The sequence below is a fragment of the Aurantimonas manganoxydans SI85-9A1 genome (assembly GCF_000153465.1).
Classification (GTDB): Bacteria; Pseudomonadota; Alphaproteobacteria; order Rhizobiales; family Rhizobiaceae; genus Aurantimonas; species Aurantimonas manganoxydans.
Genome location: NZ_CH672387.1, coordinates 1,504,829 through 1,557,716 on the forward strand (window position 1 = coordinate 1,504,829; position 52,888 = coordinate 1,557,716).

Here is a 52,888-nt window from a genome sequence, read left to right on the forward strand (position 1 = left end):
GGCGGGAAAGGGTACGAATGTTATGCTTTCAGGAGCTATGCCATGAGGGAGTTCACGTTCTCCGACCTGAACCGCAGCTCGGGCGACATCCTCGACCGCGCGCTGAGCGAGCCGGTGGGCCTGAGGAAGCGCGGGAAGCGGAAGATCGTCATGGTCCCGTCGGAGGCCTGGGACAGACTCAGCCGGCTCGACGAGGGCCACCAGGCGCACTGGGTCGACCAAGCGCCGGAGGAGGACCTCGAGAACCTCATGGCTGGCTTCCAGGAACTCATCGACGCCGGGGAGCACGCCGAGTGAACGTCGGCGGGGTCTACCGCTTCAACTACCTCTGGGACCATGAGGCGGAGCGCGGCGAGGAGAGCGGCCGCAAGATCCGCCGCATCGTCTTCATGATGTAGATCGGCGGGTGGCGGTACCTGTTCCCGATGTCCGGTGACCCGCCAGCGCCGCGCGAGAACGGCGTTGACGGGTGTTCGTGATCGTTCCCGATATGGAGCGCCGCCGGATTGGGCTCGGGCACGACACCGAGAAGCCAATCCAATGCGGAACGCTTTCATCCTCGGTGCGGCCTCTTTTCACCCCTGTGCCGCAATGAGCGCATTCGCGCGGGCTGGGGCATGTTTCGATTTCCAGATTTTTGCGAAAGGCCGGTTCGTTGGCTGCTTGTGGGTGGCGTCGGCAGCAGCTTTTTGCTCGAGTCAGCTTGAGCGCCGCTTCGGCATCTCTCAGCTAGCCAACAGGCGCTCAACTTTTTGCCGCTGGACCTCTGGCGACTCGTGGATGTCCAATGTGCCGTAAAAGCTTCCGTCGCGATCAAATAGGTAGACCCCGGCGGAATGATCGACCGTGTATTCGCCGTTCTCCAGCGGAACGAGTGCGCGGTAGGCCTTGAAAGCCGAGAATGCCTCGTCAACTTCTGCCTCTGTGCCGGTCAGACCAACAATCTGCGGATCAAACGACTTTAGGTATTCGTTGAGCCGCTCCGGCGTATCCCGCTCCGGATCGCCGCTGATCAAGAGTACCTGAAGATCGTCGCCTTGGGGACCAAGATCGTCCAGCAGCACCGAGAGTTCACCAAGGGTCGTCGGACAGATATCCGGACAATTCGTGAAGCCGAAGAACAGCGCTACCGGCTCACCCCGAAAGTCACGCCATTCACGGCGTCGCCCTTCGTGGTCGACAAGAGAAAACTCGCCGCCAATGTTGGCGATACCGGATGACGCTTCTCCGGGGAGGGGAGCCTGACCCGAAGCGCGCATGATGGTGACGCCAGCAGTCGCGCCCACGAACAGGCACAGGACGACGACGGCGCCCCACAACGTTCTGCGAAGGGTTTTCGGGCTCACTGTCGTTTCTCCAGATGGCTATCTGACGCTTCCGCAGGGCGTCCGCCGAAGCCTTCGACTGTGAACTCGACCGGCACGGAACCCGCCTTCTCGAACACGAGAGTTCCTGCGAAGGGCTCGGCTTCCAGAATCGGCTTCTTCATGCCCGTCAACATCACGTGGGTGGCGCCTGGCTTTAGTGAGATGGTTTCGCCCGGAGCGATTGGGAGCCCACCCTCGAGCGGGCGCATCCGTGCGACTCCGTCGACAATTTTGGAGGTGTGCAACCTGAATCCTGCCGAGACGTCCGCGGAACCGCCAATCAGCCGATCCGGCTCGCTGCCGTTGTTCGTGACTGTCAGATATCCCACGCCGGTCTTGGCTGTTGCAGGCGTTGCGCGCGACCAGGGATGACCGATGACCAGGTCCCCGGCCGTTACTTCGTGCGCGGCCGCAGCTCCGGTCAGGGTGAGGACGAGGACGATCGATGTCGGAAACCTCATTGTACTGGAACATCCTTGGACTGCGGGTAGGTGTCGTAGACGGTTGCAGATCCGTCAGTCTGCACGAGAAGTACGTCGTACGGTTCGCCGCTTTCGCCCATGCCGGGAGACCCCACCGGCATTCCGGGCACGGCGAGGCCGATCGCATCCGGTCGCTCTTTAAGGAGGCGCGCCACAGAGGCGGCCGGAACATGCCCCTCGATGACATATCCTTCGACAAAACCGGTGTGGCAGGAAGTCTGATCCTGCTTCAGTCCGGCCTTCATTTTTCGAGCATACAGATCAGCCATCGCGAGGTTGTCGTTCGTCACTTCGAACCCGGCGCCCTCCATGTGTTTAATCCAGCCGATGCAGCAGCCGCAGCCAGATGTGGAAAAGACCTCCACCGATTCGCCTGTCGCCGATGCGACGGACGACATCATGAGTAAGCCTGCCGCAGCCGTCGCGAGCGTGTTCCCAAAACTACGCATCTTGCTCTCCTTGATTTGACACGGATTAGAACCATCGTCGCACCCGGGACCGGTAAGCGACGTATTGGTCTGTGAAGGCACTTTCGAGGAACCGCTCCTCATCCCGGACCTGAATCTCGCAGGCCAGCCAGAAGGCGGTGGCGCAAACGATCATCGCGATCGACGGAACCGCCAGTGCCAGGCCTAGGGCCATTGCGAGCATGCCGAGGAACACCGGGTTGCGTGAGACCCCAAATGAACCCTGCGTGACCAGTGCGTCCGGCGCGGCGGAGGGAACTCCCACACGCCAACGTCTTCCCATGCTGGACTGTGCAAAAACCGTCAGGAACTGGCCTGCCAGCGCCAACGCCAATCCGACTGCGTGCAGCCATTCGAGCTTGCCGACCGGACGCAGGATCGGCCACCTTATCTCTGCGGCGTATCCGATCAGCGCGCCAAGGGCGCCGATGACACTCAGGCGGAACAATCCCTGTGCGACCTGCTGGCGTGAGTTTCCGGCGAAGCCGTAAGCCTTGCCGTCGATCATGGACGACGTTCGGCTGGTTGCAATCATCAGCCAGAAGCAGGTTGTCAGGAGAACGATGAGAGGCCCGAGGCGGAGGACTTGCTCGGTCACGTTGATCATTGCGGCCTCCAGCCGAGCAGTCGCATGGCGTTGGCTGTCACCAGTACCGTTGCTCCTGTATCTGCCAGGATAGCTGGCCAGAGGCCCGTCACGCCGAGTAAAGTCGTCACCAGGAACACCGCCTTGAGGCCAAGCGCGATCGCGATGTTCTGATGAATGTTGCGCATTGCGGATCGCGACAAGGCAATCATGTCCGGAATGTCCTGAACCCGGCCATGCAGGACCGCGGCGTCCGCTGTTTCCAGAGCCACGTCGGTCCCTCCACCCATGGCGATGCCTATGTCTGCGGCAGCCAGGGCGGGGGCATCGTTGATGCCGTCGCCGACCTTGGCAACGAAATGGCCCTCCGCCTGGAGGTCTCGCACCGCCTGCTGCTTGTCCTGCGGCAGCAATTCCGACCGCGCCCGGATCCCCAGGCTCTTCGCTACGGCGTCTCCTGTCCGTCGGTTGTCGCCCGTCAGCATCATGATCAGGACGCCTCGACCGCGCAGGGCCCTGAGCCCCGATGCGGCATCGGGGCGGGGCTCGTCCCGCATGGCGATCAGACCTGCAACCGTGTTACCGGCCAGAAGGACGGAGACGGTCTTGCCCGCGTCGTTGAGAACGGTGATCTTGGTGCTAACGTTCTCGCAGATCTGCGTGCGCCGACCTGCAGCCAGGGGAGAGCCGAGGAATACCCGTTCGCCGCCGACGCTGCCGGCGATCCCTTCGCCCGGAATGGCTTCGGCGTCGAACGCCGGCGGGAGCGGCGCCTTCCTGGCCTTTGCCTCCTGCAGAATTGCCATAGCCAGCGGGTGGCTTGATCCCTGTTCCAGCGACGCGGCCAAGGAAAGTATGTCCCGCTCCGCTCGGCCGATCGCGATCACGTCGGTGACCTCGGGCTTTCCCATCGTGATTGTCCCGGTCTTGTCGAGCGCGACAGCGGTCACTCTGCCGAGGTTCTCCAGTACCGCACCGCCCTTCATGAGGAGACCTCGGCGGGCACCGGCGGACATTCCGGCAGCGATGGCCGCAGGGGTCGAGATGACGAGCGCGCAGGGGCAGCCGATCAAGAGGATGGCCAGACCCTTGTAGATCCAGTCGTTCCAAGGCTCGGCGAAAAGGAGCGGAGGCAGGATCGCCGTCAGCGCCGCGAATACCAGGACGCCAGGGGTGTAGTAACGGGAGAACCGGTCGATGAACCTCTCGGTTGGGGCCTTTGCCTCCTGGGCCTCCTCCACCAGCCGCACCACACGCGCGATGGTATTGTCGGAAGCGGCGGCAGTGACCTTGATCCGCAGCACACCGCTTGCATTGATCGTGCCCGCGAACACCGTGTCGCCGACGCTCTTGCGCTTTGGTACGCTCTCTCCTGTCACGGGCGCTTCGTCGACCTCGCCGGCTCCCTCGGCGATGACGCCGTCCGCCGCAACGCGATCGCCGGGGCGCACCAGAATTATGGAGCCGACGGCCAGTCCGTCGGCGGCTACCGCGACCGTCTCGCCGTCCCGCACCAGAAGCGCCGTCTTCGGCACGAGGTCCGTCAGGCCCTGAATATTCTTCCGTGCCCGACCGGCGGCCACGCCCTCCAGCATCTCGCCGATCAGAAACAGGAGGACCACGGCCGCTGCTTCTTCCGTCGCGCCGATGATCACCGCGCCGACGGCGGCAATCGTCATCAGCATCTCGATGGAAAACGGCGAGCCGTAGCGAGCTGCTGCGGCGGCGCGCCTTGCGATCGGAACGAGGCCAACGGCGAGTGCTAGCAGGAAGGCCCAGCTCTCAAACGCTGGAAAAGCCACGCCCGCCAGATAGGCAATTGCCAATGCGAGGCCGCACGTCAGCGTCAGAACCGCCTTGGGCGTTCTCCACCACGCTTCATCGCCAGCATGCTCGTGGGCATGCGAATGATGGTTCGGATTCTCGCCATCAGTGGGAGCCGCCGCATTGCCGGTTCCTCGGACGCCGCGGCTAACTTCTCCGATTCCGTAACCGAGGTTCTTTACCTGGCGGATGATTGCTGCCGGAGTGAGCGCCTTCTCGTGTGCCACCGTCATCGTGCCGGCCGCGACCGACACGGCTACGTCTCCGACGCCTTCCAGACGTCGCACAGCCTTGTCGATCTTCGACGCGCACGAGGCACAATCCATGCCGCTGACGCGGTAGCGTGTCTGCTGGAGTTCTGCCGCCATCGGTGGGTCCCATCTTCTGCCACCGGATGGCTACAACCTCCAGCGGCTAGAGGAGCAAGCCCCTGATCGTAGAAATGTTTCACAAGATATCAGCCGACCATCCCGGTGTGCATCAAAGGCGCCTTGAATGACAGGATGAGGCCCCCGCTTTGGCCCGCCGAACCCTTCCGATTCTGTCGCCCGGAGCTAGGTTCATTCAAGCCTTCGGATCGTTGAGCGCAGGGCAGGAAAGCCTGATGAGAGCAACAGAAGTTCATTATCTGCCATCGCACCATCGCCAACACGACAGCTCAGGGGACGCGGCATGAGTAGTTTCTGGCAGGTCTTCTTCCTGTCTCTCCTGCCGGGAGCGGGAAATTTCGCCGGGGCGCTCGTGGCAGAGTTCTGGAAGCCGTCTTCCCGACTACTGAACTGGGCGCTGCATGCCGCTTCCGGAATCGTCATCGCGATCGTCGCGGTCGAACTAATCCCCGAGGCCGTAGACGTTCTGGCCGGCTGGTGGCTCGCGGCAGCCTTCGCGGCGGGCGGCGTCTCCTATGTCATGATCGAGGCCCTCGTGGAGGGACTTCAGAAGGATGGCAGCCGCGGGAACCGAACGGGGATGTGGATGATCTACGTCGCCGTCGCGGTGGATCTCACCAGCGACGGCATGATGCTCGGAACGGGCTCGGCCGTATCCAGCAACCTTGCGATGGTTCTGGCGTTCGGCCAGGTATTGGCCGATGTCCCGGAAGGCTACGCCGCGATGGCCAACTTCCGGGACAAGGGGGTGCCCCGACGGCGTCGGCTGCTTCTTTCGGCGTCGTTCATCCTGTTTTGTGTCGGGTCCGCCCTCGTCGCATTCTTCATACTGCGAGGTGCGGGAGAGAGCGTGAAGATGGCAGCCCTTGTCTTCGTTGCCGGCTTGCTGACCGTGGCAGCCGTCGAGGATATGCTGGAAGAGGCGCACGAGGCGCGCGAGGACGACCGGGGATCCGTGCTTGCTTTCGTGGGGGGCTTCACCCTTTTCACGCTTGTGTCAGCCGGGTTGGAAACCGTGACGGGTGGCGAAGCCCGCGCAAGCGAACCTATCGACGCTCGTATTTTCGCAGGACAGCAAACCCAAACGATGCCTGATGCGGCGGCCTTTGCCGAAGGCTATCAAAATAGCCTCTTGTCGCTCTTGACCTTCCAGTGAGGGGAAGCCCCATCTGTTCACTGCGATGGTAATGGACCATCGTGACGCTAGCCGTGGGATGTCCAGGAGATCAGATGGTCTGCTCGCCATGATCCGGTCTGGCTTCAGGACAGATCGCCCATGTGCCGCGCTGGCAATTGGACAGAACGAGGAATAGCCTACGCTCATGCAGTTCATCGCCCGCCTGATATTTGTCGCACTCCTCGCCGCATTCGCGGCGAGTTCGGTTGCGCATGCGGCTGGCTCGGCAAAGATGGCCGCCGACATGGTGGCCATCGACGTCGCATCCATGGACATGGCGGACTGCGAGGCCTGTGATGGTCCCGAAGTTGGCGGTATGGGCCTCGCCTGCGATTTCCTTTGCGGCTCAGGCAGTCTTGCGGCCGTCCTCGGACCGCACGGCGATCGGTTCGTTCAGCCGACGGGCGGTCTATTGGACCCGGCGGTAACTGACGACCATTGTGGCCTGACGTGCCCTCCGACAGAGCAGCCCCCTCGAACTCTCATCTGATCTGACGCCCGGCGCTATCGCGTCGGGGCGTCTTTCCGTGACTATCGGTGCGTTGGCGCCGAAGCACGGTGGTGACCGATGCCGGATTATTTCCGGCTTTTCGGCAGACGACCAATCGATCAGTGACAGTTGAACAATGGCTCGAAATCCCGACCCGGCGCCTTCGGGCGCCACCATGTCCGCCTCCGGGAGCCCGCAGGGCTTCCTCCATCAGACCCGACGCGGATTTCTGTCTGCTTCCTTGACCGCAGTCGGACTTCTGGCGCTTCCGGTCGCGTTACGCCCGGCCATGTCGGCATCGTTCCCGGCCGTGGTTCTCGCATTCGACGGGAAGGCGCTGCTCGTCGCAGGAGCAACGCTCAGTCGCAGCGACGACGGGGGACGCACGCGAAGCACCTTGTCCGGGCCCGATGGCATCCTTGCGCTGGCAACGCATCCCGAACGGCCAGGCCGCATCGTCGCCGGGCTCGCTTCCGGCCGGGTTGCCATCTCGCAGGATGGAGGACGCACATGGAAAGATCGTGCTGTCGGAAACGGCGAAGGGGCCGTCGACACGGTCATCATGGCGGCTGGCCAGCCCGACATGATGTACGCCGCGATCCGCAGTGACGGCCTCTGGAAAAGCGAGGATGCCGGCAGGAACTGGAGCCTCGCGATGGACCGTCCGTGGCTCGATGATGCGGAGCGTGATCTTCGCTCGCTTGCCTCGGTCGATCTCGCGACCGGCATGGGCGGGATCTGGATCTACGCGGGCACCGACACCGGGATCACGCGCGTGCCGGATTGCTTCTGCCGTTGGCAGGACGTTCAGCCCGGCAACGCGATGGACGCTCTGGTAGCCGGCGATGCACCGCCTCCCGAAGCGCCGCTGCCGTCGGGCGAGCCGGTCCGTGCGCTGGTCAGCGTACATACCGCCCCGGAGACCCTCTACGCCGCGCTGCCGTCGGGTGTCTGGAATTCAAAGGACGCCGGCGTCGTCTGGTCCCGTTTGACGTCGGGTGACGCCTCCGCCGTGGCGGTGAACCCGATCGATCCTGAACACATCGTCGCCGCTCTGGATGGCGGCCTGAAACAGAGCCGCGACCGCGGCATCACCTGGTCCGCGCTTGCGGCATCCTGAAGGATTTTATCATGAAGAAAGCTTTTGCCATCACCTCGATTGCGGCCCTCGCGGTCGCTGGAGGTATTGCCTTCGGCACCTTGTCCTCGGCGCAGGATGCAAGCCGGGCGACCACCGCTGATGCCGCCCCCACGGAACAGACCATGCCGTCCAGGCAGGTCACGATCTGGCGGGACCCCAACTGCGGGTGCTGCGACACCTACGCCGAGTACCTCGAAAGCAAGGGCTATCATGTCACCCGCGTCGACGATCCGGGTTTCGATCGGCGCTCGGTCGAGGTCGGCGTGCCGCAGGACGGGATCGGCTGCCATCTCGCCGAGATCGACGGCTACTACGTCAGCGGCCTCGTGCCGGCGGAGATCATCGAGCGCCTGGTGACGGAGCGTCCGAAGATCGCCGGTATCACGCTCCCTGGCATGCCGGGCAATGCCCCCGGAATGGCACCGGAGAAGACCGGCACGTTGAAGACGTATGCCTTCGGCGAGGGCGGAATCTCCGTCTACTCCGATGAGTGAGTGCATGGGCGGAATGATGGGCGGGCCGATGATGGGCCTGATGATGGCCGGCGGCGGGCTTGTGCTCTTGCTCGTCGTGTCGGTTCTGGTCCTTGGCGTCGTGGCGCTGGCGAAATACGTCCGGGGGCAGAAATGAAGACAATGGCAGTCGTCCTCGCCACCGGTGCTGCGGCGACGGCTTTCGTGGTCGCCGCCGTGCTGGCGGAGCAGCGCGGCGGCGAGGCGGCTGCGCAGGACGTCACCTTCCTGGGCGAGCCGGTCACGGCGGAGGAGATCGCTCTTGGGCAGGACCTTTACGCCGCGAACTGCGCGTCTTGCCATGGCGACAATCTGGAGGGTCAAACCGACTGGATGCGGCGGCTCGATAACGGCCGAATGCCGGCGCCGCCGCATGACGAGACCGGGCACACCTGGCACCACGCGGATCGGCAGCTCTTCATCATTACAAGGCTGGGCGTTGGTGGGGTCGTGCCGGGCTACGACAGCGACATGCCCGCCTTCAAAGACGTGCTGACGGACGAACAGATCCGGACAGTGCTCGCCTTCATCAAGAGCACTTGGCCGGAGCGGCAGCGCACGTTTCAGGCCGACGTCACAGCGAACGACGAGGGTGACTCGTGAACACGGCTGTCGCTCGAGATCCTTGGCAGCGGGACAGCGCGGAGGGCATCGCGCTGTTCGGAAACATCATCGCAAACGGAAGGAACTGAACTTGACCGACACATCTCATCCGGCCCCGAGGCCGCGCTCCGCTGGGTTTCGCATGCCGCTGGGCCGCAGGGGGCTGGTGATCGCCACGATGGCGATCACCAGCGCGGGGATGGCGTTGAACTGGGGCTGGCTCACGGCGATCGGGGCCGCACCGTTGATCCTGGCGCTCGCCCCCTGCGCTGTGATGTGCGCCACCGGATACTGCGTCATGTGCAAGAGCAAAAGCTGTGACGCAGACAGGAGCCCGACCGACGTGCCGGGTACGACCAGGGACTGAAACCAAACCCAACTGAGGTAACGACCATGAAAACGAACACCAGACTTGGCCTTGCGATCGCGTTCGCGGCCATCATTGCCGCACCCGTGACCTTCGCGCAGGAGGATGCCGCGCCTGAGAAGATGATGCAGGGCGACACCATGAAGGGCAGTGACATGCAGGGCGGCGACATGTCCGGCATGCAAGGCATGATGGGCGGTGAGGAGTCCGGCATGCAGGGCATGCAAGGCATGCAAGGCATGATGCAGATGATGCAGCAGATGCGCCCGATGATGGAGGCCTGCACCGAGATGATGCAGGCAATGGCCGCCCAGCCTCACCACGCCGTCCCGAAAAACGACGGCTAATAGTCGCGCAGGCCCGCACCGACATTCGGGCCTGCGTCTCCCCGCTGAAAGAGACCCGATGAAATCAGCCTACCTCTCCCTGCCTCGCCTACGACTGCGGGCGCTGACGGATATCGGCGCGCTCGGTATTGGCGCTGCGCTTCCCAGGCGAGGGTGCGCAGCGCGGACTATCAGTCAGGCCCGTCACCGACGAGACGGCGCAACCGGGCCAAACCGCCCACGTCAAAGCTCGGGAGTTCTCGGTATCACGCCTGATCCCGGATCAGTTGACGAACCAACCAGTCGGAGCGAGAGAACACGGTCTCTCGCAGGCGCGTCGCGGCGCTCACCGGGAAGGTCACAGCCGGTGGCAGTCCGCCGACGGCTTGGAGGGCGGATAGCGGAACGTATCGTTCTCATCCTGGCGTTGATGCTCGCGCCCATTGGAAGCGCTTCCGCGCATAGTTCCGACGCCCCGATCGACGAACTCATGGCCGAGCGGGAGCCCGCCTTCGAGCATTCCGATGGACGCCTTGCGCCACCGCTGAATGGGACCGCTGCCGACGGATCGACGGTGCGTCTGGACGGGCTTCAGGACAAGATACTCGTGGTCAGCTTCGCACCCGCGGTCTGCGGTTCGCCTTGCATTGCGCAGCAGGCGCTTTTGCGCGCGGTGCAAGAGGGGGTGAACATCACGTCGATGCGCGATCGGGTCACCTTCCTCACGGTGGGTGTCGCCTCTGTCGCAGACTTGGACAGATCGAACTGGCTGCCCGTCACGGTGGGTGATGGCGCCGCCAAGGCGGCGGCGTCCTTCGCAGCCCTGTCCGCGCGTACGACCTACGCGCCAATGATCCATGTCATCGACCGCGGTGGACGCCATGCCGCCATCTTCCACGGCGCGGAATTCGCCCGCACGAACCTGATTGTCTACATCAACGCATTGACGAACACGCCACCGCCGGAGAGCGGCTGGCTCGACAGCATCCTTCGAGCGTTTCAATGATCGCGGCGCCGATGTCACATGTTGCGGAGCGGCGAAACTGGCTGGTCGCGCTGCGCCGTTATCTCGTATTCGCGGCCCTTGCGAACCTTTTGTGGGAGTTCTCCCACCTACCTTCTCTCCGCTCGTTCCCGCGTCCGAGGCGTTCATGAAGGAGGCGGCGTCCGGCAGGACTCCGGTCTGTGCTTCTCGAGAACCCACCGTCGACCGAGGTTGTTGTCGACCTCGGCCGCATGATGACCGTGGGCCGTGGTCTGGAGCTGGACGCGGCAGGAAGGTTTCCGGACTGACGAGGGGCGGGCCGGGTTCGGAAGCGCGCTTGAGCGCAAGCACGGGCGCTTCGTCTACCCGGACGCCTTCGTACGCGCACTATCCAGGTGGCGCAGCCGCATCGTTTCGAAGCACGAGAAGGATTCGGAACTCGGCCGCATCTATCGATCAATCCGGATGCTCCGCGTCACGGCGTACCCGCATTGGGAGGCGGGGGCTGTTGAAGTCCTGCTGTTCGCGGTCCTCGAGGACGGCGAACTTCCCGCCACAGAAAAGGAGTTGGCTGCGGAGCTGAATGCCCAGCTCGACCCCGTCGCCCTTCCGGAGGGGTACTCCTGGGTCGAGGGACGTCTTAAGGATCGGCACCCTCGACCAACTCACGGCGCGCGACCTGCACGAGAGCCAGGTCTTGGACCTGAATTTCCTCAGCGGGATCTGAAACATCGTTCCTGAGCGGCCGAGGGAGTTCGTCGGCACTCCGAAGGCGCCTCGTGGACTGCTTCGCCTTCGCTTAGTGACCTCTGACCCGTGCCGAGTCAACCTTTCGCGCACTCCTTTCGGATCGAGTCAGGTTCCGCGCCGACAGAGTCAAAGACCTAGTCGCAGTGGCGCACCTTAAATCAATATAAACAGAGACTTAGTCGATTCACTGAGTCATTTATCCGGGTGCGGCTACAGGAGAGGAGACGGCGCAGAGCGGGAGGACGATTGAGAAGCTGTCTTCTTCCGAGCCGTAAGCAGTATGCTTCCGAGCCGCCAAGGCTGCGGATTCATTTCAGTGACCGAAGCCCGTCCGACAAATTCCCCGGTGCGCAGTTCCGATTCTGACCCGTCGAAAACCGAGCCTCCGTGCGCACACTGCCTCGTGGATCTGACACCAACCATCATGGAATCGCGCTGTGGAGCCACGACTGGAGGTGGGATTATTCGCCAGAGCCGGGTTGAGGTGTCCGTTTACATCTGCCTCCCAACGCTGTCCGGCGCTCGTCAGAAATCACTTTTGCTGGGCCGAGTTTTCGGCAAGGAGAAGCAGACTCTGGAACTCGGTGCGGCCGGTCTCAATCATCCTCTTGCCGGCTAGGACGGGCGTCGTGGCCATACAGATCTGCGCTGCAATGCGACTGGTCCTCTCGCTCGAACTCGAGCGTTGAATGGGTGATGCCGAACTCGCTTTCGAGCATCCGCTTGATGGCTTGCTTGATGTCTTCGAGGCGATCCCAGGCTTTCTTCTCTATCACCACATGGGTGTCGAGAGCGGCAACATGCTCCTCCATCTGCCAAAAATGGGCATGATGGATGTCCGCGACACCGTCGACTCCGCGTAACGCATCGACAACGGAGTCGTTGTCGATGTCCGGCGGGCTGCCCAGCATCAGGGTCCGGATCGGGCCTCCAATCTCGGTGAAAGCGAGATAGAGGATGTAGAGCGCGATGCCGATCGTGATGGCCGGATCAACCCAGCGCATGTCGTAGAGAATGATGAGCGTACCGCCGATGATGACGGCAAGCGATGCCAGTGCGTCCGAGAGATTATGGAGGAAGAGCGCGCGGATATTCACGCTGCCTTTCTGCATGGAGTACGTGAGCAAAGCCGTTAACGTGTCGACCACAAGTGCCACGCCGCCCAGGATGACCACCGTCCAGCCCGCGACCTCGGGGGGATCGATCATCCGCATGCCGCCCTCGTAGATCAGGTAGAAGCCGACGAGGATCAGCGTGGTGTAGTTGATAAGCGCCGCAACGATTTCGATCCGGCCATAGCCGAAGGTCATACGTGCATCCGCCGGCCTCCGTGCGATCTTGCGTGCGGCAAAAGCAATTGCCAGCGACGCCATGTCGGAGAAATTGTGCAGTGCGTCGGCGACCAGCGCGAGGCTGCCGGACAGGATGCCTCCAAAAATCTGGGCGACTGTCAGTAAAGCGTTGGCCCAGATTGCAATCGAGACCCGGCGGTCGCCGGAATCCGGGTCGATATGCGCATGTCCATGATCGTGCGGCATCGGATGTTCCCTTTGGCCCATAGTGCTGAAGAATCGACGCCCATAACGGTCCGCGGACGCAGTCCAAGGATTTGCGGCCTATCACCCGTGTGCCATAGGTGCATTGGCGCATCGTGCGGATGGAGCGGTGCACCAACATCAGCCGAAGAATCGGTCGACGAGACGTGTAATCGCTCCAGCAACTGTAGCTTCAAGAGGAAAGATTCAGGCGCCACGCGGGGCGGCGAGTATGATCGCTGCGCCGAGTAGGCAGACTGTGGTACCGAGCACATCCCATCTGTCGGGGCGATGTGCTTCGGCGAGCCACATCCAGAGGACCGAGGCCGCGATATAGACCCCGCCATAGGCGGCGAAGGCTCGTCCCGCTGCGATGGTATCGACCTGTGCGAGAAGCCAGCCGAACGCCACAAGAGCGACCACACCCGGCGCGAGCCAAAGGGCAGATGCATCAAGGCGCCACCATGCCCAGATGGCAAAGCAGCCGGCGATCTCGGCCAGCGCGGCAAGCGGATAGACGAGTGCCGCGGGCATTCTAGGCGCCGATCTCGTTGTGGTCGGTCAGGCATTCAGAATGGTCGCGCAGTACCTCCAGCACGCGGCAATCGGCTGTTCGGCCACCGCTACATTCATGCACCATGCGTTCGAGTTCCGTACGCAAGGCTTCCAGCCGCGCGAGACGCTGCTCCACCTGCTTCAACTGCCGTCTCGCAATGGAGTCGGCTTCCTGGCACGGCTTATCTGGCTGATCGCTCAGATTCAGGAGTTCGCGGATCGCTTCCAGTCTGAAGCCGAGCTGTCGAGCATGACGGATGAAGGACAACCGGTCGAGTTCGGCGTCGCCGTAGCGCCGCTGTCCGCCCTCGGTTCGGCCCGGTTCGGGCATCAGCCCGATCTGCTCGTAGTAGCGGATCGTTTGCACCTTCGACCCAGTCTTCCTGGCAAGAGCGCCAATAGTCAGCATCCGCGTCTCCGCAATGTTCCAGTCTTGGTAGATACTGCTGCGCGGATCGGCAAGGGGAGCTCCCGAGTCACAGGCACGTGAAACCATCGTGGGTCTCAGGAAAGCAGCTTGAACCTCCAGTAGCTTGAGGATGTAGGAACGCAATGAACCGAGAATCGCGGTCAGGCCGATTGTATTGAAACTGACACCCTTCCGGAAATCGTGTGCGGGCGTCTCGGAGCACGCGTTCTTCATGCTGCTGGCCCGGACGGGAATTCCCGCTGGGGAGGCGCTCGCTGAGTTGAGAGGGTACATAGACGCATGACAACGAGAGTGACTGGCGAAGCAGCGTTGACTGCCGCATGGGTTGTAACGGTTGTGGCGTCGCTCTCGGTGCTGTTCATCGGCGAGGTGCTGGGCCGGATGCCCTGCCTGCTGTGCTGGTATCAGCGTGCCTTTATGTTTCCGCTACCAATCGTCCTAGGCCTTGGCCTCTGGTGGCAGGATGCCCGCGTCGGGCGCTACGGTGTAGCGCTCAGCCTCGGGGGGGGGATGGTCGCGCTTTGGCATATCGGCCTCTACGCGGGCATCATCCCGGAGCCCGTCCAGCCATGCACCGCGACGGGACCTTCCTGCACCGACGACAACCAGGCAATCCTTGGCGTCCCCATCCCGCTTCTGTCGCTTCTGGCCTTCATTCTCACGGCGAGCTTATCGATTCTCTCTTTGAAGGAACCGCGTTCATGACCCGCCGACCATTGATTCTGTCCATTCTTGTCGTGGGCCTTGCGGTCTTCGCTGCGGCCTCGTGGTTCGCTACGCGCCCCGCGGCCATCACCGCCACTGCCACGGGGACCCTCCCGCCTGAGCAGGCTGAGGCATTGTTGCGACCGTATTCGCCGATCCTTGGACCGGAGCAAGCACCGGTCACTATTGTCGAGTTCTTTGATCCCGCCTGCGAGGCTTGCCGCGCCTTCTACCCGACTGTGAAGCAGATTATAGCCGAGCATGGCGCGGCGGTGCGCGTGGTCCTACGCTACACACCGTTCCATGGCGAGGGGTCCGAAGAAGCCATCCGCGTCCTTGAGGCGGCGAGGATGCAGGGCGTCTTCGAACCGGTGCTTCAAGCCATCATGCGCGAGCAGCCGCAATGGGCCTCGCATGGAGCTCCTGAGCCAGGGCTGGTCCTGCAGATCGCTGCAAGTGCGGGACTCGATGCCGATGCCGCTCGAACACAAATGCAGGCGCCTCAGACAACGGCAATCCTGAACCAGGATCGCGCCGATGTGGAAACCATGGGTGTAAGCCAGACTCCGACATTCTTCGTAAATGGGAGGCCGCTCGCGCCGTTCGGAAAAGCGGAACTGAGGACGAGAGTGGCCGAAGAGGTAGCCGCAAGTGGCTCGTGACTGAATTTTCCCCGATAGCTCTCGGATTTTTGGGCAGCCTTGCTGCCGGATCCCTGACCGCCTTCGGTGCCGTTCCGGTGCTCTTTGGACGACTTCCTTCGCAAGGAACGCGAGATCTCTCGCTCGGGTTCGCGGCGGGGGTGATGCTGGCCGCCTCGTTCTTCTCGCTGATCATTCCTGCGCTCGACGCTGCTGAGTTGCAATTCGACAACGAGGCGGCACCGGCTGCTATCGTCTGCCTGGCAATCCTGCTCGGCATGGGCGCCGTTGCACTGATGAATGAGAAGCTGCCGCATGAGCACTTTAGCGTGGGGCGCGAAGGGCCCGAGGCCGCCTCGCTCAGGCGCGTCTGGCTCTTCATCATCGCGATCACAATCCACAATTTCCCGGAGGGTCTTGCTGTCGGCGTTGGCTTCGGATCAGGCGGGCTGAAGGACGGATTGCCTTTGGCCATCGGGATCGGGTTGCAAAACGCCCCCGAGGGTCTTGCTGTGGCCGTGTCGCTTCTGGGGGAGGGGTATTCAAAGCGTCGTGCTTGGGGCATCGCCGCACTGACTGGGCTGGTGGAACCGATCGGCGGTCTGCTCGGCGCGGGTATCATTACGTTTTCGCAGCCGCTTCTGCCTTGGGGGTTAGCCTTCGCCGCGGGCGCGATGCTCTATGTGATCAGTCACGAGATCATACCTGAGACGCACCGTAGGGGGCATCAGGACAAGGCAACTCTGGGCCTGTCCATCGGTTTCGTCCTCATGCTGTTTCTGGATGTCTGGCTTGGTTAGACATCCTCTCATAACAGCAATTCATTGTGAAATACCGAAAATTCGGCGAGCTATATGTGATTGGTATCGTATATCTATGTAAATCGTGCAGAATCTGGTTAATATTATTATTTGATTATATGAAAGGAATGTAAATTGTTGAGGATTGGAACTCTTGGGGTTATGGCGATAGCTGTAGTATATGCCATGATCGCGTTTTTTGGAGCAATGGGTCTGGGTTACTTGGCTCTAATGATCGCTGGAATGTCAATTTCCATAGGAGACGGGTATTTAAATTTTGTTTACGCAATATTGTTTATGGGTTCGGCAGTAATCGCGATAATCGCCGGAAAAGGCTACCTCGATTCAAGAGATCGTAACGAATGAGTCTAATAATTTCTGCGGAGTTCGAGTAATAATTCCCGAATTTTCTTAGGATGTCTATTCGTCCACTGGCGGTCAGAAGATTGAGTTTGGCCACAATGCGAGAAAATATCAGTAAGCAGTAATCAGCGATCTGCTGACGAGCAGGATCGTGTCCGCCGCGAGGAGGGGAAGGCTGTCGAGTTGACCCGGCAAGCGGAATGGCCCGCGGCTTACATCCGGAAGGAGGCGGTGACGAGCCTCGGATACGAGAAGTGGCTGTCGACGTACCTTTTGGAACACCGGGCCACACGCCGGAAGAACTCGCCCGGCGTTCCGACCACTCCTCAGGTCGTGCTCGAGACGCACTGCGGGACGCGGTCGCACTGCGGAAGGACATGAACAGACCGGGCACGAGGCGCGGGGGGTAGCAGACTGACGGGCCGGCGCGCGCCGACCGCCTCAAAAATGCCGCTGCCACAGGCGCCTCGCGAAGAACGCGCCGACGCACAGTGCAGTCAGCATCCCGGTCGCCACAACAGCGGCCGCCTTCGCGCCCGGCACCTCCGCAAGCTGCCTCCGGTAGGTCGGAGAGCTGGCGAGATGGCCATCTCGCCCACGACGCCGCCGAAACGCCGGCAGCCACCACAAGTCCACGAACAGGCCGAGTGGGAAGCTGGCCGTGATGAGCATCGGCCTCGCCAGAGGAAGGACCGCCGCAGGCCTCCGTACTCCGGCCTTCGCCGGGTTGCCAGCCACCTGCGCGGTGCCCTGAAACAGAAAGGGGCGTCCCATCTTTGAGCCGCCCCCGCAAGCGTCATTCCATCACCAGTCGAGGCCCACCCGCCTTCCGGTGCCGCACCCGATCAGTGAAAGACTCGATCGCCGACGGCTCCTTTCGTCCGGCCAACTCCTCGGCCGACGGCTCCGCTTCCCGACGCCGACACGGTTCGACACCCAGAGCGCCGCCGCCCATCCCCCGCGCCAGCCGCCCGCAGACGAGGCCGCCGGCTGCCGCAAGGCGATTGAGGTCGTGCGGCCGGAGCCGGAGGAGCCAGCTCACCTGGTCCGGCGACAGCGCCGACAGGTCGACCTGCCGGCGGTCCGTCGCCGAAGCGCGGGCGTAGGCGTGAACGATCGCGGACACCGGGTCCGTTCCATCGGGGCGTGGCTCGAGGACGGACGGAAGCAAGCCAGGGAGTTCGCGGGCGCGACCGCGCTTGGCGACCAGCGCCGCGATGTCCTTCGCGGTGTCCGGCGCCGGTGCGGGCTCGGGCGGCATGGGGAGGGAGCCGCCTCCACCGCCGAGCATCCGGCCGGGTATGGACGCCAGCCAGTCGAGTGCGGTCCAGCACCAGCGGCCGGCGGCGGCGAGGCTGGAAGCGGCGGCGCGGAGTGCGGCGGCGATGGCTGCGAGCATGCGGGTGTCCTCCCTCTAAGTGCACCGAAGGATGGTGGCTAAAATTGCAAGCGGCGAATTGAGCCTCTGCGAACCGCATTTCGAGGACGGGCTCGACGCGCCGCCCGACTCCTGGGATGTATCCCGTCCCACATCAATGGACGTCCGATGATCCCCTCCGTCACCCTCATCTCCAGCACTGCCGCCACCGTCGCGGCCCGCCGCATAGGCGGCGTGTGGCTGCCGAGCATGAGGGTGTCTGGCACCGACCCGAACGGGTGCCGCAACGGAGGATCGGCATGTCCGACAACGACAACAGCATCATCAGCCTCGACGACCTGAACGCGACCCAGAAGAATTTCGGGATCGTTTACTCCGACGGCGGAGTCCCGGCCGACTTCGCGAAGGTCGCAATCATCGCACTGACGGTCCGCGAGCAGTTCGCGACCAACCCGGCCCTGTTCGGCGGGGCGCCGGAGATCTTCCCCGACCCCGAGGACCCGACCCGCCAATGCTTCGTCCTTCGCGGCGCTGCGGTGTGGGTATGTACGCAGACCGACTTCGGTCCGCACCTACTCGACTTGGTCAAGTCGACGGGCGCCTGCTTCCGCCGCCGGGATGGGATGGCGTTCCTGATCTCCGCGCTGGCCCGAGACGCGGCATTCGCGGAGCGATTCAACGCCCGCATCGACCCGGTGGAACTCCTCGAGGAGAAGCTGGTCGGTTACCTCGAGCAGCACGGCTACCGTCTCGTCTTCGAGGTGCTCGAGAAGGCCGGCACGCCGGAGGAGCCCTGCACGATGATGATGCACGAACTGCGCGAATTGATCCTCGAACACCACCTCGAAACCGTAGTGTGCACGCGCATGCCGATCTTGGGGCTCACCCGCCTCCAGCTCGGAGACGTGCTCGATGGTTGGATGGGGGCGCACGACAGCAGTGTTCAGCGCCTCCTTGGTGACATGCCGGAGTTCGGGGCGGAGCACGAATGATGGCCGAGGTCGTGAAGCTGAACCCCAAGCTGCGCGCCGAGGGGAACGCGCGGACCAGCGGAGGTGCCGAGGTGCGCGACTTCCCCGACCGCGAGCGCGAGGTAGAGAACGAGCGGCTCGACTTGCTGGCAGACTGGCTCGCGGAGAACGAGGACTGGCTCTTCGAGTTGGTCCTCGAGCGCTCGGACGAGCCGTTCCGGGACCACGACCACTTGTCCGAATGGGTCCAGCTCAACTGGGAAGGATCCGAAACCTTCAGCGGCGCGCCCCGCGAAGGCCTCCGGTGGCAGGCGGCGAACGACTTGCTCTTCCACTGCATGGAAGGCGAGGAGTATGACCTCGAGGCTCTCCGACCCGAATAGGGTCGCTCGACGCCAAGACGATCACGACAAAGGCCCCGGCACCACTGCCGAGGCCTCTTCGTTTCAGGCCCGCCACCCGCAGCGCACGATACCGAACCTGTTGTGCTCCAGCACCTGCCGCACATGGTCGTCCGCCGTCGGCCGGATCGCCTGCCACCCGTCGCAGCCGGACGGGCTACCCGTCGTCGCGCACCCAGCGAGGCAGCTCGTCGCGAGCGGCGCGATTATCGAGACGGTCAACTTGTTCATCGATCCGGTTCCTTTCACACAGCGCGTCGAGGAGGCTGGCGCTACCCGAGACTCCTCGGCTCGCCGCCCGGCGCCGTACACGCGGGCAAGGATGCCGAGGTCTACCAGTGCGCCGGCCCCGGCGGCCGCGAGCCAGCGGCCGGCGGGGGCGCAACCAAGCGAGGGCGGCGGTCATGCGGCGACGCCTTCGTAAGCCCACAACATCGCCGACCCCGATGACCTCGAGTACGAGATCGTCAGGGAATGCGTCGAGCGCGGCCGGGTTTGTATCGTCGCCGCTGACCTTCGGAAGAACGGCAAGTTCGCCGTCCTTGAAGGCGACTTCATGGACCACGTGAGCAAGAAGGTCGCGGAGATCGAAGAGGTGGACAAAAGGCATTGAGAGCGGCGTGCGTCGCTTCCGCCTTCGCTCCCTCCACTGTAGCTCATGGAGCCGCCCCATTCATCCTGGCCGCCGGCTGTAGCAAAGGGCACGGGTTGAACGAACTCATCGCCGCGCGGAACGTGTCAGCATCCGGCGTGCCATGAAGCGCCATCCGTAAACTGCCGTCGCAACAGCATACCGGATGGGCGCGCTCGAGGATCACGTCGAAGCCGTGCGCCGCCTCAACGGCCAGCATGCAAGACTCGAACGAGATGACGGATCCTTGGATCGTCGCCCAATCGGCGGGCACCGAACTGGGGTCACGGCACCGGACCAGTGCCGTTTCCGCTGTTCGGCGCGGCTCGAGAAAGCTCGAAAAGTAGCTGCTCTTGCGCAGCGGCGAGCGTGCACCCTTCACGGTGCCTACACTTCCATGTCGAGGTGGATTCGGCGGCGGCGTATGCACAAGACGCCACCTTCCTGATCAGCCGCAGGATAAATTCTCGGGATCATCTAAATCAAACACTTACAGGTGCGATCCTTCCTAAAAAACCATCAAAATCAATGGCTTGAAGATTTTCCAGTTTGACATTGAAGCAGAGTCATGAGATATTGGAGTTGTCTCAATCAAGAGGCGGCGTACTTCGAGGATACTGAAGCATGGCAGTTCGATCTAAGGCGGTTAATACCGCTGAATCAAAAGTAGTTCGCGAAAATCCAGCCGCAGAATTCCGCAAAGCGGTGAAAGCAGCGGGCGCGACCTATGAAATCAACCGCGACCGAAGCAGCTATTCGGACGCAATGAGCATCAGCTTTGCGGATGGTCGAACGCTCCACCTTCGACACATCCCAGCGGAGTGGTCCGATCACATCGACACGTTAGAGGCGTTCATCGCCGACCCGAGCTCGCGTCGCTTCATCGACTGTAAGGACGGTTCATTCGACGTCTGCGGATGAGCCTCGCGCCAACGGAGCTGACCGAACATGAGCAGGTCTAGGGCTCAATACCGGAGGTCCCGCAGTGATGCCGGGGCCTCTATGCTACAAGATCGGCATCAATAGACGGCGGTGCCAAGTCTATAGCGTTCGAGCCCTTGGCTGAAGAAGCCTCGAATGTGGTCGCCACGTCGGCTGCCGACGCCGGATGGTCCACCAGCCATCGCGCTTTCTTGGTCATCGGTGAGATTCCTGGATGCAGGGCTCCAACGCAGGATGACGGAGACAAGCACGAGCGCGTGCGGACGAGACGTGGGATCGGCACTGTTGGTCAACGCCTGAAGCGCCGAACGAACGAGGGGGCAAACCATGACCGCCACCGACCGCTACAGCGCCCTCCGCCGCCGTCTGCGCATGACGCAGCCGGAGATCGCCGTCGACCGCTTGGCGGCCCGGCTGCGCGGGCGCGCGCTGACTGACCTCGCGGAATTTGCAGGACTGATTCAATGACCCGGACCGACGCCGAACTGGAGGCCATCATAATGGCGAGGACCGCCGACATCTTATGCCAACAGCTCTCCGTCGTCGACGGCGTGTGCCGTGTCGAGATCTACGACCCGCCGGGCGCGGACGACGAGAACTGGGCCGTATCGCTCACAGCGTCGCCCGAGCGCGTCGAGGGGGAGTTCTATAGCAAGGGCGGCGCGCGCGGGACCGTCGTCTCGAACCCCGTCGACGCCCACGCCGCACGGGACGACTACGAACGGTTCCTGCGCGATCCCGCGTCCTGGTCGCGAGAGCTGTGGGCCGAGTTCGCCAAGTTCGACGACGTGCGGTGGGTCATCTTCGGCGAGACGTTGAAAATGTTGAGGGCATGATAGCCGACGCTCGCATGGGTCAGCGACCCTACACCTCAAAGTCTCTGGCTATTGTGGATCCGGTCCATCCTGAAAGTTCGAGGATGCCCGCCCTCCGTTTTGTCGATCGCGTGCAGGTATCGCCGGGTGTCGGCCTCTCGAGTGCGGCCTGAGCACCGCGGCGGGGACTGGAAGGTCTACGGTGCATTTGAGCACCGCCTCCCCGAGGGACTCGACCCGAAGAACGGGCGGCATGTCGAGGAGGTCCGGATCTCCCTGTCCGCCCCCGTGGACGACATACGGGCCGCCGAAGAAGCGGTCGCCAAGCGGCTCGCCGAACAGATGCCTTTCACGGAATACCCTGAATGGATTGCCAGCCCGCGCCGGCGACGGCAGGACCCAGAAGCACTGTCACCGCACCAAGGCGCAATCAGAACAAGGCGATGGCCGCACCGCAGAAGAGAAGGAGCGCGACGGGGTCGATGCTTGCCAGGCTCGGGACGTCGAGCGTGAGCGGTCCGACCCGAACCTGGTAGACCTCCCGGAACAGCACGTGCAGGCCGAACCAGAGGGCCAGATTGAGGATCTGTGAACTACGACACAAGCCCTCGTTCTCTCAGCTCACGAGGGCGGCGAGGTTCGTGCGGATCCGTTTTGCCATCTCGCCCTCGGGAATGCCGAATGACGACGCCAGCATTGAGGTGGCCCTGCCGACATCGGCTGGCCGGGCAGCGTCGTCTCCCTCTCGCGCGAACGGACCGTCTGTCTCCGTCAGGATCCGGTCGATCGGGACCACGGTCCTGACGATGGCCGACATCCGGTCGGACTGCATCATCGCCGCGTTGATCGAGAACCAGCATCCAAGGTCGACGGCTCGCCGCGCTTCGGCCTTGCTGCCGGAGAACCAGTGCAGGACGACGTTCGACCGTCCCCGGGGTAGGTGCGCCTCCACCATGTCCAGAACCAGCGTGGCCGCGCGGACACTGTGGACCGAGAGCACCTTGTCACCGGCAGACGCGCACGCCACTAGGACGCGTCGGAACACCTCGCGCTGGCGCTCCAGGGAACGGAAGTGGGCAGGTCCGGCGTCGAGGCCGACCTCTCCGACGTACCGTGTCTCGGGAAGCAGCGCCTCGAACAGGGCGATCTCGTCCCCGTGGTCCGCGACAAGCTGCGGGTGCAGGCCGAGTGCCGCCCTGACGTGTCGGGTCGCCGAAGCGAGATTGTGGTTGCGCCGCCAAGCGCGAGGCGTCGTCGTCACGGCGAGGGTGTAGAGCCCCGCCGCGTCGCACTCGCGCACGAGCTCCTCGAAGTCCGGGAAGAGGTCGAGGTGGCAGTGGAAGTCGACCAGGGCCTCAGCCATCGCGACCATCAAGCGGCCTCGCCTCGACGTCTTCGAGGACCTCGGCGACTTCCGCCATGCCGCGTCGGTAGACGCCGACGAGGTCTGGCACGATGGCGGCGTCCTCCAGCAGCGGGCCCGGCTTGTAGACCCATGTCTCGGGCAGTTCCGGCCTCTCCCGAAGGCGGGCGATCGCGTATTGGAAACCTCGCACCTGCCGTCCCTTAGCTTTGGTCGTATCGAGGACCTCGGAGGTGAGGTCGTCGAGTGCATACCCGGTTTCGTCCCTGCCGTCCCACGGCGTCCGCAGGAGCGAGGCGCGACGGATAATGCAGGGGAGGCAGTAGCCGCAATGGGCGTGGTCGCCCGCATACCAGCGCCTCGTCGACGGGTGCGCGCAGGACAGCGACCAGCGGCGCCAGCGCCTCGAGGGCGGCCGGGTTCGCGCATCCGTCGACCATCTCACCCTTGGTGCGGTCCCAGTAGGGGTTCACGACGCGGCCCCGGATGCCGACGGTCGCGAGCAGCTCGTTCCAGCGGTGGATGTAGAACGGATGCGTCGTCCGCGTGCTGTTGCTTCCCACCCGCGTGACGTCGAGCGGCACGTTCAGGAAGATCAGGCCGTTCTCCGGAACCCGGAGGTCGAACGGTCGGGCGAACGCCGACCCGGCGAACGCCGCGGCCGCGAAAAACAGGAAGGACCGCCCGCGGGTGGAGTTCTCGCCTCCGATTCCGGCGACGAGGTTGCTCGGGATGGTCATGGCCAGGCGGAGCCGGACCGGACGCGCGTGATCTGCCTGACGGGCCGCGAGCTCGCGGAACAGCCTGCCTTGGGGCGCGCTCACGCCGCCTTCGCCGCCGTGGCTGACGAAAAGGGGAAACCCCCCCTCGTGAAGTTCGTCGACTGCCCCGATGAGACTGTCGAGACCGCCGGAGAACAGGGAGACCCCCGTGAACGGATGTCGTGTCCGCGATCTCGGCTGACGCGACAGAGGCGGGCGGCCGGAGCGAGGCAGGGGCGGAAGCGGACCGCCCACAGGTCGCCGGTCAGGAACCGGAGCATGCGCTCTAGGGGGGCGGTCGCCCGATCCCAGACGGCGACGTCGGAGACGGGAACGACGATGCTGATCTCACGCATCCACCCGTCCTGTGAGGCCTGCACCCGGTTCAGCCGCGTGTCCGCGGCATGGACGTGGGCCGCCAACGTGATCAGGTCGATGCCGACCGCAGTGGGAGTCAGGTGCCAGCCAGCGAGGTGCTTCAGGGCGCGGTCCACACCGAAACGCAGGCTTCCCGCGGCGTCGAGGAGGTCGAGAGTGGTCGCGACCGTGTCCACGGCGCGCGGCGGCCGGAAGGCGTCGGCGGGCCCCAAGCGTCCGAAGATGATATGCTTGGTCATGCGTCGCCTCTCTCTGGACCGTCGGCGTAGCCTTCGAGTACGCCCATGGCCATTGTATAGATCCGTTCGATCGCCGAACGGACGCCGGCACCGGACATCAGTCGGCCGACCCCCGCCATCGCGGACCTCACCGCGCCGTCGACGAAGTCCCGGACGTCGGCCTCGGCCGACGCCGCGTCCTCGATGCTGTCGGGAAGGAGCACGATCCCATTGGCCACCGCGTTCTTCAGTCGGTTGTCGATCGTCCCGACGATGAACCGCTCGATTTATGCGCGGTATCCCAAATGAGGTTGATGCATATCGCTACTGCGGCGGCCATCAGCCTCGGCTTTGTCGGCCTCGCCGCGGCGCATGAGTTCAAAGCTGGAGGTCTCACGATCGACCATCCGTCATCCCGCCCGACACTGCCAACGGCGAGGGTCGGGCGGGGTACTCGTCCGTCAGCAGCAGCGATGGAAGTTGAGCAGATCGGCTACCGTCGCGGGCAGGTTCGCGAGCCACGAGTAGCCGGTGGAGGACGGCGTCGCACGGATGCGTCCTGTCAAGGACGAAATCCTCATCAGGCCAGATGCGACGGTCACGCTCGATCCCGGGAGAGGCGCCTACCCGTGGCGGTGAAACGCTGCGGGGTGAACGCAGCAGGACGAACTTAGCGCAGTCATGAGCCTTCGAGCGTTTCCAGAACCGCGCAGTCCGGCACATCACCTCCCGAACATCGGGCCGCCGCCGCCGCAAGCACTATCTCAATCCGTCTGAGGTCTGCAATCTTCGTCCGCACGTTCGAAAGGTGGCGTTCGGTACGCTCCTTGATCTCCGCACAAGTCTGGTCGCCGCCGTCAACGAGGTCGAGAAGCCCCCGAATCTCCTCGATCGAGAACCCAAGCTCTCTGGCGCGCAGGATGAATTTCAGCCGCGAGACATGATCCGAGCCGTAGACCCGGTAGCCTGCCGCCGTGCGCGGCGGATCGGGCATCATACCGATCTTCTCATAATAGCGGACGGTTTCGAGATTGCAGCCGGTTCGTCGCGCCAGCTCAGCGCGCCGCAGACCCCTCCCGGACGCGTGATCGCTCATCGCGAAAAACCCTCTTGAGCCTGTAGTTGCTACAGACCTTATAGAAGATCGAGCGGAGGATCGAAAGGCGAAGATGATGAGCATCACGAACCGGGAACGTTGGCATCCCGCGGAGGAAGTCGGAAGCCGCCGGAAGGACTGGTTCGCGGCCGGAGGTGTCACTGGGGCGGTCTTCGCGTCAAGCTGCTGCATTGGGCCGCTGGCCCTTCTCTCGCTCGGCGTCTCGGGCGCATGGATCGGCAATCTGACTGCGCTCGAGCCCCTGAAGCCCTTGTTCGCAGCTATCGCGCTCCTCTTCATCGGCCTCGGGTTCCGGCAGGTCTACTTCCAGCCGAACACGATCTGCGAGCCCGGCTCCGTCTGCGCCCGGTCGCGATCAGCACTTCTTACCAGGACAGCTCTCTGGTCCGCCACTGTCCTAGTGCTCGTCGCGATCACGATCGACTGGTGGGCGCCGCTTCTTTACTGAGCAAGGAGGCTTTTCATGAAATCCTATTTCGCTTCCACCGCCGCAGCCGCAGCCGTCCTATTGGGGGCGCCGGCGATCCTGGCGATTCAGAGTTTGCCAGCCGCCGGTCAGACGGCATCCGCGCAAGCCGAACTCAAGACCGTGGTGTTCGACGTGGAGAACATGACCTGCGCGACCTGTCCGATAACTGTCCGTCTGGCCATGGAGGCCGTCGAGGGCGTGCGCTCCGTCAAGATCGATTTCGAGGCGAAAACCGCCACCGTCGTCTTCGACCCCGCGATTTCCAATACCGCGGGGATCCGCGCCGCCTCGACGAACGCCGGGTATCCGGCAGCGGCGCAAAGCTGACGTGCGATGAAGGATCGCACCATCACCAGGTCCGGCATCGTTGGCGCCGTGGTCGCCGCGATCTGCTGCTTCACCCCAATCCTCGTCATTGGCGTTGGCGCAGTCGGCCTGTCGGCCTGTCGGCCTGGCTCGGTTGGCTCGACTATGTGCTCTTGCCGGTGCTTTTCGTCGCGCTGGGGCTGATCGCCTACGGTCTTTGGCTTCAGCGCCGGGCGGCAGATTGCTGCACGCCCCCACTCGATCGAATACCGAAGGACGATGACATGGATGCATGCTGCTCAATGCCCCGCCAGGGCAGCTACGATCTCGCGGTGGTCGGCGCGGGTTCGGCCGGATTTTCCGCCGCCATCACCGCCGCGGACCTCGGCGCGCGGGTTGCCCTCATCGGCCACGGAACGATCGGCGGCACCTGCGTGAATGTCGGCTGCGTGCCGTCCAAGACAATGATCCGAGCGGCGGAAGCGCTGCACGGCGCCAGTGCTGCTGAACGGTTCCTGGGGCTCACGTGCGGAGTTCGGGTAACCGACTGGCCGTCGCTCATCGCAGCGAAGGACGATCTCGTTGCAAGCTTGCGGCAGAAAAAGTACGCGGACCTGCTGCCGGACTACGAAGCCGTGGACTACATCGAAGGCCAGGTGCGCTTCGAGGGCGACGCCCTCCTGGTCGATGGTGCGCCGCTCAGTGCGGGAAAAGTCATCATCGCAACCGGGGCATCGCCGGTGATCCCGGACATCGCCGGCATCAGGGACGTGCCGGTCCTGACCAGCACAACGGCGCTGGAACTGACCGAGCAGCCTGCCTCGCTCCTCGTCATCGGCGGCGGTTACATAGGCTGCGAACTCGCGCAGATGTTCGCGCGTCTGGGAACTGCGGTGACGCTCGTGACGCGGTCCCGTCTCCTGCCCGAAGCCGAGCCCGAGGTTTCGGAGGCGCTGACGGCCTATCTTAGGGACGAGGGCGTAACGGTCCGGACCGGAGTCTTCTACCGTCGCATCGCGCGTCACGACGAAGGGGCCGTGCTCACCGTGCTCTCCGAAGGCAGGGAAGTGACACTGAGCGCCGCCCGCGTTCTGGCGACCACAGGCCGGCGTCCCAACGTGGAAATCCTGAACCTTACGGATGCCGGCGTCGAGCTCGACTGGCGCGGCGCGGTCGTCGTCGACAACCGCATGCGGACCACCCGGCCCGGCGTCTATGCCGCGGGCGACGTCACCGGGCGCGACCAGTTCGTCTACATGGCGGCCTACGGCGCGAAACTTGCGGCGAAGAATGCGCTGAACGGCGACAGCCTGGTCTACGACAATGGAGCCATGCCTTGGGTCGTGTTCACGGATCCTCAGGTGGCGGGCGTAGGGCTGACCGAGGCCGGTGCACGCGCCGCGGGATGTGACCCAAAGACCTCGGTCGTCCCGCTTGATCAGGTGCCGCGGGCACTGGTCGCCAGAGATACGCGCGGGCTGATCAAGCTCGTGGCCGACGCCAGGACCGACCGGCTGCTCGGTGGCCAGATCCTCGCGCCCGAGGGCGCCGACAGCATCCAGACACTTTCGATGGCGTTGCAGGTCGGCATGACGACGCGGGCGCTCGGTGAAACCATCTTCCCATATCTCACCACAGTGGAGGGCCTGAAGCTCGCCGCACAGGGATTCGGCAAGGATGTGGCTAAGCTATCCTGTTGCGCCGGTTGAAACATCGCGCCGCCCAAGACGTTTGCGACGCAGCGAAATGCAATGCCTCATGACCGCCCAGCACGCGCCCTGGGCGGTCTCGCCCGACGATACGGAACAGAGGGAGCAGCGTGTCCGACCGGACCCGCCCTTCCGGGCCGAGATATTCGCCGACTACGCAGGTCTCGATGTCGACGAACCGGAGACGATAGCCGCAGGCATGGCCCTCCACTACACCTCCAGCGTTGGCAGGGGACCGGTCTACTGCGTGATGCGCCGGACGGCCGGGATGGACTCGCTCGGAGCGGTTGCCGCCGGCGGCGTGAGAATGTCCGTCATCCTGCAGGGGTCAATGACCGACGCTCTCGGTCTCAGCCCGCCGGAAAGGGGGCGCGAGCTCCGGGATTGGCGACGGCCTCGCATGGACTTTCGCCGCGGCGGTGGCATCGGCCATTGTCAATTTCCGCTCTGACGAGGAGTCGGCCGAGCAAATCGTTCCCGAGATTCCGGGAGAATGGCGGCTGCGCCGGGCCGGTTCAGACCGACGTCCCGAAGCCGGAGAACTCTGGGACGCTCATCGAGACGGCGATCGGATGACGGATAGTCGCCCAGGAATGCCGCTCCCGACGCTGGGCGGAGCCGACGTCCTCTGCGACATCGGCGCTCCGTTCGGCTGGACAGCCTCGCGGCGGCGCGTCCGCCAACTTCAAGGAAAGGAATGAACCATGGCTATCAGCTACGATCTTCTGATTATCGGCACCGGGACGGCAGCGATGGTTGCCGCGATGCGTGTGCGCGCGGCGGGGTGGAGCGTGGCGGTGGCGGATTTCCGCTCCTTCGGCGGCACCTGTGCCTTGAGAGGCTGCGACCCCAAGAAGATGATGATCGGCGGCACCGATGCGGCCGACCACGCCTGGCGCATGCAGGGCCATGGCGTGGAAGGAGATACCCATCTCGAGTGGCCAGGTCTCCTCGCCTTCAAGCGCAGCTTCACCGTTCCGATTCCGGACAAGCACGAGCAGCGTTACGAAGAGAAGGGCATCGACACCTTTCACGGACGGGCGCGGTTTACCGGACCGAACACGCTCGACATCGGAGGCACGCCGGTCGAAGCGCGACACGTCCTGATCGCTGCCGGTGCGGAGCCGCTGCGGCTCGGAATCCCGGGCGAGGAGCACCTCATCGACAACGAGGGTTTTCTGGAGCTCGAGAGGCTGCCCAAGCGGATCGTGCTCGTCGGCGGCGGCTACATCGCTGCGGAGTTCTCCCACATCGCCGCCCGCGCCGGCGCCAAGGTGACGATCTTCCAGCATGGCGAGCGCATGCTGAAGCACTTCGATCCGGACCTCGTCGGCTGGCTGATGGACAAGTTTCGCGACCTTGGCATCGACGTTCGGACAGATGCAGAGGTGACCGCGATCGAGAAATCCGGAGAAGGCTATCGAGTTTCGGCGATGGACCTTGACGGCGAACTGACCGTAGAGGCCGATCTCGTCGTGCACGCCGCCGGGCGCAAGCCGGCTCTCACCGACCTCGATCTCGCCGCCGCCGGGATCAAGCACGAGAACGGGCGGCTCGTCCTGAACGCGCACCTTCAAAGCGTATCCAATCCGACGGTCTACGCCGCCGGCGACGCCGCTCAGATGGGACCGCCGCTCACCCCTGTTTCGAGCCATGACGCCAAGGTCGCTGCCGCCAATCTGCTCGAAGGCAACAAGCAGAGGCCAAACTACGACGGCGTGCCGAGCGTCGCCTTCACGATTCCGCCGATCGCCGCTGTGGGGCTCACCGAGGCCGAAGCGCGGGATAAGGGCATGAAGTTCGGGATGAAGAGCGCCCGCGCTGAGGGGTGGTTCACGGCGCGTCAGGCGGCGGAGAAGATCTACGGCTTCAAGGTGCTGGTGGACAAAGAGACCGACCTCGTCCTCGGGGCGCACTTGGTCGGTCCGCATGCCGATGAGGTCATCAATATCTTCGCACTTGCGATCCGCCACGGGATCACGGCCGAGAAGCTCAAGTCGACCATGTTCGCCTATCCCAGCGGGGCGTCCGATATTGGATCCATGCTATAGACGTCGAGGGGGCGGGGCTGTCGCGGCCTATCCGGCGGGAAAGTTCACCCTAAGGTATCAACACTCCCGCTAAGCGTCTCGACGCCGGAATTGGCGTCCTTCAGCGCCGCAATGTAATTACGCGGGAAGAGCAAGTGGTTGACCGTTTCCATGCCCATAAAGTCAGCGATCTTGTTCGTGAAAGTCGAGCAGTTATAGGCGACGGCGTGCCAGAGCGGGCTGTTGCCCTGAAGCTGCCGGATCCGGCCAAGGATACGCTGATACTCTTCCGGTGTGAGTGCAATGGTCATCTCGTTCTGAAGATATCTAATCTCGGTGTCGCCGTCCGAGAAGCCGGTCTCGGATGGGACCGGGGCGATATGGCCCATGGTATAGACAGCGTTGCCGCCTGCGGGGTGAAGACCGGCGATCTCGGTCATGTTCGAGATGAGGACTCCCCCATTGTCGTAGGGGACGTTACCGCGCGAATCGAGTTCGCCGAAGGCGACGAACGAATGGCCGTAGCTTTCAGCATTACGGGCACGGAAAGAGATGAAATAGGGCTTCGCCAACTGGCCAACGGCGCTTTGCCCCGACCAGGGTGTGAACCGAACCTGCTGATCGGTCCCGGCGAAGCTCGTGGCAGGAGCACCGACCGTCATGTTCGAATTCGAAGAAGTTGATGAGCAACCGGCAAAGGCCGCGATCAAGATTGCGATCGCAGTGAATTTCGCAAGAAACTTTGCCATGTCGGTCGATCCCAAACGCGTCGTTGTTCAGCCACTCCGGCCTGAGCATTCACGACTTGCTGTGAAAATATGGGTGAGGAGCAAACCCCTAGTGGCTGACTAAGGCCTAAGTAGGGTGGCGTCTAGGAAGCGGAGCGTGAGAGGACGACTTTCTTGAGTTTTCCGGTCCGTATTCTGGGGATGAGATTGAGAAGGCCCGCTTCCTTTGGCATCTCCGCCGCGCGCTCGCGCATCCCGAAGTGTCTTGGCCGGCAGCTCGAGGGTAGCGTGACGAGCGAGAACGCTGATCCGTTTGCATCCAAGAGCAAGGTGACGCCTTTCTTGAGTGGACGGTGCGCCCATCGGAAAAATTTTCCGATTTCATTGCCGCCATGCCTTCCGGGTACGTCGCATCAAACCAGGATACCGGACTCGAGTATGGACGTCTCTCTGAGATCATGATATCGATACCTCAATGACGTTGCACCGATCCCATGCTTGGATGCCAGCTCGGCTGCTGACCGCTTTTGCGGTTGTGCTGAGCATGCTGTTTGCGTCAGTCGGATCGGTTGGGGCGGATATCCCCACAATGTCCACGCAGCCTCCTGCCTTGTCGATGTCCGCTCAATTGGATGTCAGTGGGATGAGGGAGCATGTGCGCGATGGCGACCATGCTCCGTCCAAGGCTCATGACCACAAGGCTGTCGGCGGAAGTGACTGTGCGACGCACTGCGTTACGGCCGTCCCGCAGGCCGTCGGGCCGACCGACGCCGTGCCGGTCAGCCGCAGTCTGTCCTACCCGCTCCTCTCGGCGGATCTGACCGGACAGTCCGGACCCACCACCGAGCGTCCTCCTCGAATCTGATCGTCCAGGGCTTTTCTCAGCCTTATTGCGTCTTCCGGCCATTCCTTGGTCGCAAGAAGCGTGGACGTCAGGAATTCGCCCACGGCGAAGCCTGATCCTCTTCCTCCATGACCGGTTCCGCGAGGCGCATCTCGCGGCGAACGGTATGGCGTTCAGGTTCAACAATGAGATTCTCCATCATTGCCGGCATCCTGCCCGGCCTGCTTCTGGCGGGCTGTGCGGACGCTGCTCGGGGTCTGCCCGAAACAACCGTATTCCCGTCGCCTGAGGACCCGAGCATTCCCGGCGGAACACTTGGCCAAGCTTCCGTCGTCGGTGCCTATACCCATCGCATTGTCCGCGAGCCGGCAGGCTTTCGCGGTACGGGCGTAGATATGGCGCCCGTTGCCGGCCGGGAGCCGGCACTATGAGGCCGCTGTTCAAGGTGAGCAGCGTCCTTCTCCTGCCGCTGATCATGTCCGGCTGCGTCGCGGCTTCGGAGACATTCGAGCCGGATCTCGGCTTCAGTGTCGTGTCGGCAGACGCCGGACGCCGTCTGGGAAAGCAGACGGTCTGGGTCCAGGATCAGGCGCAGGCTGCGGCGGCCAACGAGCGGGTCCGGAACCTGCTCGCGGCAAAATATATCGGCGCCGACGCGGCCGTGCAGGTCGCCCTTCTCAGCAACAAGGCGTTGCAGGCGGACTATGCAGAGGTCGGATTGTCGGTTGCCGAACTCTGGCAGGAAGGGCTCGCCGTCAATCCGAGGCTTTCGCTCTCCTACAGCGGGATTGGCGTCGGACGGACGATCGAGGGGCTGATCGCCGCCAACATCATCCGGATGATGACCCGGGAACGGCGCCTCGACGTCGCCGAGGTCCGGGTCCTCCAAGCGCAATTGCGGGCCGTCGATGCAACGCTGGCGCTTGCGGCCAGAACGCGTGAGGCTTGGATCGAGGCTGTCGCGGCCTGGGAGACGGTCGCCTATCTGAACCGTGCGAAGGTCGCCGCGGACGCTGCCGCGGAACTGGCCAGCGAACTGGGCCGGACCGGAGCGATGCCGAAGGTCGAGCAGGCCCGCGAACAGGCCTTCTATGCCGAGCTGACCGGGCGGACAGCCGAAGCGCGATTGGCCGCGCAACTGGCGAAGGAAAAGCTCTTCCGGGTGATGGGCGTATGGGGGAAGAATCTCGATTTCGAGGTTCCGAACGCATTGCCCGCACTGCCCGGCAAGCTGAAGGCCTTCAAGGCGATCGAGGCGGAGGCTCTTCGCAACCGGGTCGACCTTCAGGTCGCGCGTCTCGAACTCGAGGCGCTGGCGCGGTCCTACGGCCTGACCGAGGCCACGCGATACGTGTCGGACCTGGAACTGGCTGCCGGCCTGGAAGTGGAGAAGGAAGTCGAAGAGCAGGAGGACGGAACTGAAGAAACGAATAACGTTGTTTCGGGTGTCATCGAAGTTGGGCTCGAAATCCCGATCTTCGACAGCGGGCAGGCCCGGCTTCGAAAGGCGGAATTCCAGTACCTGAAGGCCGCCAACCAGTTGGCAGCCAAAGCCGTCGATATCCGGTCGCAGGCACGCGCTGCCTACAAGGCCTATCGCGGCCGCAGCGAGATCGCCCGACACTACCGTTCTCGCGTCGTGCCATTGCGGACGACGGTCGAGAAGGAAGCTCTTCTCACCTACAACGGGATGATCACGAGCACCTTCGATCTCCTCGCCGATACGCGGGCGAAGCTCGACGCGATCCTGCTCTCCCTCAACGCAAAGCGCGAATTCCACCTCGCCGACGCCGCTCTCACCGCGGCCGTCTACGGCGGTGGCGAAGATGCGCCCGAAGCCGCTGGTGACGCCGAGATGGCGTCCGCCTCCGGCGACGATTGATCGAAAGGATCCGAACGATGGTTTCGAGACGACAATTCATCGGGGCCGGAGCGGCTCTTGCAGGTGTCGCTGCCTGGTCGAAGACGTCGGCCATGGGGCTTCCGGAAGCGCCGATCATGGAAACGGCGGCCACGCAGCCGCCGGTGATGCCGACGGCCGGGCCGGACTACAATCCCGTGGTCACGCTGAACGGCTGGTCGCTGCCCTTTCGCATGAACAACGGCGTCAAGGAGTTCCACCTCGTTGCCGAACCGGTGGAGCGGGAGATGGGCGAGGGCATGACCGCCTATCTGTGGGGCTACAACGGCCAGGCGCCGGGACCGACCATCGAATGCGTCGAAGGCGACCGGGTGCGGATCTTCGTATCGAACAGATTGAGGGAGCACACGACCGTTCACTGGCACGGCGTGATCCTGCCCTGCGGCATGGACGGCGTGACCGGACTGACCCAGCCGGGAATCCCGCCGGGCAAGACGTTCGTCTACGAGTTCGACGCCGTGAAGAGCGGGACCTTCATGTACCATCCGCATGGCGACGAGATGGTCCAGATGGCCATGGGGATGATGGGCATGTTCATCATCCATCCGAAGGATCCAACCTTCATGCCGGTCGATCGCGACTTCGTTTTCATGCTGTCGGCCTACGACATCGATCCCGGTGCGTATTTGCCGAAGGTCATGGAGATGACCGATTTCAATCTGTGGGCGATCAATGCCCGGGTTTTCCCGGATGTCGCACCTCTCGTCGCGGCCACCGGCGACCGGGTGCGGGTGCGGGTCGGAAACCTAACGATGACCAATCATCCGATCCACATGCACGGTTACGACTTCGAGGTGACCTGCACGGACGGAGGATGGGTGAGGCCCGAGGCACGCTGGCCGGAGGTCTCGATCGACATTCCCGTGGGGGCAATGCGGGCCTACGAGTTCGACGCGGTCTATCCGGGCGACTGGGCCCTGCACTGCCACAAGTCGCACCACACGATGAACGCGATGGGACACGATATCCCGACGCCGATGAATGCCGACAAGGCCAGGATTGCGGCGAAGATACGCCAGATCCAACCGGACTACATGCCGATGGGCGAAACCGGGATGGCCGAAATGGCCGAGATGGCGATGCCGTTGCCAGACAACACGATCCCGATGATGGCCGGCTGGGGGCAGTTCGGCGCCCTCGAGATGGGCGGCATGTTCACCGTGATGAAGGTTCGGGACGGGCTTGCGGCCGACGATTACGCCGATCCGGGCGATTACGAATTTCCCGCCGGAACGGTGGCCTACGAATGGACCGGATCGCTCCCTGAAGCGCCTGTCGCGCCGGCAGGCAGCGCCGACGGTGCCGCACTACCCCACACGCCATCCGCCAGACGCGTCATGCCGGCCGGCGGCGATCATTCCGGCCATTGAGGCCGGGACGCAAGGGACATCAACCACAACCAAAGAGGACCATTCATGCGCAAACTTACGACGCTGCTGCTCGCCGCCATGTTGCCACTGGCTCCTGCCGCCGCCTTGGCGGCCGGGAGCCATTCGGGCGGGCACCACGACGAGATGATGCTCGGCAAGCCGGCGGAGCCCGCGCAAGCGGAGCGGACCATCGCCGTGCGGATGCTGGAGACCGACGACGGCGAGATGCTGTTCGAGCCATCATCGATCGCGGTCAAGCGGGGCGAGACCGTGCTTCTCGACATCCGCAACGATGGCGAGCTTGAGCACGAGTTCGTCATGGACGGGCAGGAGGCGATCCAGGAGCACAAGGCGCTCATGGAGAAGTTCCCGGAGATGGAGCACGCCGATCCGAACTCCGTGCGTCTGGAGCCCGGCGAGAGTGGCCAGATCGCCTGGACCTTCACGAATGACGGCAGCTTCGAGTTCGCCTGTCTGATCCCCGGCCACTACGAATCCGGCATGCACGGTCCGCTAGACGTGGCCGCCAAGTAATCTCAAACACTGAATACGAGGAATGTAACAAATGAAAAAGATTATCATCGCGGCTATTGCGAGCACGCTGATCACCTCATCTGCCTTCGCCGGCGGGCTAGTGCCCGGATCGGAAGCTGGAATCGAAAGTCATGAGACTGCCGAACGCCTTGCGATAGCGAAAGGAGGAGGGCATATCCCGGCAAATTCGGTGGATCATACCATATTTAGTCATCCGCCTCAGACGTTCGGCTACAGCGTTCCAGATGCAGGCGTAAGCAACCACAACATCATTCCCGGCTCTGAATATGGGATTGAGAAGCTGGAGGAGACCAGAAGAGATCAGGTGCAGTCTGGGAGTTTCGCGACCGGGAAGGCAACTGCCCCGACCCCTCTCGGCTGGAACTTCCTCGTTCCCGGATCCGAGTATGGCCTGCTGTAATGCTGGTTATCGTTGGCCAGATGGAAGAGCGTCTGGCTAGCGACACTCGCGACCAAACAAATCAAATCTTATGAAGGAAAAATACGATGAAATTGACCAAAATCGCGACATTCGCGTTCCTTTCGTTCTCTGTGGCGAGTCCTTCGATAGCCGCTGAATTCACCAAAGGAACCGTGCAGAAGGTCGACGCCAAGGCCAAGAAGCTGACGATCAGGCATGAGGAACTGGTCAATCTCGACATGCCGGCAATGACGATGGTGTTCGTCGTCGCCGATCCCGCGATGCTGGAAACGGCAAAGGAAGGTCAGGCGATCGAGTTCGTTGCGGAACGAGTTCGCGGCAAGTTGACCGTCGTTGAGATGAAATAAGCAACATTCCCGCCGGGCGGCGCCAACCGCCCAGCGGGACCACGTCCCAAGTCCCACCATCCAGAGACCCGCCTCATGAAATACTCGACCTTCGGCGCGATGATCGCGACCTCCACCATCGTGATGTTCGGACTGATGTATCTGAACACCTACAGCCTCGATCACATCCTCTTCAGCGAAACCCGGGCATGGATGGCGATCGTCATGGGGGCGACAATGGCCGTCATCATGCTTGCCTTCATGCTCGGCATGTACCGAAACCGAACGGCCAATGTCGCGATCTTCGCCGCTGCAATCATCGCCTTCGCCGGCTCGCTCTATCTCGTGCGCAGCCAGGACACGATCGCGGACGTCGCCTGGATGAAGGCGATGATCCCGCATCATTCGATCGCCATACTGACCAGCGAGCGTGCCAACATCTCCGATCCGCGCGTCCGCAAGCTCGCCGACGAGATCATCGAGGCGCAGCGCCGGGAGATCGGCGAGATGAAGGCTCTGATTGCCGATCTCGAGGGCCAGGACTGATTCGCTGAGTGACCTTCAAGATCGAAAACGGGAATCGTTTGCGGCGGAGCGCAATTCACACCGATGGCAGTAGTTGACTTTGCAGGGGAGGAACTTGATCGGACGATCATCCGGGTGGAATCCCGCAATGAGATGCGGACCGTCATCTGGCGGTTCTTCGCATTGGCGGTCTTTGCGATTTCGGTGGCTTTGGAACCGGACATCGAAAGCCATGGGATCCATCTGATACTGCTCGCCGCTTACACCGGCACGTCCTTCACCGCAGTGCTTCTCGTCGCGACAGGCGCGTTCCGAGCGAGTTTCAACTGGGTTTACGTGTTCATCGACGCGGTGCTTGTCGTCTACCTCGCGGCAGAGCACATGTTCATCCCGGGAATCTCGGTCTCCGATGCGCTGGCCACGCCAAGTCTCGCCATCGCGTTCGTCCTCCTGGCGCATGCCAGCATGCGAATGCGTGTCGGACCCGTCCTCTTCTTCGCAGCGATCGTGTCGCTCGGGTCCATCGTAACTGGGGCGATGTCACTCTTCGCTGACCCCTACCGATTGGGCCTCGCGCAGGAAGATCTTCAGGCGGCGAGTGTTCGGCTTCTGGCATTCGCCGCTGTTGCGGCCATCCAGATCATGCTGGTCGTGGACATCAAACGCTTGGTGAGATCAACTCTGTCGAAGTCGAGTGAACGTGCCAACCTCGCTCGCTTCTTTTCTCCAGGGACAGCCGAACTCCTCGCTTCGAAAGGGTTGGGCGTTGGCCTGGGACGCCACGAGGCGGCCGTCATGTTCCTGGATATCCGCGGGTTCACCAGCCTCGCAGAGAAGATGCCCCTTGAGGAGGTCGCATCACTGCTATCGGACTTCAGGTACCGCGTCGTCGCGATGGTCTCTGAATACGGTGGCACCATCGACAAGTTCATCGGCGATGGGGTCATGGTCGTATTTGGCTTTCCCGCATCCAGCCAGCAGGACACCGCGAATGCATTCGACTGTTCCCAGCAGTTGATTCAGCAGCTTGACGCGTGGAGTGACCGACGTGTCGGCTCCGGTGAAGCTGCGCTGTCTTTTGGTATAGGTCTGCATCACGGGAGCGTCATCGGAGGCGTGATCGCCGCCGGGGCTCATAACGAATGCACTGTACTCGGCGACGCCGTAAACCTTGCGAGCCGGCTTCAGGCGATGTGTCGAAGCCTCGACGCGGATATCGTGATGTCGCGAGCCATGGCCGAGCGGTTGCATGAGCACCGGTTGGACGAACGCTGGACCGTGAAGTCCCGTGCAAGGATCCCTGGTCGGACTGGAATGTCGGATGTCGTCTACCTTCCATCTAGTCGAGCACGTCCCGCAGTGCCTGAAATGGCGGGCAGGGGAAAGGTTTCATGACATCTGCCGCCGCTGCGGCAATCAATCCGAGCCAGACGGTCGCACCGGCGCGCGATGAAGGCTTCTGCGGCTGGGGAGGGCCAGCACGATGACATGTTCGATCAGTCGCCGGAGCTTCCTGCTCGGATCGAGCGCGATGCTTGCAACGACTGGAATATCGAGGGCATCCGCCGCCACACAGCACCTTCTCGTCGCTGCCGTAGGCCAGGCGCAGATCGTGCCCGAGACATTCGCAGGCCCCACGCCTGTCTGGGCATTCAACGGTACCGCGCCAGGGCCGGTGGTGCGGGTGCGTGCAGGCGAACGTCTGGCCGTCGATGTCGAGAACGGCCTCGATCAGCCGACCAGCGTGCACTGGCACGGCATCCGGATCGACAACGCGATGGATGGCGTGCCTGGCCTCACGCAGGCGGCGATCGCGCCCGGTGAGCAATTCTCCTACGATTTCGTCGCGCCGGATCCGGGGACCTACTGGTACCACTCCCACAATCGATCCTGGGAGCAGAATGCCCGCGGGCTTCACGGGGCGCTGATCGTCGACGAGCCTGAGCCGTGGCGGGGTGCCGACCGCGACCTCGTTCTGGTCCTCGACGACTGGCGTCTCGTCCAGGACGGCTCCATCGCAGACGGCTTCGGCCAGATGATGGAGTGGGCACATGGCGGCCGCATCGGCAACACGCCGACGGTTAATGGACGCCTGGGCTCAAAGATCGCGGTCCGGCCGAACGAGTGGGTCCGGGTGCGCCATTGCCACATGCTGGAGCATGCCGCCGGCGGAATGATGACCTGGTTCGAAGTGACATGAGGAGACGCCGATGACGGCATCGAAAGCGACCATCTCAGCCATCGCCGGCGCGCTCGCAATCGGCGCGTTCCTTCTCTGGTGGACCCCGTCCGGAGGACCGGCATCCGACGAGCATATCGTGGCCGTGACAGTCCCACAGCTCTCCGTCCGGGCGGAGCGTGGACAGGAACTCTTCGCCGCGAACTGTGCTGCCTGCCACGGGGATAACGCCGGCGGCACCGAACAGGGGCCGCCGCTGATCCATCGGATCTACGAGCCGAGCCACCATGGCGATCAGGCATTCCTGATCGCGGCGACGCAAGGCGCCCGTGCCCACCACTGGGGCTTCGGAAACATGCCGCCGGTTGAGGGCGTGAGTGAGCGCCAAGTCGTCGACATCGTCGCCTATATTCGCGAGGTCCAGAAGGCCAACGGCATCTTCTGAACCCGCCACGATCACCGTCGCAGGTATTTCACCAGCGCCGCGATCACCAGCACGAAGACTACAAGGACGAAAATGCCCCAGAGTCCCATGCCAAAAGGCATCCATCCCATATCGCCAGAGTGTTCGCCCATCATCGTTGTTCTCCCTGCTGAAGGTGGCTTTTCCGTCGGGTAGTCTTGAAAGCCAACGGCGGAGTTCTTGTCGAAGACGAGGAGCGTCCCCGATCCCGGTCCGCAGTGTTGGCACATGGTTGGAACGAGGAGGCTTCAGCCTCCCCCGATCATGCGAAGGGGCATCCACAGACCCATGCCGATCATGACAAGGTTCTCGGTCAGCGACACGAAGCCCAGCGGCACGTTCGAGCCGCCGCCGACGCAGGCGCATTTGAGTTCGCGCTTCTGCACATAGACCGCATAGAAGACCGACACGGCGCCGATCGTCCCGATGACCAGCGCGATCGGCGCCGACAGCCAGGTGAGGGTGCCGGCAATCATCAGCACGCCGGCCAGCGTCTCGCCGAACGGGTAGATCTTGCCGTAGCGCACCCATCGCTTCGCCAGAAGGTCGTAGTTCAGGAACATGGTCGAGAAGCTCTCGACGTCCTGCAGCTTCTGAATGCCGAGCAGGCACATGGAGATGGCGAAGAACCACTCGATCGCCCGCACGGTGAAGATCGTCTCATAGGCGGCAAAGGAGACCGCCAGCGCCATCAGGAAGGCAACCGAGAAGATGGCGATCACCGGCTGGTAGGTGGTCTCGTCCTTAGACTGGACCGACTTGCCGAAATGTTCGCGCAGATCGGTGTAGCCGCCGACGCGATCGCCGCCGATGAAGGTCTGCGGCGTCGTCTCGACGCCATGCTTTGCCTTGAAGGCGTCGGTCTCGTCGCGGGTCGTCAGCCAGTTGTCGTCGACCGCGAACCCTTCGCGCTCGAGAAGGTCCTTCGACTTCAGCCCGTAGGGACAGACATGCTCCTCCATGACCATCCGGTAGAGGACGGCCTTCTTTTCTGGGGATGATGGCAGTACCGCACTCATGAGAACCTCCTGTCTATGGGGAGCGCAACGACAATCACGCTCGTCGCAAACCGTTGCTCTCTGGATCGAATGAGGGGTCCTGTAGCTGGGACGGTCAACCCAGAACTGATATGAGTATCGGTCTCCAACAACTGTCCGATGAGTATAGAATGGTCGGGTTGAGAAAAGACAGCAGAAGGAGTTAATGGCTGAGCCGTTTTCAACTATGCTCGTGGCCGCCTCTGCTAACTTGGCCTCGTGCCAAGAAAATTCCCACAAATAGGAACACCAATGCCATGCCGACAATGCCGATCACGACGATCATCGGATCTGACTGCCACTTCATCCCGGTGAATGCAGCCAGTACCCCGGCATCGAGCGCGATGGCCGTCAGCAGCATCCAGCCATGCGCGCCGATCTCTTGGCGTAAGTGCCGGAACACGCCCCAGTGAATGATGATGTCCATCACCAGGTAAAAGAAGGCGCCAAGCGAGGCGATCCGGCTGAGGTCGAAGAATACTGTGAGAAAGCCAGCGATCACGACTGTGTAGATGAGCGTGTGGTCCTTGATTGTGCCCGACATTCCGAAATGACTGTGCGGGATCATTTTCATGTTGGTCAGCATCGCCAGCATCCGCGAGACCGCGAAAACGCTCGCGATCAGACCCGATGCTGTCGCGATCAACGCGAGTGCCGCGGTCAGGTAGAAGCCGGTCTGACCAAGGGCGGGCTGGGCAGCTTCGGCCAGCGCGTAGTCCTTTGCTGCCACGATGCGGTCGAGCGAAAGGCTGGAGCTGACCGCAAAGGCGACCAGGAGATAGACGACGATGCAGATCGCGATCGACCAGACGATGGCCCGGCCAACATTGCGATGCGGGTCGGTGATCTCGGCGCCGCTGTTCGTGATGGTAGTGAAGCCCTTAAAGGCGAGTATCGACAGCGCGACCGAGGCGATGAAACCGCCCGCGCCCATCTCGCCGCCGGTGGCCTCGAAGGTGATGCCGCTCGCCCAGAGTCCCGCAACTCCGAACAGCGCGATCCCGCCCACCTTGAGCACCGCCATGACGATGGAGAACATCCCAACCGACCGCGTGCCCGAGGCATTCAGAAGAAAGGCGAATACAATCAGCCCTACGCCGAGGATCGGCACGAGAACACTATCCGGATCGCCTCCGAAGGCCTGAAGGGAATATGTGCCGAAGGTGCGCGCGACAAGACTTTCGCTGATAACCATTGACAGCGCCATCAGCAGAGAGGCGCCTGCCGCGACCGTCGTCGGCCCGTAAGCTTTCTTCAGGATCATGGCGACGCCGCCCGCAGACGGAAACGCATTCGACATCTTGATGTAAGTGTAGGCGCTGAACGCGGTCACGATCGCACCGACAACGAACGAGAGCGGGAAGAGCGGACCGGCGAGTTCGGCAATCTGGCCCGTCAGCGCAAAGATACCGGCCCCAATCATCACACCGGTGCCCATGGCCACAGCCCCCGACAGGGTGATGCTGTTCTTCTGGTATTCGCTCGTCATCAATTCCTCTTTCAGGCTTTGGTCGCGTTGCCCTCTGGAAAAGCCGCAATCCCTTACGAGCCCTATGCGAGAAGTGCCCAATGTCTGCCGTCGCTGATTTTCTCACCGTCGAAGACCGCACCGGCAAAACTCGCTGAAACTTCCGGCCACTGCGGCCGTGGCCAGAGACCGCAGCGGGCATTGGGCAGTCGACCCTTCATGCATTGGCCTCGCGTATGGCCTGCGCGCCGAGGAGATGGCGGCGGGTCAGCCAGATCACGAGCAGCGGAACGACGACCCATTGGAGGAGCGGACTCAGACCAGTGCCTAACGGCGGTACGAGCGGCATCAGTTCCGAATAGGACCAGCGTAAGCTGATGTTGGTATAGTAGTACTCGAACCCTACGGTCAGGACGATACCGACAGCGACAAAGAGTCCGGCCGGAAAGCGGGTTGGCCGAAGGAGCCAGTCACGGCTACGTGCCGCCAGACAGGCAGCCCAAAATGCAGTCAGCGCGAACCCGACATCGCCAAAAGTTGCCGACATGCAAAGCTTGATCGCCTCCCAGTGAGGCATCTCGGCCATGCCGGTATAGGTCGGAACCTGAACGAACTCCCAGACGAAATGCAGGACGAACGAGAAGTAGGCGACGGGAAGTTCGGGCGCCTCCCACAGGCCAGCAGGGCGTGCGCGGTCTTCGGAAAAGGCGCGCGCGTTCGTCTCATTGGTATATCCCATCAAATCGCGTCGACGGCTTTCGCCAGAAGGTCCCGCACCTCACCCGCCACGGCTGTCAGTTCGGCGTTTTCGATCGCCTGCATAGACGCCACCGGGTCGATCGCACTGATTTCCACGCCGCCCTCGACTTCGCGCAGGATGACATTGCAGGGCAGCATCGCGCCTACCCGTGGCTCGATTCCGATCGCCTGATGCGCCATCTTCGGATTACAGGCGCCGAGGATGCGATACGCCGACATCTCGACATCGAGCTTTTTCTTCATCGTCGCCTTGACGTCAATTTCGGTCAGTATGCCGAAGCCATGGTTCGCTAACGCCTTGCGCGTTCGGGCGGCAATGTCATCGATACCCCAGCCAGCAATCGTTCGATTAATTGTATAGGTCATCCTCAGTTCCTTTGATCTTCCCGAAATGCCGTCATGATCGAACCACAAATACTGGAGCAAACCCGCCTCCAGGTGTTCTGAAATTCGTGGTTTGTCCTTGATAGAGGCGCGCAGCAACCAGAAGCACCTGTCCATCATAGGTATAGAGCCTGATGTCCATCTTGCGCGGCTGGAATGCGTCATCGATCCTGATCATGCGCTCGCTCGGCCTGACCAGGGTCTGGGCAACGTAGCCACCCCCCTTGATCTCTGCCCAGACGCCTTTCGTCACCTTGTCGCCGCGATACACTGCCTTTCCACCGTGTCCGCCCGTCGACTTGAAAAACAGGGCCTTCCGCGACTTCCAAAGGTCCTCGGCATTTTCGGGAGTGACAAGGACAGTGCGCGGAACAGAGCGGAGCTGCGCCAGAAGTTTCGGTTCCAAGCCCCAGGACTCGATCAATGCCGGATCTGAGAGGATCGAAAGGTTCCGTTTGTCGGCGAGCAGCGCGTGGTTGTAGGAATTCGGCGTGACGACCACGGCGCCGTCTCGGTAGGCGTCTCGTAACGCTTTGTGTTCTGGCCGATCGAACGCAAAATCGGTGACCCGGTTGTAAACAAGGTCGATCGGCTTTCCCTCGAGGCTGAGCCGACCGGCCTCAACGCGAAGCTGGCTGGCGTCCGCGATGACTGCGTCCACGCCGCGAGCGGCCAAGGCTTGCCTCGCCAGCACGAACTCAGGATAAAGATACTGTTCCTCCGGCCTGTCGTCGACGATAGCAATCCGACGTATTGCACCGTTTCCCCGCTGGCGCATCCATTCGTTTTGGAACATGCGAAACGCCGCATCCTCAAAGGCGTGCGGCTTAATTGGTAGGTCCATTTCCGCACAGCAAGTGCGCTGCGCTCTTGCAAGAAGAGCGTTGAGGAATGCCCCACCGGCGTTGGTATTAATCTCGATAAGTCGGGGGCCGTCTTCACCAAGATGGAAGTCGTAGCCCATCAGGGCGCCAGCCGGGCCGTGATCCTCCCGCGAGATTTTGGGGGCCCAAGAGAAAACCGCGGCCTTGTACGCTGTGAGCCGGGCCGTCTGCTCGATAGCTGCGACCACCTTCTGCATCTCGGCTACCTGGCTGGCAGAAAGGAATACCGGCACGTTCGAGAACAAGTGAGCCTTAGGGCGGATGAACCTTTCGCAGAATTCCGGATCGCCAGCTTCTTGCTCTAGTGCCTCGCACAGCGATCGACGGTCGAGCGTGACGCAGAAGCAGTTCTGGTTGAGCCGATCCGAGAGGACACGCGTCGGATCAGAGGACGTCAAGTTTGAATTGCTCATTGCTCGCCACACCATGACTGCGTCGGAAACCGACGCGCTTTGAGCTTGAGGGAAGCCTGGATCACAGGTCGACCCGCCTGAGCCGAAGTGCATTGCTGATGACTGATACCGAAGACAGGCTCATCGCCGCTGCCGCGATCATGGGGGAGAGCAGAAGCCCGGTGACGGGGTAGAGCAGCCCTGCCGCGACCGGTACGCCGAGGGCGTTGTAGGCGAAGGCGAAGAACAGGTTCTGCTTGATGTTGCGCAGGGTGGCGCGCGCCAGCTTGCGCGCCCGGACAATGCCCATCAGGTCACCGCCCAGGAGGGTAATCCCCGCACTTTCCATCGCCACGTCTGCGCCCGTTCCCATGGCGATGCCAACATCGGCGGCGGCAAGCGCGGGCGCGTCGTTGACGCCGTCGCCTGCCATCGCGATCTTGTGGCCATCGCGGCGCAACTGGTCGATCAGGTCCTTCTTGGCCTCGGGCAGCACGCCCGCGCGGACCTCGTCGATGCCGAGCCGCCCCGCGACCGCCTGCGCCGTGCGTTCGTTGTCGCCCGTCGCCATGATGACGCGTAGCCCCTGGCCGTGGAGTTCCCTGATTGCCTGCGCCGTTGATTCCTTGATCGGGTCGGCCACCGCCACGATGCCTGCCAGCGCGCCCTCAACCGCAATGAACATCGCCGTCTTGCCTTCAGCGCGCAGCGTGTCGGCCTTCCCTTCGGCCCGCGTCACATCCAGCCCCATCTCCCGCATCATAGCGGAGTTGCCGAGCGCAACCGCGCGCCCGCCGACGTTGCCGCGCACGCCCTTGCCGGTGACTGCTTCGAAGTCCGCGGCTTCCTGACGCGGGGCACCCTGCGCCTCAGCTCCCTCGACGATCGCTTCGGCCAGCGGGTGTTCCGAGCCGCGCTCCAGCGCTGCCGCCAGTGATAGGAGGTCGGGCTCCGTCAGGTTTCCGAGCGCGAGCGTATCGGTCAGCTTCGGCTTACCCATGGTCAGCGTGCCGGTCTTGTCGACTATCAGTGTATCAACGGCCGCCATGCGCTCCAGCGCCTCCGCGTCCTTGATTAGAACGCCAGCCTGCGCCCCGCGCCCCGCCGCCGTGGTGATGGAGATCGGTGTTGCCAGTCCCAGGGCGCAAGGACACGCGATGATCAGCACGGACACGGCCGAGGCTATGGCGAAAACAAGCGCGGGTTCCGGGCCAAAGGTCAGCCAGACACCGAAGGCGAAAACGGCGATGGCCACGACCGCCGGGACAAACACCGCCGACACCCTGTCCGCCAGTCCCTGGATCGGGGCGCGGGAACGGCGTGCATTCGATACCATCGTCACGATCTGTGCCAGCACCGTGTCGGATCCGACCTTACCCGCCTCCATCACCAGCGAGCCGTTCTTGTTGATCGTAGCCCCGGTCACGGCATCGCCCGGACCCTTTTCCACCGGCATCGACTCGCCGGTGAGCATGCTTTCGTCCAAGGATGATCGGCCCTCGATAACCGTCCCGTCGACCGGCACCGCATCTCCCGGGCGCACACGCAAACGGTCGCCTTCCATGATGTTGTCCAGCGGCGCGTCATATTCCGAGCCATCAGGCAAGATGCGGCGCGCGGTCTTGGGCGCTAGGTCCAGAAGCGCGCGGATCGCGTCGCCAGTGCGTTCGCGCGCACGCAGTTCCAGGACCTGCCCGACGAATACCAGCGCGACGATCACCACGGCCGCTTCGTAATAGGTGCCGACACCCTCGCCCATCCGATAAGCATCGGGAAAGACGCCCGGCAGGAATGTCGCGACCAACGAGTAGAGATAGGCTGCCGCTACGCCGAGGCTGATCAGTGTCCACATGTTAGGGCTACGGTTCACCACCGAGTCCCAGCCACGCTGAAAGAACGGCAGAGCCGCCCAGAGAATGATCGGCGTCGCCAGCACGAATTCGAGATAGCTGGCGGTCTGGTGACCGATCCAATCGCGCACGGGTAGCGCCACCAGTTCGCCCATGGTCAGCACGATCAGCGGTACCGCCGCCGCCGCCGAAATCCACATCCGGCGGGTGAAGTCGGTCAACTCCTCGCTGGGCTCGTCGGAAGGCAGCATCGGCTCCAGCGCCATGCCACAGATCGGGCAGGCCCCCGGAGCGTCGGTGACGATCTCAGGGTGCATCGGGCATGTGTATTGAATATTGACCGGCACAGCCTGCTTCGGTCCTGCTGCTCGACCCGAGCCGTAAAACCAGGGATCGATGGTGAACTTCGTCTGGCAATTCTCGGAACAGAAATGGAAGGTGTTGCCCCCAAACTCAGCGTGACGCCCGTTGGGCTTGACTGCGACCGTCATCCCACAAACCGGGTCTCTCGCCGTCTCGGTCCCCGCCTGGATGTCAGGTGCCGCGTGATGATGATCATGGTCCATGGCCTGCCAACCTCCGGTCTGTCTTCTCATCATCGAGCTTCCAGTGGCTGGAAGCTCAAGCCAATTTTCAATGATAGTCGTGAGGGCTCCTTCTGACAGGACTGGCGCGGATCTCCAGTAAGCCGATAGCCACCTGATAATGGAATCGACGGGGAGGTGGCGGCGAGCGGAGATACTGAGGTTACGCCAGATATTTGATCTTGAGTGCCTACCAAGCTCTCGATGTAGGATGCCGCTGAAACGCGCCGGGTTTCCCAGAGACCGTTTAGCTTTAGTCCTAGGCAGCGATCGGCATTGCCTCAAGCTCGGCGTAGTATGCGGCTTCTGCTTCAGCGGGTGTGATGTTGCCAATTGGCTCGACAAGCCGGCGATTGTTGAACGAGCCGACCCATTCGAGGGTGGCGAACTCGACGGCTCCGAAGCTGCGCCACGGCCCCCGCCAATGGATGGCCTCGGCCTTGAACAACCTGACGCCATGAAGCTGAAGGTTTGCAATCTTGATCTCTTCTACCGTTCGCATCAGCCGACGGGGGTTAGAAAGGCCGGTTGGTTGCGTTACGGTGGGCCGCTCATGCTCAGCGAACGCTGGCGCCGTCGACGCGAGATGAGGATTCGGGCATATTGGCTGAAACGTCGACTGACATGCGTCGCGCATGGATCCTTGGAGCGAATGCTGGAACGTCAGTCTGGAGGTAAGGCGGACAGGAATGGGACCCGACTGGAGCGATCCGGATTGCAAGGATTCGCCATGCCTGAGTATCCGCCCATCGATGGCATCGCATGCCGGGGCGCACGAGCAATGCTTGGCATCAGCCAAGGCAAGCTGTGCGAGCGAGCGGGTTGCGGGCGCAGCCTGCTGAACGATTTCGAAAACGGTCTGAGGGTCCCGAAGGCTAGTAGCGCCGCAAGGATCCGCGAAGCTCTCGAGGCTCTCGGAGCGGTGTTCATCGCCCATGGCGAGCGCTATGCGGTTGGTGTTCGGCTTGCGACCGCTTCGGAGAAGACCGCAAGGGGGCAGTCGATAGCAGACGGACGCGGCCGTGTGTCCCGACTGGCGAGGTCTGATCGGGCGGATTGTTAGGGCCGGTCAACCGAATTCGCCCGGAACCCGAGCCGGGGTCGCGTCGGCCCGACCGGATCGCGTCGCTCAGACGCTGAGAAATCGAGGATTGCCTCACTAAGTAACTTTGGGAGATCCAGTGTGGTCACCGGAGCTGTCGAAAGTTCATGTGTTCGGCAATCCCCATCGAACAAATGCACTACAGCAAGGCACTAAACCGATACGCTCGTGCACATCTGGACAACCTGATTTGCTCGATTGCAGACGCCCTTTGTTCCGTCGGCGCGCCGATGGTGTCGCGAACGCTGTCTCCCTCGCATTCGAACTGAGGCTGCCATCCGCCAAGACCGCCGATCGACTTCGTGGCAGATCGATCGAAAGCGCCGAGGCCGGCGAGTTTGAGTGGGATGCGAAGTGCTGGCTGCAACGGCTCGAGCGGAAGATGATCACGTCGGAATACACTCGCTGCGAACGTTCGCCGGCTACCCGGCGGGAGGTTAGCTTCCGGCCAGCCGTGTCCCTTGCGTACTTCGCCCGTAGCCTGATCGTGCATCAGGGAGGACCATATGAGCCAGGAGCGCCTCAAAATCTCGTGGCAGCATTTCACTCAGGAAGACGCAGATCTTTTGTCGGTCTGGCGGATCGACGCTCCGATCACGGTCATGAATGATGACGATGGCTTCACGGTAGGCACCGGCGGGTGGTGGCGACCAGGAATTATCCTGGAGGACAGGTTGCAGAAGCTTCGCGACGCCGGTCACTCTAAGGCATTCGTCGAGGCCGTCAGATGGGCGGGCGGCAAGGAGGCGTGGAGCGTTCGCTTCTGCGAGGAGGGCGAACTGCAACCTGACATTCCGCTCGGCGGATATGGCACCGGGCCGCCACCGCGGTAGCGGCGGCGATGGAACTCGCGCCACGGCACCCCTTAGGCTATGTCAAAGAGTAGATGCGGTAGGGCAAAGACGGTCAGTCACTCTAACTGCTTCAATCGGGCGATCTTAGGAGGCCGAAGTCATTGCAGGGATCGCGCAATCCCTTGCGGACATCCCAGTAACGTATTGTTATCACTGAGGCGTCAGAAAGCCTTTTTGAAAGCGGGCACAATCGTGGCTGGTCCTCGAAGAGGAGAAACGAAGAGGGGCGGCCCGTCTCCGGACCGCCCCTCGTTTAGACCCTTCCGGTATCCCGCATGGGGAGCAAGCTTCATCGTAATGTCGCCACCGACCGTGTGATGCCAGTCACGCCGGCGGGCTTGCCCCAGACAAGCCCCCAGCGACATCCGTCACCCCATGACGAGCCGAGGCCCGCCCGCCCTTCGACGCCGCACCCGCTCGGCGAACCCCTCGACCACCGGCACCTCCTCCCGGCCGGAGACCTCCGCCTCCGTCAGCTCCGGCTCCCGACGCCTGCACGGTTCGACACCCAGCGCCCCACCGCCCAGTCCGCGCGCTAGGCGCCCACACACCAAGCCGCCCGCTGCCGCGAGGCGGTCGAGGTCGTGCGGCTGGAGCCGAAGCAGCCACGACACTTGGTCCGGCGACAGGGCCTCAAGGGACACCTGCCGGCGGTCGGTCGCCGACGCGCGGGCGTAAGCGTGCACCGTTGCTGACACCGGGTCGGTGCCGTCGGGCGCCGGGTCGAGATCGGACGGCAGCGCGCCGGGCAGGGCGCGCCCCTTGCCGCGCTTGGCGACCATCGCGGCGATCTCGCCTGCCGTGTCCGGCGGTGGGGCTGCATCGGGCGGCAGGGGGAGGGAGCCGCCTCCGCCACCGCTGAGCATGCGGCCGGGGAGGGAAACCGTCCACTCGACGGCCCACCAAGCGTAGCGGAAACCCTGCGCGGCGAGGTGGGCGGCGGCGGATGCCATAGCGCGCATGGCGGACAGGATGGCGGCGAGCATGGGGGTGTCCCTCCTTCTGGGTGTCGGAGGATGGTGGACGTCTAAAATGCAAGGGACGACGTAAGGCGCGCGAGAACCGAGTTTCGACACCGTTTCGGCCTGGGCTAGACTCCCCCGGGCGACTCCTGTCATCCAGGCCGTCCACTTCAACGAGGCCATCATGTCCGCCGCCGCCCTCCTTTCCTTCCGCCCCGAGCACGATGCCGAGGTCCGCCTGATAGGCGGCTCGAATTCGTCGGACTCGCGGGACACGCGCCCCTATGCGCGATTTGGAAGGAACTGCGGACAACATGATCAGCAACGACAACAACGACGGCGCGGCGCGCGCCGCTAGCATCGAAGGGGAGCGCCAGCAGGTGCTCCGCCTCCTCGACTGGCTTGAGGAGGGTGCTGGCCTGGCGATCGTCGCCATCACGGTCTTCAAGGCGCGCCCGCAGCCGCAGCCGTTCGGCTCCACCGAGCGCCTCGCCGCCTTCATGGAGGCGAACATCGACAAGATGCTGGCGGTCACGCCCGAGGTGAAGGTGCCCATCGAGGGCATGCCGGCATCGGTGGTCCGGTCGACGCTCTCCCACTGGCTCTCGCACACCACGGTCAACGTCCTCTGGCAGGTCGACTTCGTCCTGAAGAACCGCTGAACGACCGAGGCCCCGGCCGGCACCATCAGCCGGGGCCTCGGTGCCCAACCCAACCCCTAAGAAGGCTCATCATGCATCCCGCCGCCATTCTCTCCTTCCGCCCAGAGCACGCAGTCGAGGTCCGCCGCATAGGCGGCACGACGGCGTCCGACTCGCGGGCAATCGGGTGCCCCTCAGCACCTCAACGGAAGGAAAACAGGAATGGCCAAGATCTTGAAGTTCACGCCGAAGGCACACCTCGACACTGAGACGCTGGACCGCATGGCGGCGGTCGCCGCTGAGCGGTTCCGCAGCTTGCCGTCGGCGATCCGCAAGGGGCAGGAGCCGCCCAGCCAGATGGTCTGCGGCCTCATCAAGGGCGCCCAAGCCGCCGACGTCGCCCGCTGGCTCTATCAGAACCTGACGCTGCCGAAGAAGCAGTTCGCCGAGTTCCGAAAGGTCGTGACGGACGCGGGCATCGCCAACAACATCACGGGGGGCACGGCCCTCGACGCGCTGATCGAGCGCACGGTCGCGACCCAAAAGCCGACGCTGGAGGCGATCGCAGAGCGCTTCGGCGCCACGCTGGTCGAGGGAGAGGTGTCTGGAGCCGAGGATGTCGCGGACGAACTCGAGGCCCGCGAGCGCGCTATCGAGGACGCGCGCCGGGAAGCCGAGGACGTGGACATCGGCTTGCTTCGCGAGTGGATGGACGACTTTGGCTGGCTCAGCCTGATGATCCTCGCCGACGAGCGTGGGCGGGCGTTGTTCAAGGACCAGTACGACTTCTCCCGGTGGGCGCAGGAGAACTGGCACGGCTCCACGGCCTTTCGGGCGGCTCCGCTTGGGGTCCTGGACTGGCAGGGCGCCAACGACGCGATCTTCCACTGGATGGAGGAATGCGAGTTCGACCTGGAGCATCTCAACCGGATCGTCGCCAATGCGATGGCGCGTCGCTGAACAATGGAGGTCCCGGCATCACTCGCCGGGGCCTCTTTGTTTCAAGCCCGCCATCCGCACCGCGCGGCGCCGTGCCGATTGTGCTCGACGACCTGCCGCACGAGCTCGTCCGACGTGCTCGCGACGTCGGCCGCCGTCGGCCGCCGTCGGCCGGATCGCGCGCCAGCCGTCGCAGCCGGAGCTAGGCGCGGTCGTCGCGCACCCAGCCAGCGAACTCATCGCGGCGAGCGCGAGCACTGAGAGCGTCAACCTGGTCATCGGTCCGGTTCCTTTCGCGCAGGGCGTCGAGGGAGTCTCGCGTCTGCCGAGACTCCTCGGCGCGCTGCCCGGCGCCGTACACGCGGGCGACGATGCCGAGGGCGACGAGGGCGCCCGCCCCGGCGGCGGCCAGCCAGTGGCCCACGCGGGTGCCGGCGAACCAGGCGAGGACGGTGGTCATGCGGCGACACCTTCGTACGTCCGGCGCGACCGGAGCCACTCGTAGCCGGCATAGGGCAGCGCGGCGACGCCCACGAGGCCGGCGACGGCGACCACGCCGGATGCCAGCGCCTCCGCGGCGTCGGCGAGCCTCGGGATGCCGGCGACCTGACCGGCGAGGCCACCGACCTGAGCGGCAGCCGCCTCGAGCTGCGCCTTCGCCTGGCCGAGCGAGACGGCGGCGGCCGTGGCGGTGGCGACCTTGCCGACGTTGGGCAGCTCGGCAACGGGCGTCTTGCCGAGGTTCTCGCGCTCTCCCGGGAGCTGCTTCTCCAAGTGGCTCCACGTCTCCGGCCCCACGACGCCGTCCGCCTTCGCGCCGTGCGCCTTCTGGTAGGCGACCACCGCGCGCTTCACGTTCGGGCCGAAGTCGCCGTCCACCGCGAGCCGGGCACCGGCCGGGCGCTCGGCTTGGTGAGGCGATCGGTCAGCGCCGGGGCGCGTTCCCCATCACCAGGCGCGGTTGCGCCGCAACTTTCGAGGTCCGGATGCCAAAAAGTGTTGCCCATCAGCGCGCAAAGGACAAGCTGGCCGAGCTGCTCGGATCCACCTACGACGCCCAGGCGATGGCCGAAATCCTGCACCGGGACAACCGCGACCCGGCGCTCGCGTCGGCGATGCGTCGGCTTGCCGAGGCCGCCGAGGATTTGGAGCGGGCGGCGACGAGGGCGGGGCGGCCGCTACTGAGTGTCGTCAGGTAATTCTGGAGTCACTTGAACTGGCGTGGTAGCCCATCCTCCCATGGACAAGGACGATAGGACATCCGGACATCTACGCTGGCGCTAGCCATCAACAAGATGTCCGCATGTTGCGTTCGACGGGTGCTCGGATGGTGGATGTATGGCTGATTTGACGGCAGAGAGGGCCCTGATCTTCCGGATCGTACATCGGGACAATGTCGAATGGATTTTGGACAACGGCCTGCACTGCAAGAAGGCCCACGTCTCGGACCCAAACTACGTCGCTATCGGCAACCTCGAGCTGATCGATAGGCGAACCAATCACCCGGTTCCGTGTCATCCAAACGGCACGCTGGGCGACTACGTACCGTTCTACTTCACCCCATTCTCTCCGATGATGCTCAACATCAAAACTGGATATGGCGGGATCCGGAAGAGGGCCAATGAGGAGATCGTCGTTCTCGTCTCGTCGCTACACAAGCTTAATGAAGCTGGGTTACCAATCGTCTTCACGGATCGGCATGCATATCTACAGGCT

General features: G+C 63.2%; 69 protein-coding genes and 1 pseudogene (1 of these 70 only partly in view). 38 read left to right on the forward strand and 32 right to left on the reverse strand.

The window, feature by feature from the left end; all coding sequences use genetic code 11:
• Positions 1–42: 42 nt before the first annotated feature.
• Entirely contained in the window at positions 43–297 is a 255-nt protein-coding gene (locus SI859A1_RS07085; protein ID WP_024352261.1) for a type II toxin-antitoxin system Phd/YefM family antitoxin, read from the forward strand.
• 428 nt (positions 298–725) lie between these two features.
• Here SI859A1_RS07085 and SI859A1_RS07090 read toward each other — a convergent pair whose 3' ends face one another.
• From SI859A1_RS07090 to SI859A1_RS07110, 5 genes are read right to left on the reverse strand one after another with little or no spacing between them, the layout of a single operon-like run.
• A complete protein-coding gene (locus SI859A1_RS07090) occupies positions 726–1,346 on the reverse strand; it encodes an SCO family protein (RefSeq protein ID WP_009209141.1) in 621 nt (206 codons plus the stop codon).
• On the reverse strand, positions 1,343–1,828 hold the full coding sequence (locus tag SI859A1_RS07095) for a copper chaperone PCu(A)C (RefSeq protein ID WP_009209142.1): 486 nt from the start codon (positions 1,826–1,828) through the stop codon (positions 1,343–1,345). Before SI859A1_RS07095 ends, SI859A1_RS07090 begins: the two co-directional genes overlap by 4 nt.
• Positions 1,825–2,298, reverse strand: a complete 474-nt coding sequence (locus SI859A1_RS07100) for a DUF411 domain-containing protein (protein ID WP_024352262.1) — start codon at positions 2,296–2,298, stop codon at positions 1,825–1,827. The genes SI859A1_RS07095 and SI859A1_RS07100 overlap by 4 nt, the downstream gene beginning before the upstream one ends.
• A 25-nt stretch (positions 2,299–2,323) precedes the next feature.
• Positions 2,324–2,923, reverse strand: coding sequence for a methyltransferase family protein (locus tag SI859A1_RS20270; RefSeq protein WP_024352263.1), 600 nt, complete (start codon positions 2,921–2,923; stop codon positions 2,324–2,326).
• The gene (locus tag SI859A1_RS07110; RefSeq protein ID WP_009209144.1) at positions 2,920–5,094 is read right to left on the reverse strand and encodes a heavy metal translocating P-type ATPase; all 2,175 of its coding nucleotides are present in this window, start codon (positions 5,092–5,094) and stop codon (positions 2,920–2,922) included. Before SI859A1_RS07110 ends, SI859A1_RS20270 begins: the two co-directional genes overlap by 4 nt.
• A 304-nt stretch (positions 5,095–5,398) precedes the next feature.
• On the opposite strand from SI859A1_RS07110, the gene SI859A1_RS07115 reads away from it, so the two are divergent.
• From SI859A1_RS07115 to SI859A1_RS07135, 6 genes are all read left to right on the forward strand, one after another.
• The gene (locus SI859A1_RS07115; protein ID WP_009209145.1) at positions 5,399–6,271 is read left to right on the forward strand and encodes a ZIP family metal transporter; all 873 of its coding nucleotides are present in this window, start codon (positions 5,399–5,401) and stop codon (positions 6,269–6,271) included.
• 166 nt (positions 6,272–6,437) lie between these two features.
• Positions 6,438–6,782: a hypothetical protein gene (locus tag SI859A1_RS07120; protein ID WP_009209146.1), complete on the forward strand. Its 345-nt coding sequence runs from the start codon at positions 6,438–6,440 to the stop codon at positions 6,780–6,782.
• Positions 6,783–7,071: 289 nt separating this feature from the next.
• Positions 7,072–7,902: a WD40/YVTN/BNR-like repeat-containing protein gene (locus SI859A1_RS07125; RefSeq protein WP_202797860.1), complete on the forward strand. Its 831-nt coding sequence runs from the start codon at positions 7,072–7,074 to the stop codon at positions 7,900–7,902.
• An 11-nt stretch (positions 7,903–7,913) separates the two neighbouring features.
• Positions 7,914–8,417 carry a DUF411 domain-containing protein gene (locus SI859A1_RS07130; protein ID WP_024352265.1) on the forward strand — a complete coding sequence of 168 codons (504 nt, stop codon included), beginning with the start codon at positions 7,914–7,916 and terminating at the stop codon, positions 8,415–8,417.
• 4 nt (positions 8,418–8,421) lie between these two features.
• Positions 8,422–8,553: a hypothetical protein gene (locus SI859A1_RS22260; RefSeq protein ID WP_255341185.1), complete on the forward strand. Its 132-nt coding sequence runs from the start codon at positions 8,422–8,424 to the stop codon at positions 8,551–8,553.
• A 5-nt stretch (positions 8,554–8,558) separates the two neighbouring features.
• On the forward strand, positions 8,559–9,038 hold the full coding sequence (locus SI859A1_RS07135; RefSeq protein ID WP_202797861.1) for a c-type cytochrome: 480 nt from the start codon (positions 8,559–8,561) through the stop codon (positions 9,036–9,038).
• Positions 9,039–9,143: 105 nt separating this feature from the next.
• Here SI859A1_RS07135 and SI859A1_RS21835 read toward each other — a convergent pair whose 3' ends face one another.
• Positions 9,144–9,323: a hypothetical protein gene (locus SI859A1_RS21835; RefSeq protein ID WP_192844236.1), complete on the reverse strand. Its 180-nt coding sequence runs from the start codon at positions 9,321–9,323 to the stop codon at positions 9,144–9,146.
• A gap of 108 nt (positions 9,324–9,431) precedes the next feature.
• Between SI859A1_RS21835 and SI859A1_RS21910 the strand changes: the two genes are divergently transcribed.
• Complete coding sequence (locus SI859A1_RS21910; RefSeq protein WP_050767471.1) at positions 9,432–9,752, forward strand: hypothetical protein; 321 nt, start codon at positions 9,432–9,434, stop codon at positions 9,750–9,752.
• A 469-nt stretch (positions 9,753–10,221) separates the two neighbouring features.
• Entirely contained in the window at positions 10,222–10,737 is a 516-nt protein-coding gene (locus SI859A1_RS07150) for a peroxiredoxin family protein (protein ID WP_148233765.1), read from the forward strand.
• A gap of 1,325 nt (positions 10,738–12,062) precedes the next feature.
• On the opposite strand, the gene SI859A1_RS07160 is transcribed toward SI859A1_RS07150, so the two are convergent.
• From SI859A1_RS07160 to SI859A1_RS07170, 3 genes are all read right to left on the reverse strand, one after another.
• A complete protein-coding gene (locus tag SI859A1_RS07160) occupies positions 12,063–13,004 on the reverse strand; it encodes a cation diffusion facilitator family transporter (RefSeq protein ID WP_024352270.1) in 942 nt (313 codons plus the stop codon).
• A 204-nt stretch (positions 13,005–13,208) separates the two neighbouring features.
• Positions 13,209–13,535: a YnfA family protein gene (locus SI859A1_RS07165; RefSeq protein WP_009209152.1), complete on the reverse strand. Its 327-nt coding sequence runs from the start codon at positions 13,533–13,535 to the stop codon at positions 13,209–13,211.
• A 1-nt stretch (position 13,536) separates the two neighbouring features.
• On the reverse strand, positions 13,537–13,965 hold the full coding sequence (locus SI859A1_RS07170; protein ID WP_009209153.1) for a MerR family transcriptional regulator: 429 nt from the start codon (positions 13,963–13,965) through the stop codon (positions 13,537–13,539).
• A 300-nt stretch (positions 13,966–14,265) separates the two neighbouring features.
• Here SI859A1_RS07170 and SI859A1_RS07175 point away from each other — a divergent pair, with 300 nt between their 5' ends.
• The 4 genes from SI859A1_RS07175 to SI859A1_RS21750 all read left to right on the forward strand — a co-directional run bounded on the left by SI859A1_RS07175 (position 14,266) and on the right by SI859A1_RS21750 (position 16,498).
• Positions 14,266–14,691: a disulfide bond formation protein B gene (locus SI859A1_RS07175; protein WP_009209154.1), complete on the forward strand. Its 426-nt coding sequence runs from the start codon at positions 14,266–14,268 to the stop codon at positions 14,689–14,691.
• Complete coding sequence (locus SI859A1_RS07180; protein WP_009209155.1) at positions 14,688–15,353, forward strand: DsbA family protein; 666 nt, start codon at positions 14,688–14,690, stop codon at positions 15,351–15,353. Before SI859A1_RS07175 ends, SI859A1_RS07180 begins: the two co-directional genes overlap by 4 nt.
• Complete coding sequence (locus SI859A1_RS07185) at positions 15,350–16,132, forward strand: ZIP family metal transporter (RefSeq protein WP_009209156.1); 783 nt, start codon at positions 15,350–15,352, stop codon at positions 16,130–16,132. Before SI859A1_RS07180 ends, SI859A1_RS07185 begins: the two co-directional genes overlap by 4 nt.
• Before the next feature lie 135 nt (positions 16,133–16,267).
• Positions 16,268–16,498 carry a hypothetical protein gene (locus SI859A1_RS21750; RefSeq protein WP_161600114.1) on the forward strand — a complete coding sequence of 77 codons (231 nt, stop codon included), beginning with the start codon at positions 16,268–16,270 and terminating at the stop codon, positions 16,496–16,498.
• Positions 16,499–17,291: 793 nt separating this feature from the next.
• On the opposite strand, the gene SI859A1_RS07195 is transcribed toward SI859A1_RS21750, so the two are convergent.
• Positions 17,292–17,894, reverse strand: a complete 603-nt coding sequence (locus SI859A1_RS07195; RefSeq protein ID WP_024352272.1) for a hypothetical protein — start codon at positions 17,892–17,894, stop codon at positions 17,292–17,294.
• 278 nt (positions 17,895–18,172) lie between these two features.
• Here SI859A1_RS07195 and SI859A1_RS07200 point away from each other — a divergent pair, with 278 nt between their 5' ends.
• A complete protein-coding gene (locus SI859A1_RS07200; RefSeq protein WP_024352273.1) occupies positions 18,173–18,865 on the forward strand; it encodes a hypothetical protein in 693 nt (230 codons plus the stop codon).
• Complete coding sequence (locus tag SI859A1_RS07205) at positions 18,862–19,227, forward strand: hypothetical protein (protein ID WP_024352274.1); 366 nt, start codon at positions 18,862–18,864, stop codon at positions 19,225–19,227. The genes SI859A1_RS07200 and SI859A1_RS07205 overlap by 4 nt, the downstream gene beginning before the upstream one ends.
• Before the next feature lie 63 nt (positions 19,228–19,290).
• Here SI859A1_RS07205 and SI859A1_RS07210 read toward each other — a convergent pair whose 3' ends face one another.
• Both SI859A1_RS07210 and SI859A1_RS07215 read right to left on the reverse strand, forming a co-directional pair.
• Entirely contained in the window at positions 19,291–19,476 is a 186-nt protein-coding gene (locus SI859A1_RS07210; protein ID WP_024352275.1) for a hypothetical protein, read from the reverse strand.
• Between the two features lie 425 nt (positions 19,477–19,901).
• Positions 19,902–20,258 carry a hypothetical protein gene (locus SI859A1_RS07215; RefSeq protein ID WP_148233767.1) on the reverse strand — a complete coding sequence of 119 codons (357 nt, stop codon included), beginning with the start codon at positions 20,256–20,258 and terminating at the stop codon, positions 19,902–19,904.
• A gap of 242 nt (positions 20,259–20,500) precedes the next feature.
• On the opposite strand from SI859A1_RS07215, the gene SI859A1_RS21370 reads away from it, so the two are divergent.
• On the forward strand, positions 20,501–20,797 hold the full coding sequence (locus SI859A1_RS21370) for a hypothetical protein (RefSeq protein WP_148233768.1): 297 nt from the start codon (positions 20,501–20,503) through the stop codon (positions 20,795–20,797).
• 79 nt (positions 20,798–20,876) lie between these two features.
• Here SI859A1_RS21370 and SI859A1_RS21605 read toward each other — a convergent pair whose 3' ends face one another.
• On the reverse strand, positions 20,877–21,017 hold the full coding sequence (locus SI859A1_RS21605; RefSeq protein ID WP_154653361.1) for a hypothetical protein: 141 nt from the start codon (positions 21,015–21,017) through the stop codon (positions 20,877–20,879).
• A 128-nt stretch (positions 21,018–21,145) separates the two neighbouring features.
• Here SI859A1_RS21605 and SI859A1_RS21610 point away from each other — a divergent pair, with 128 nt between their 5' ends.
• Positions 21,146–21,286, forward strand: a complete 141-nt coding sequence (locus tag SI859A1_RS21610) for a hypothetical protein (RefSeq protein ID WP_154653362.1) — start codon at positions 21,146–21,148, stop codon at positions 21,284–21,286.
• Complete coding sequence (locus tag SI859A1_RS07220) at positions 21,283–21,654, forward strand: hypothetical protein (RefSeq protein ID WP_009209162.1); 372 nt, start codon at positions 21,283–21,285, stop codon at positions 21,652–21,654. Before SI859A1_RS21610 ends, SI859A1_RS07220 begins: the two co-directional genes overlap by 4 nt.
• A 409-nt stretch (positions 21,655–22,063) precedes the next feature.
• On the opposite strand, the gene SI859A1_RS21615 is transcribed toward SI859A1_RS07220, so the two are convergent.
• From SI859A1_RS21615 to SI859A1_RS07240, 7 genes are all read right to left on the reverse strand, one after another.
• Entirely contained in the window at positions 22,064–22,237 is a 174-nt protein-coding gene (locus tag SI859A1_RS21615; RefSeq protein ID WP_154653363.1) for a hypothetical protein, read from the reverse strand.
• A 12-nt stretch (positions 22,238–22,249) separates the two neighbouring features.
• On the reverse strand, positions 22,250–23,005 hold the full coding sequence (gene qatD, locus SI859A1_RS07225; protein WP_009209164.1) for a Qat anti-phage system TatD family nuclease QatD: 756 nt from the start codon (positions 23,003–23,005) through the stop codon (positions 22,250–22,252).
• Complete coding sequence (locus SI859A1_RS22035) at positions 22,989–23,189, reverse strand: hypothetical protein (RefSeq protein WP_024352277.1); 201 nt, start codon at positions 23,187–23,189, stop codon at positions 22,989–22,991. The genes qatD and SI859A1_RS22035 overlap by 17 nt, the downstream gene beginning before the upstream one ends.
• A gap of 10 nt (positions 23,190–23,199) precedes the next feature.
• Positions 23,200–23,820 carry a hypothetical protein gene (locus tag SI859A1_RS22040; protein WP_009209165.1) on the reverse strand — a complete coding sequence of 207 codons (621 nt, stop codon included), beginning with the start codon at positions 23,818–23,820 and terminating at the stop codon, positions 23,200–23,202.
• Complete coding sequence (locus SI859A1_RS22045; protein ID WP_009209166.1) at positions 23,817–24,374, reverse strand: hypothetical protein; 558 nt, start codon at positions 24,372–24,374, stop codon at positions 23,817–23,819. The genes SI859A1_RS22040 and SI859A1_RS22045 overlap by 4 nt, the downstream gene beginning before the upstream one ends.
• Positions 24,371–24,592, reverse strand: coding sequence for a hypothetical protein (locus SI859A1_RS07235; protein ID WP_024352278.1), 222 nt, complete (start codon positions 24,590–24,592; stop codon positions 24,371–24,373). The genes SI859A1_RS22045 and SI859A1_RS07235 overlap by 4 nt, the downstream gene beginning before the upstream one ends.
• Positions 24,593–25,032: 440 nt before the next feature.
• Positions 25,033–25,449 (reverse strand): MerR family transcriptional regulator, encoded by a 417-nt coding sequence (locus tag SI859A1_RS07240; RefSeq protein ID WP_009209168.1) that lies wholly within the window; start codon positions 25,447–25,449, stop codon positions 25,033–25,035.
• A 76-nt stretch (positions 25,450–25,525) separates the two neighbouring features.
• Between SI859A1_RS07240 and SI859A1_RS07245 the strand changes: the two genes are divergently transcribed.
• The 5 genes from SI859A1_RS07245 (at position 25,526) to SI859A1_RS07265 (ending at position 30,005) form a co-directional block, all read left to right on the forward strand.
• A complete protein-coding gene (locus tag SI859A1_RS07245) occupies positions 25,526–25,918 on the forward strand; it encodes a mercuric transporter MerT family protein (protein WP_148233769.1) in 393 nt (130 codons plus the stop codon).
• A 15-nt stretch (positions 25,919–25,933) separates the two neighbouring features.
• The gene (locus SI859A1_RS07250; RefSeq protein ID WP_024352279.1) at positions 25,934–26,266 is read left to right on the forward strand and encodes a heavy-metal-associated domain-containing protein; all 333 of its coding nucleotides are present in this window, start codon (positions 25,934–25,936) and stop codon (positions 26,264–26,266) included.
• A gap of 158 nt (positions 26,267–26,424) precedes the next feature.
• Positions 26,425–27,954 carry a mercury(II) reductase gene (gene merA, locus SI859A1_RS07255; protein WP_306302720.1) on the forward strand — a complete coding sequence of 510 codons (1,530 nt, stop codon included), beginning with the start codon at positions 26,425–26,427 and terminating at the stop codon, positions 27,952–27,954.
• 49 nt (positions 27,955–28,003) lie between these two features.
• Complete coding sequence (locus SI859A1_RS20275; protein WP_024352281.1) at positions 28,004–28,405, forward strand: hypothetical protein; 402 nt, start codon at positions 28,004–28,006, stop codon at positions 28,403–28,405.
• Between the two features lie 253 nt (positions 28,406–28,658).
• Positions 28,659–30,005, forward strand: a complete 1,347-nt coding sequence (locus SI859A1_RS07265) for a dihydrolipoyl dehydrogenase family protein (protein WP_009209172.1) — start codon at positions 28,659–28,661, stop codon at positions 30,003–30,005.
• Positions 30,006–30,049: 44 nt separating this feature from the next.
• On the opposite strand, the gene SI859A1_RS07270 is transcribed toward SI859A1_RS07265, so the two are convergent.
• A complete protein-coding gene (locus tag SI859A1_RS07270; protein ID WP_035695289.1) occupies positions 30,050–30,733 on the reverse strand; it encodes a hypothetical protein in 684 nt (227 codons plus the stop codon).
• Positions 30,734–31,983: 1,250 nt separating this feature from the next.
• Here SI859A1_RS07270 and SI859A1_RS07275 point away from each other — a divergent pair.
• The 9 genes from SI859A1_RS07275 (at position 31,984) to SI859A1_RS07310 (ending at position 39,298) form a co-directional block, all read left to right on the forward strand.
• Positions 31,984–33,438, forward strand: coding sequence for a TolC family protein (locus tag SI859A1_RS07275; RefSeq protein WP_009209175.1), 1,455 nt, complete (start codon positions 31,984–31,986; stop codon positions 33,436–33,438).
• A gap of 17 nt (positions 33,439–33,455) precedes the next feature.
• Entirely contained in the window at positions 33,456–34,847 is a 1,392-nt protein-coding gene (locus tag SI859A1_RS07280; RefSeq protein WP_009209176.1) for a multicopper oxidase family protein, read from the forward strand.
• Positions 34,848–34,892: 45 nt separating this feature from the next.
• Positions 34,893–35,381: a cupredoxin domain-containing protein gene (locus SI859A1_RS07285; protein WP_009209177.1), complete on the forward strand. Its 489-nt coding sequence runs from the start codon at positions 34,893–34,895 to the stop codon at positions 35,379–35,381.
• 31 nt (positions 35,382–35,412) lie between these two features.
• Entirely contained in the window at positions 35,413–35,802 is a 390-nt protein-coding gene (locus SI859A1_RS21380; RefSeq protein WP_009209178.1) for a hypothetical protein, read from the forward strand.
• An 86-nt stretch (positions 35,803–35,888) separates the two neighbouring features.
• Positions 35,889–36,170 carry a copper-binding protein gene (locus SI859A1_RS07290; protein ID WP_024352283.1) on the forward strand — a complete coding sequence of 94 codons (282 nt, stop codon included), beginning with the start codon at positions 35,889–35,891 and terminating at the stop codon, positions 36,168–36,170.
• A 75-nt stretch (positions 36,171–36,245) separates the two neighbouring features.
• Positions 36,246–36,695 carry a DUF305 domain-containing protein gene (locus SI859A1_RS07295; protein ID WP_009209179.1) on the forward strand — a complete coding sequence of 150 codons (450 nt, stop codon included), beginning with the start codon at positions 36,246–36,248 and terminating at the stop codon, positions 36,693–36,695.
• Positions 36,696–36,758: 63 nt separating this feature from the next.
• A complete protein-coding gene (locus SI859A1_RS07300) occupies positions 36,759–38,069 on the forward strand; it encodes an adenylate/guanylate cyclase domain-containing protein (RefSeq protein WP_009209180.1) in 1,311 nt (436 codons plus the stop codon).
• Between the two features lie 88 nt (positions 38,070–38,157).
• A complete protein-coding gene (locus SI859A1_RS07305) occupies positions 38,158–38,874 on the forward strand; it encodes a multicopper oxidase domain-containing protein (protein WP_009209181.1) in 717 nt (238 codons plus the stop codon).
• Positions 38,875–38,884: 10 nt separating this feature from the next.
• A complete protein-coding gene (locus SI859A1_RS07310) occupies positions 38,885–39,298 on the forward strand; it encodes a c-type cytochrome (RefSeq protein WP_009209182.1) in 414 nt (137 codons plus the stop codon).
• 11 nt (positions 39,299–39,309) lie between these two features.
• On the opposite strand, the gene SI859A1_RS22265 is transcribed toward SI859A1_RS07310, so the two are convergent.
• The 8 genes and pseudogenes from SI859A1_RS22265 to SI859A1_RS07345 all read right to left on the reverse strand — a co-directional run.
• Complete coding sequence (locus SI859A1_RS22265; RefSeq protein WP_255341181.1) at positions 39,310–39,432, reverse strand: hypothetical protein; 123 nt, start codon at positions 39,430–39,432, stop codon at positions 39,310–39,312.
• A 132-nt stretch (positions 39,433–39,564) separates the two neighbouring features.
• A complete protein-coding gene (locus SI859A1_RS07315; RefSeq protein ID WP_009209183.1) occupies positions 39,565–40,335 on the reverse strand; it encodes a MauE/DoxX family redox-associated membrane protein in 771 nt (256 codons plus the stop codon).
• A gap of 199 nt (positions 40,336–40,534) precedes the next feature.
• Positions 40,535–41,842 carry an APC family permease gene (locus SI859A1_RS07320; protein WP_024351539.1) on the reverse strand — a complete coding sequence of 436 codons (1,308 nt, stop codon included), beginning with the start codon at positions 41,840–41,842 and terminating at the stop codon, positions 40,535–40,537.
• 196 nt (positions 41,843–42,038) lie between these two features.
• Positions 42,039–42,560 carry a hypothetical protein gene (locus SI859A1_RS07325; RefSeq protein WP_024351538.1) on the reverse strand — a complete coding sequence of 174 codons (522 nt, stop codon included), beginning with the start codon at positions 42,558–42,560 and terminating at the stop codon, positions 42,039–42,041.
• The gene (locus SI859A1_RS07330; RefSeq protein ID WP_009209186.1) at positions 42,560–42,946 is read right to left on the reverse strand and encodes a DUF302 domain-containing protein; all 387 of its coding nucleotides are present in this window, start codon (positions 42,944–42,946) and stop codon (positions 42,560–42,562) included. The genes SI859A1_RS07325 and SI859A1_RS07330 overlap by 1 nt, the downstream gene beginning before the upstream one ends.
• Before the next feature lie 31 nt (positions 42,947–42,977).
• Positions 42,978–44,261: an ATP-grasp domain-containing protein gene (locus tag SI859A1_RS07335; protein ID WP_050767680.1), complete on the reverse strand. Its 1,284-nt coding sequence runs from the start codon at positions 44,259–44,261 to the stop codon at positions 42,978–42,980.
• A 61-nt stretch (positions 44,262–44,322) separates the two neighbouring features.
• Positions 44,323–46,656 (reverse strand): heavy metal translocating P-type ATPase, encoded by a 2,334-nt coding sequence (locus SI859A1_RS07340; protein WP_009209188.1) that lies wholly within the window; start codon positions 46,654–46,656, stop codon positions 44,323–44,325.
• 277 nt (positions 46,657–46,933) lie between these two features.
• Positions 46,934–47,122 (reverse strand): annotated as a pseudogene (locus tag SI859A1_RS07345) (IS3 family transposase); the annotation flags it as partial.
• A 333-nt stretch (positions 47,123–47,455) separates the two neighbouring features.
• On the opposite strand from SI859A1_RS07345, the gene SI859A1_RS22370 reads away from it, so the two are divergent.
• Both SI859A1_RS22370 and SI859A1_RS07355 read left to right on the forward strand, forming a co-directional pair.
• Entirely contained in the window at positions 47,456–47,737 is a 282-nt protein-coding gene (locus SI859A1_RS22370; RefSeq protein WP_338024748.1) for a helix-turn-helix domain-containing protein, read from the forward strand.
• A gap of 545 nt (positions 47,738–48,282) precedes the next feature.
• Entirely contained in the window at positions 48,283–48,609 is a 327-nt protein-coding gene (locus SI859A1_RS07355) for a hypothetical protein (protein ID WP_024351535.1), read from the forward strand.
• Positions 48,610–48,998: 389 nt separating this feature from the next.
• On the opposite strand, the gene SI859A1_RS07360 is transcribed toward SI859A1_RS07355, so the two are convergent.
• Positions 48,999–49,616 (reverse strand): hypothetical protein, encoded by a 618-nt coding sequence (locus tag SI859A1_RS07360; RefSeq protein WP_060576937.1) that lies wholly within the window; start codon positions 49,614–49,616, stop codon positions 48,999–49,001.
• 290 nt (positions 49,617–49,906) lie between these two features.
• Between SI859A1_RS07360 and SI859A1_RS07365 the strand changes: the two genes are divergently transcribed.
• Both SI859A1_RS07365 and SI859A1_RS07370 read left to right on the forward strand, forming a co-directional pair.
• Positions 49,907–50,254 carry a hypothetical protein gene (locus SI859A1_RS07365; protein WP_024351533.1) on the forward strand — a complete coding sequence of 116 codons (348 nt, stop codon included), beginning with the start codon at positions 49,907–49,909 and terminating at the stop codon, positions 50,252–50,254.
• 213 nt (positions 50,255–50,467) lie between these two features.
• A complete protein-coding gene (locus tag SI859A1_RS07370) occupies positions 50,468–51,193 on the forward strand; it encodes a hypothetical protein (RefSeq protein WP_161600115.1) in 726 nt (241 codons plus the stop codon).
• A 181-nt stretch (positions 51,194–51,374) separates the two neighbouring features.
• Here SI859A1_RS07370 and SI859A1_RS21620 read toward each other — a convergent pair whose 3' ends face one another.
• Positions 51,375–51,632 carry a hypothetical protein gene (locus SI859A1_RS21620; protein WP_024351532.1) on the reverse strand — a complete coding sequence of 86 codons (258 nt, stop codon included), beginning with the start codon at positions 51,630–51,632 and terminating at the stop codon, positions 51,375–51,377.
• Positions 51,629–52,051, reverse strand: a complete 423-nt coding sequence (locus SI859A1_RS21915; protein ID WP_024351531.1) for a peptidoglycan-binding domain-containing protein — start codon at positions 52,049–52,051, stop codon at positions 51,629–51,631. The genes SI859A1_RS21620 and SI859A1_RS21915 overlap by 4 nt, the downstream gene beginning before the upstream one ends.
• Positions 52,052–52,158: 107 nt before the next feature.
• Between SI859A1_RS21915 and SI859A1_RS07385 the strand changes: the two genes are divergently transcribed.
• Both SI859A1_RS07385 and darT read left to right on the forward strand, forming a co-directional pair.
• Positions 52,159–52,371, forward strand: coding sequence for a hypothetical protein (locus SI859A1_RS07385; protein WP_024351530.1), 213 nt, complete (start codon positions 52,159–52,161; stop codon positions 52,369–52,371).
• Between the two features lie 139 nt (positions 52,372–52,510).
• On the forward strand, positions 52,511–52,888 hold the 5' portion of the coding sequence (gene darT / locus SI859A1_RS07390) for a type II toxin-antitoxin system toxin DNA ADP-ribosyl transferase DarT (protein ID WP_009209194.1). The gene runs 261 nt beyond the window's last position; the window shows 378 of its 639 coding nt (coding positions 1–378); the start codon lies at positions 52,511–52,513; the stop codon falls past the right edge of the window.

Bases quoted from the DNA above. Each gene is read 5' to 3' on its own strand.
- SI859A1_RS21370 (WP_148233768.1), top strand. From the start codon at position 20,501: ATGGCAGTTCGATCTAAGGCGGTTAATACCGCTGAATCAAAAGTAGTT.
- SI859A1_RS07135 (WP_202797861.1), top strand. From the start codon at position 8,559: ATGGCAGTCGTCCTCGCCACCGGTGCTGCGGCGACGGCTTTCGTGGTC.
- SI859A1_RS07365 (WP_024351533.1), top strand. From the start codon at position 49,907: ATGATCAGCAACGACAACAACGACGGCGCGGCGCGCGCCGCTAGCATC.
- SI859A1_RS07320 (WP_024351539.1), bottom strand. From the start codon at position 41,842: ATGACGAGCGAATACCAGAAGAACAGCATCACCCTGTCGGGGGCTGTG.
- SI859A1_RS07340 (WP_009209188.1), bottom strand. From the start codon at position 46,656: ATGGACCATGATCATCATCACGCGGCACCTGACATCCAGGCGGGGACC.
- SI859A1_RS07385 (WP_024351530.1), top strand. From the start codon at position 52,159: ATGCCAAAAAGTGTTGCCCATCAGCGCGCAAAGGACAAGCTGGCCGAG.
- SI859A1_RS22265 (WP_255341181.1), bottom strand. From the start codon at position 39,432: ATGATGGGCGAACACTCTGGCGATATGGGATGGATGCCTTTTGGCATG.
- SI859A1_RS22260 (WP_255341185.1), top strand. From the start codon at position 8,422: ATGGGCGGAATGATGGGCGGGCCGATGATGGGCCTGATGATGGCCGGC.
- SI859A1_RS07265 (WP_009209172.1), top strand. From the start codon at position 28,659: ATGGCTATCAGCTACGATCTTCTGATTATCGGCACCGGGACGGCAGCG.
- SI859A1_RS07170 (WP_009209153.1), bottom strand. From the start codon at position 13,965: ATGCTGACTATTGGCGCTCTTGCCAGGAAGACTGGGTCGAAGGTGCAA.
- SI859A1_RS07110 (WP_009209144.1), bottom strand. From the start codon at position 5,094: ATGGCGGCAGAACTCCAGCAGACACGCTACCGCGTCAGCGGCATGGAT.
- SI859A1_RS22045 (WP_009209166.1), bottom strand. From the start codon at position 24,374: ATGACCAAGCATATCATCTTCGGACGCTTGGGGCCCGCCGACGCCTTC.
- SI859A1_RS20270 (WP_024352263.1), bottom strand. From the start codon at position 2,923: ATGATCAACGTGACCGAGCAAGTCCTCCGCCTCGGGCCTCTCATCGTT.
- SI859A1_RS07275 (WP_009209175.1), top strand. From the start codon at position 31,984: ATGAGGCCGCTGTTCAAGGTGAGCAGCGTCCTTCTCCTGCCGCTGATC.
- SI859A1_RS07325 (WP_024351538.1), bottom strand. From the start codon at position 42,560: ATGGGATATACCAATGAGACGAACGCGCGCGCCTTTTCCGAAGACCGC.
- SI859A1_RS07250 (WP_024352279.1), top strand. From the start codon at position 25,934: ATGAAATCCTATTTCGCTTCCACCGCCGCAGCCGCAGCCGTCCTATTG.
- SI859A1_RS21620 (WP_024351532.1), bottom strand. From the start codon at position 51,632: ATGACCACCGTCCTCGCCTGGTTCGCCGGCACCCGCGTGGGCCACTGG.
- SI859A1_RS07125 (WP_202797860.1), top strand. From the start codon at position 7,072: ATGTCGGCATCGTTCCCGGCCGTGGTTCTCGCATTCGACGGGAAGGCG.
- SI859A1_RS07200 (WP_024352273.1), top strand. From the start codon at position 18,173: ATGTCCGACAACGACAACAGCATCATCAGCCTCGACGACCTGAACGCG.
- SI859A1_RS07280 (WP_009209176.1), top strand. From the start codon at position 33,456: ATGGTTTCGAGACGACAATTCATCGGGGCCGGAGCGGCTCTTGCAGGT.
- SI859A1_RS21910 (WP_050767471.1), top strand. From the start codon at position 9,432: ATGAAAACGAACACCAGACTTGGCCTTGCGATCGCGTTCGCGGCCATC.
- SI859A1_RS07245 (WP_148233769.1), top strand. From the start codon at position 25,526: ATGAGCATCACGAACCGGGAACGTTGGCATCCCGCGGAGGAAGTCGGA.
- SI859A1_RS07295 (WP_009209179.1), top strand. From the start codon at position 36,246: ATGAAATACTCGACCTTCGGCGCGATGATCGCGACCTCCACCATCGTG.
- SI859A1_RS07085 (WP_024352261.1), top strand. From the start codon at position 43: ATGAGGGAGTTCACGTTCTCCGACCTGAACCGCAGCTCGGGCGACATC.
- SI859A1_RS22370 (WP_338024748.1), top strand. From the start codon at position 47,456: ATGCTTGGCATCAGCCAAGGCAAGCTGTGCGAGCGAGCGGGTTGCGGG.
- SI859A1_RS07270 (WP_035695289.1), bottom strand. From the start codon at position 30,733: ATGGCAAAGTTTCTTGCGAAATTCACTGCGATCGCAATCTTGATCGCG.
- SI859A1_RS07330 (WP_009209186.1), bottom strand. From the start codon at position 42,946: ATGACCTATACAATTAATCGAACGATTGCTGGCTGGGGTATCGATGAC.
- SI859A1_RS07120 (WP_009209146.1), top strand. From the start codon at position 6,438: ATGCAGTTCATCGCCCGCCTGATATTTGTCGCACTCCTCGCCGCATTC.
- SI859A1_RS21380 (WP_009209178.1), top strand. From the start codon at position 35,413: ATGAAAAAGATTATCATCGCGGCTATTGCGAGCACGCTGATCACCTCA.
- SI859A1_RS20275 (WP_024352281.1), top strand. From the start codon at position 28,004: ATGACCGCCCAGCACGCGCCCTGGGCGGTCTCGCCCGACGATACGGAA.
- SI859A1_RS07335 (WP_050767680.1), bottom strand. From the start codon at position 44,261: ATGAGCAATTCAAACTTGACGTCCTCTGATCCGACGCGTGTCCTCTCG.
- SI859A1_RS07360 (WP_060576937.1), bottom strand. From the start codon at position 49,616: ATGCTCGCCGCCATCCTGTCCGCCATGCGCGCTATGGCATCCGCCGCC.
- SI859A1_RS07175 (WP_009209154.1), top strand. From the start codon at position 14,266: ATGACAACGAGAGTGACTGGCGAAGCAGCGTTGACTGCCGCATGGGTT.
- SI859A1_RS07315 (WP_009209183.1), bottom strand. From the start codon at position 40,335: ATGAGTGCGGTACTGCCATCATCCCCAGAAAAGAAGGCCGTCCTCTAC.
- SI859A1_RS07220 (WP_009209162.1), top strand. From the start codon at position 21,283: ATGACCCGGACCGACGCCGAACTGGAGGCCATCATAATGGCGAGGACC.
- SI859A1_RS07165 (WP_009209152.1), bottom strand. From the start codon at position 13,535: ATGCCCGCGGCACTCGTCTATCCGCTTGCCGCGCTGGCCGAGATCGCC.
- SI859A1_RS07310 (WP_009209182.1), top strand. From the start codon at position 38,885: ATGACGGCATCGAAAGCGACCATCTCAGCCATCGCCGGCGCGCTCGCA.
- SI859A1_RS07355 (WP_024351535.1), top strand. From the start codon at position 48,283: ATGAGCCAGGAGCGCCTCAAAATCTCGTGGCAGCATTTCACTCAGGAA.
- SI859A1_RS07180 (WP_009209155.1), top strand. From the start codon at position 14,688: ATGACCCGCCGACCATTGATTCTGTCCATTCTTGTCGTGGGCCTTGCG.
- SI859A1_RS07100 (WP_024352262.1), bottom strand. From the start codon at position 2,298: ATGCGTAGTTTTGGGAACACGCTCGCGACGGCTGCGGCAGGCTTACTC.
- SI859A1_RS07205 (WP_024352274.1), top strand. From the start codon at position 18,862: ATGATGGCCGAGGTCGTGAAGCTGAACCCCAAGCTGCGCGCCGAGGGG.
- SI859A1_RS07305 (WP_009209181.1), top strand. From the start codon at position 38,158: ATGACATGTTCGATCAGTCGCCGGAGCTTCCTGCTCGGATCGAGCGCG.
- SI859A1_RS07285 (WP_009209177.1), top strand. From the start codon at position 34,893: ATGCGCAAACTTACGACGCTGCTGCTCGCCGCCATGTTGCCACTGGCT.
- SI859A1_RS07130 (WP_024352265.1), top strand. From the start codon at position 7,914: ATGAAGAAAGCTTTTGCCATCACCTCGATTGCGGCCCTCGCGGTCGCT.
- SI859A1_RS07160 (WP_024352270.1), bottom strand. From the start codon at position 13,004: ATGCCGCACGATCATGGACATGCGCATATCGACCCGGATTCCGGCGAC.
- SI859A1_RS07210 (WP_024352275.1), bottom strand. From the start codon at position 19,476: ATGAACAAGTTGACCGTCTCGATAATCGCGCCGCTCGCGACGAGCTGC.
- SI859A1_RS07095 (WP_009209142.1), bottom strand. From the start codon at position 1,828: ATGAGGTTTCCGACATCGATCGTCCTCGTCCTCACCCTGACCGGAGCT.
- SI859A1_RS21610 (WP_154653362.1), top strand. From the start codon at position 21,146: ATGACCGCCACCGACCGCTACAGCGCCCTCCGCCGCCGTCTGCGCATG.
- SI859A1_RS07300 (WP_009209180.1), top strand. From the start codon at position 36,759: ATGGCAGTAGTTGACTTTGCAGGGGAGGAACTTGATCGGACGATCATC.
- qatD (WP_009209164.1), bottom strand. From the start codon at position 23,005: ATGGTCGCGATGGCTGAGGCCCTGGTCGACTTCCACTGCCACCTCGAC.
- SI859A1_RS07195 (WP_024352272.1), bottom strand. From the start codon at position 17,894: ATGCTCGCAGCCATCGCCGCCGCACTCCGCGCCGCCGCTTCCAGCCTC.
- SI859A1_RS07115 (WP_009209145.1), top strand. From the start codon at position 5,399: ATGAGTAGTTTCTGGCAGGTCTTCTTCCTGTCTCTCCTGCCGGGAGCG.
- SI859A1_RS07290 (WP_024352283.1), top strand. From the start codon at position 35,889: ATGAAATTGACCAAAATCGCGACATTCGCGTTCCTTTCGTTCTCTGTG.
- SI859A1_RS21605 (WP_154653361.1), bottom strand. From the start codon at position 21,017: ATGACCAAGAAAGCGCGATGGCTGGTGGACCATCCGGCGTCGGCAGCC.
- SI859A1_RS07150 (WP_148233765.1), top strand. From the start codon at position 10,222: ATGGCCGAGCGGGAGCCCGCCTTCGAGCATTCCGATGGACGCCTTGCG.
- SI859A1_RS07240 (WP_009209168.1), bottom strand. From the start codon at position 25,449: ATGAGCGATCACGCGTCCGGGAGGGGTCTGCGGCGCGCTGAGCTGGCG.